At 44.8% G+C, this 48,767-nt stretch carries 27 protein-coding genes and 1 pseudogene (1 of these 28 only partly in view); 23 read left to right on the forward strand and 5 right to left on the reverse strand.

From position 1 onward, the window contains the following. The 8 genes from K1I80_RS11110 to K1I80_RS11145 all read left to right on the forward strand — a co-directional run. Window positions 1-758 carry the 3' portion of a YeiH family protein gene (locus K1I80_RS11110; RefSeq protein WP_223313884.1) on the forward strand. The gene continues 223 nt to the left of window position 1, outside the view, so the window shows 758 of its 981 coding nt (coding positions 224-981); its start codon lies beyond the left edge, outside the window; it ends in the stop codon at window positions 756-758. A 12-nt stretch (window positions 759-770) separates the two neighbouring features. Continuing rightward, window positions 771-2,003, forward strand: a complete 1,233-nt coding sequence (locus tag K1I80_RS11115) for an FtsW/RodA/SpoVE family cell cycle protein (protein ID WP_223313885.1) — start codon at window positions 771-773, stop codon at window positions 2,001-2,003. Between the two features lie 72 nt (window positions 2,004-2,075). Then, entirely contained in the window at window positions 2,076-2,624 is a 549-nt protein-coding gene (locus K1I80_RS11120) for a DJ-1 family glyoxalase III (protein ID WP_223313886.1), read from the forward strand. A gap of 235 nt (window positions 2,625-2,859) precedes the next feature. After that, complete coding sequence (locus tag K1I80_RS11125) at window positions 2,860-3,426, forward strand: HAD-IA family hydrolase (RefSeq protein WP_317627745.1); 567 nt, start codon at window positions 2,860-2,862, stop codon at window positions 3,424-3,426. 12 nt (window positions 3,427-3,438) lie between these two features. Then, complete coding sequence (gyrB, locus tag K1I80_RS11130; protein ID WP_002895870.1) at window positions 3,439-5,388, forward strand: DNA topoisomerase (ATP-hydrolyzing) subunit B; 1,950 nt, start codon at window positions 3,439-3,441, stop codon at window positions 5,386-5,388. 86 nt (window positions 5,389-5,474) lie between these two features. After that, on the forward strand, window positions 5,475-7,199 hold the full coding sequence (gene ezrA / locus K1I80_RS11135; RefSeq protein WP_002906841.1) for a septation ring formation regulator EzrA: 1,725 nt from the start codon (window positions 5,475-5,477) through the stop codon (window positions 7,197-7,199). Window positions 7,200-7,349: 150 nt separating this feature from the next. Further along, window positions 7,350-7,997 (forward strand): phosphoserine phosphatase SerB, encoded by a 648-nt coding sequence (gene serB / locus K1I80_RS11140; RefSeq protein ID WP_223313888.1) that lies wholly within the window; start codon window positions 7,350-7,352, stop codon window positions 7,995-7,997. 9 nt (window positions 7,998-8,006) lie between these two features. After that, on the forward strand, window positions 8,007-9,125 hold the full coding sequence (locus K1I80_RS11145) for a glycerate kinase (protein ID WP_223311245.1): 1,119 nt from the start codon (window positions 8,007-8,009) through the stop codon (window positions 9,123-9,125). Here K1I80_RS11145 and K1I80_RS11150 read toward each other — a convergent pair. Both K1I80_RS11150 and K1I80_RS11155 read right to left on the reverse strand, forming a co-directional pair. Continuing rightward, entirely contained in the window at window positions 9,122-9,460 is a 339-nt protein-coding gene (locus K1I80_RS11150) for a nuclear transport factor 2 family protein (RefSeq protein WP_223311246.1), read from the reverse strand. The genes K1I80_RS11145 and K1I80_RS11150 overlap by 4 nt on opposite strands. Before the next feature lies 1 nt (window position 9,461). Further along, window positions 9,462-9,911 carry a YueI family protein gene (locus tag K1I80_RS11155; RefSeq protein WP_223311247.1) on the reverse strand — a complete coding sequence of 150 codons (450 nt, stop codon included), beginning with the start codon at window positions 9,909-9,911 and terminating at the stop codon, window positions 9,462-9,464. A gap of 208 nt (window positions 9,912-10,119) precedes the next feature. Between K1I80_RS11155 and eno the strand changes: the two genes are divergently transcribed. Together eno and mgtE are read left to right on the forward strand one after the other, a co-directional pair. Continuing rightward, window positions 10,120-11,424 (forward strand): surface-displayed alpha-enolase, encoded by a 1,305-nt coding sequence (gene eno / locus K1I80_RS11160; protein ID WP_002906836.1) that lies wholly within the window; start codon window positions 10,120-10,122, stop codon window positions 11,422-11,424. 351 nt (window positions 11,425-11,775) lie between these two features. Further along, window positions 11,776-13,116, forward strand: a complete 1,341-nt coding sequence (mgtE, locus tag K1I80_RS11165) for a magnesium transporter (RefSeq protein ID WP_223311248.1) — start codon at window positions 11,776-11,778, stop codon at window positions 13,114-13,116. 47 nt (window positions 13,117-13,163) lie between these two features. On the opposite strand, the gene K1I80_RS11170 is transcribed toward mgtE, so the two are convergent. After that, complete coding sequence (locus tag K1I80_RS11170) at window positions 13,164-13,355, reverse strand: hypothetical protein (RefSeq protein ID WP_125377504.1); 192 nt, start codon at window positions 13,353-13,355, stop codon at window positions 13,164-13,166. Window positions 13,356-13,423: 68 nt separating this feature from the next. Beyond that, a complete protein-coding gene (locus K1I80_RS11175; RefSeq protein WP_223311249.1) occupies window positions 13,424-14,434 on the reverse strand; it encodes a lactonase family protein in 1,011 nt (336 codons plus the stop codon). Window positions 14,435-14,676: 242 nt separating this feature from the next. Between K1I80_RS11175 and K1I80_RS11180 the strand changes: the two genes are divergently transcribed. From K1I80_RS11180 to K1I80_RS11240, 13 genes are all read left to right on the forward strand, one after another. Continuing rightward, on the forward strand, window positions 14,677-14,949 hold the full coding sequence (locus K1I80_RS11180; protein ID WP_002895853.1) for a YgdI/YgdR family lipoprotein: 273 nt from the start codon (window positions 14,677-14,679) through the stop codon (window positions 14,947-14,949). Between the two features lie 28 nt (window positions 14,950-14,977). Continuing rightward, window positions 14,978-16,243: an efflux RND transporter periplasmic adaptor subunit gene (locus K1I80_RS11185; protein WP_223313890.1), complete on the forward strand. Its 1,266-nt coding sequence runs from the start codon at window positions 14,978-14,980 to the stop codon at window positions 16,241-16,243. Further along, window positions 16,230-16,904: an ABC transporter ATP-binding protein gene (locus tag K1I80_RS11190; protein ID WP_002895848.1), complete on the forward strand. Its 675-nt coding sequence runs from the start codon at window positions 16,230-16,232 to the stop codon at window positions 16,902-16,904. Before K1I80_RS11185 ends, K1I80_RS11190 begins: the two co-directional genes overlap by 14 nt. Before the next feature lie 75 nt (window positions 16,905-16,979). Next, window positions 16,980-18,134, forward strand: a complete 1,155-nt coding sequence (locus tag K1I80_RS11195) for an ABC transporter permease (RefSeq protein WP_373197449.1) — start codon at window positions 16,980-16,982, stop codon at window positions 18,132-18,134. 21 nt (window positions 18,135-18,155) lie between these two features. Continuing rightward, window positions 18,156-18,812, forward strand: coding sequence for a response regulator transcription factor (locus K1I80_RS11200; RefSeq protein ID WP_002897805.1), 657 nt, complete (start codon window positions 18,156-18,158; stop codon window positions 18,810-18,812). Further along, a complete protein-coding gene (locus K1I80_RS11205; protein ID WP_223313891.1) occupies window positions 18,809-20,182 on the forward strand; it encodes a HAMP domain-containing sensor histidine kinase in 1,374 nt (457 codons plus the stop codon). Before K1I80_RS11200 ends, K1I80_RS11205 begins: the two co-directional genes overlap by 4 nt. Before the next feature lie 170 nt (window positions 20,183-20,352). Further along, window positions 20,353-21,531 (forward strand): AI-2E family transporter, encoded by a 1,179-nt coding sequence (locus tag K1I80_RS11210; protein WP_002906828.1) that lies wholly within the window; start codon window positions 20,353-20,355, stop codon window positions 21,529-21,531. After that, complete coding sequence (locus K1I80_RS11215) at window positions 21,518-22,747, forward strand: tetratricopeptide repeat protein (RefSeq protein ID WP_317627746.1); 1,230 nt, start codon at window positions 21,518-21,520, stop codon at window positions 22,745-22,747. Before K1I80_RS11210 ends, K1I80_RS11215 begins: the two co-directional genes overlap by 14 nt. A 149-nt stretch (window positions 22,748-22,896) precedes the next feature. Next, complete coding sequence (budA, locus tag K1I80_RS11220) at window positions 22,897-23,616, forward strand: acetolactate decarboxylase (RefSeq protein ID WP_002897801.1); 720 nt, start codon at window positions 22,897-22,899, stop codon at window positions 23,614-23,616. A gap of 72 nt (window positions 23,617-23,688) precedes the next feature. Then, entirely contained in the window at window positions 23,689-24,180 is a 492-nt protein-coding gene (locus K1I80_RS11225; protein WP_223313893.1) for a flavodoxin family protein, read from the forward strand. Between the two features lie 171 nt (window positions 24,181-24,351). Continuing rightward, the gene (locus tag K1I80_RS11230; protein ID WP_223313894.1) at window positions 24,352-33,318 is read left to right on the forward strand and encodes a CshA/CshB family fibrillar adhesin-related protein; all 8,967 of its coding nucleotides are present in this window, start codon (window positions 24,352-24,354) and stop codon (window positions 33,316-33,318) included. Between the two features lie 209 nt (window positions 33,319-33,527). After that, window positions 33,528-39,428 carry a CshA/CshB family fibrillar adhesin-related protein gene (locus tag K1I80_RS11235; RefSeq protein WP_223313895.1) on the forward strand — a complete coding sequence of 1,967 codons (5,901 nt, stop codon included), beginning with the start codon at window positions 33,528-33,530 and terminating at the stop codon, window positions 39,426-39,428. A gap of 344 nt (window positions 39,429-39,772) precedes the next feature. Continuing rightward, a complete protein-coding gene (locus K1I80_RS11240; RefSeq protein WP_223313896.1) occupies window positions 39,773-48,388 on the forward strand; it encodes a CshA/CshB family fibrillar adhesin-related protein in 8,616 nt (2,871 codons plus the stop codon). A gap of 74 nt (window positions 48,389-48,462) precedes the next feature. On the opposite strand, the pseudogene K1I80_RS11245 reads toward K1I80_RS11240, so the two are convergent. Next, window positions 48,463-48,767, reverse strand: a pseudogene (locus K1I80_RS11245) (transposase); the annotation flags it as partial.

The raw sequence follows: 48,767 nt of genomic DNA on the forward strand, positions 1-48,767 counted from the left end.
CCATGTCCATTGGTCAGGTTTCTGAGACAGGGATTTCTTCTCTTCGTATCAGTCTTATTACGATTCTGATAGCCTTTTTGGCGGCCTATCTGGCTGGCCGTTTCTTTAAGATGAATCGTGTCTTGACTATTTTAATTGGTTTTGGAACAGCCATCTGCGGTGGCTCTGCCATAGCGGCTGCTTCACCAATCTTGGAAGCTGATGAAGAGGAAATCGCTCTGTCTATCTCCACTATTTTCTTTTTCAATATTTTAGCAGTATTCATTTTCCCTTTTTTAGGGCATTTGTTGCAGATGTCGGATACCTTTTTCGGGACTTGGGCTGGAACAGCCATCAATGATACTTCGTCAGTAGTGGCGGCAGGCTATACATATAGCCCGTCAGCTGGCGACTTGGCGACCATTGTTAAGCTTAGTCGGGCTCTGATGATTGTACCGGCCTGCTTGATCTTCGCAGCTTATCGCTATATCAAGTCTAAGAAGTCGTCACAAAAGACAAACTTGAAACAGATTTTTCCTTGGTTTATAGCTTGGTTTGTCCTAGCTTCACTTATCAGCAGTCTTGGATTTCTGCCGGCTGCTGTCATCCCTTATACAAAATTCATTTCTCAGTGGCTGATGGCTATGGCCTTGGCAGCTATTGGCGCAAAGGTTTCCTTTAAGCAGTTTAAGCAAGCAGGAGCAGCGCCTTTGCTGACTGGTGCCTTTGCTTGGTTTTGTGTCGCTGTTTCTAGCTTGATTATCCAGTATTTTTTCTAAAAAGGAGGGACTATGCCCTATCAAAGACGGACGTTTGAGTCTCGGATTGATTATAGTTTAATTTTGCCCGTTTTGATGCTGCTCTCAATCGGTGTTGTGGCTATTTACATTGCTGTTAGTCATGATTATCCTGACAATGCCTGGCCCATGGTTGGTCAGCAGATTGCCTGGATTGCGGTGGGCTTCCTGCTCAGTTTTATCCTCATGTTTTTTAACACCAAGTTTCTCTGGAAAATTACGCCTTATCTCTATGTTTTTGGTCTTGGGCTCATGGTCTTGCCTCTGATTTTTTACAGCCAATCTCTGGTAGCCTCCACTGGTGCCAAAAACTGGATTGCTATTCGTGGTGTGACCCTTTTTCAGCCCTCGGAGTTCATGAAGATTTCATATATTCTCATGCTGTCACGGCTGGTGGTCCATTTTCTCCAGCAGCACAAGCAGGATGAGCGAACCTTGGCTTTAGACTTTTTTCTGATTCTGAAGCTTGGGCTCTGCACAGTGCCTGTTCTGGTTCTGTTAACCCTTCAGAGTGATTTGGGGACGGCTTTAGTTTTTGTTGCTATATACGGCGGCATTGTTCTACTATCAGGTGTTTCTTGGAAGATTATCCTGCCGGTCTTTCTGACGGGAGTCCTGCTGTTGGGAGGATTTCTCTTTATCTTTATTTCCGATGGCGGCCGTGCTTTTCTGCATAATCTAGGCATGCCAACCTACCAAATCAATCGGATTTTGGCTTGGCTCCATCCCTTTGACTACGCTCAGACGACTACCTTCCAGCAAGCACAGGGACAAATCGCTGTCGGAAGCGGCGGTCTGACTGGCCAAGGCTTTAATGTCTCTAATCTCTTGGTGCCTGTTCGGGAAAGCGATATGATTTTCACCGTCATTGCAGAAGATTTTGGCTTTTTGGGCTCGACCTTGGTTATCATGCTCTATTTACTGCTGATTTATCGCATGCTCAAGATTACAATTAAATCCAACAAGCAGTTTTATACCTACATCTCGACTGGCTTTATCATGATGCTGCTCTTCCATATCTTTGAAAATATTGGAGCGGTGACAGGAATTCTACCTTTAACAGGGATTCCGCTACCCTTTATCTCACAGGGTGGTTCTTCCATCATCAGTAATCTTATCGGTGTTGGTCTCCTGCTGTCCGTCTCCTATCAGAATAGCTTGACGGATGAAAAGAAGGAGCGAATTCCTGCTGTCCGAAAAAAAGTCGTACTGAAGAAATTAAAATAAATATAAAGCAAGTTTTTGTCTCACAAATCAGATGTGTTTTTGTGATTGGCTCATATCAGAAAGGATATTTTCATGAAAAAAGCAGCTTTACTCTTAGCTCCCGGCTTTGAAGAAATCGAGGCCCTGACGGTTGTGGATGTCTTGCGCCGTGCAGGTCTTGTCTGCCATATGATTGGTTTTGATGAATCAGTGACTGGCTCTCATGCCATCACTGTTAAAGCAGATCAGGTCTGGAAGGGCAGACTGGATGACTACGATATGGTCATTTTGCCAGGGGGGATGCCAGGATCGGCCAATCTCCGTGATGATGACCGCCTGATGCAGCTTTTACAGGACTTTCAGCAGGGGGACAAATTCATCGCGGCTATTTGTGCCGCTCCGATTGCTCTTGACCGCGCAGGTATCTTGACTAGTAAGTATTTCACTTGCTATGATGGTGCTCGAGACAATATTGAAAATGGAACTTACCGTAAAGAAACAGTTCTTGTTGATGGGAAGCTGATCACTAGTCGTGGTCCATCAACTGCCTTGGCTTTTGCCTATGAGCTGGTTCGTCAGCTGGGAGGAGACGCTGACCAGTTGGCTGATGCTATGCTTTATACAGATGTATTTGGAAACTAAAAATAGGCTGGGACTCAAAATATGTCCCAGCTTTTTTGAACCCTTATGCATCTTTGTCGTTCTCTATTTGGTAGGGGGTTAGAGCTGTTGACAAGGACGAAACCATCATCCATTTTTAAATTTTGGATTCTTTGAGATATTTTGTTTAGAAAAAGGCTTGAAAAAAGTCGCAAAAGTGCTGGATTCGGGCAAATATTAGCCCCTTTTTCATGAAAAATATGGTATAATGAAAGGTATGAATTATCAAGATTACATCTGGGATTTAGGTGGAACACTCTTGGATAATTATGAAACTTCAACTGCAGCTTTTGTTCAAACCTTGAAAGAGTTTGGTCTGCAAGCTGGTCACGATGAAGTTTATAAGGCCCTCAAGGTGTCTACGGACTATGCTGTCCAGCAGTTTGCTCCCCAAGAAAAAGACTTTTTAAAGTTTTATAAGGCCAATGAAGCAGAAGAGTTGACTCACCCTGTCTTATTTGACGGCGCGACAGACTTGCTTAGGCGGATTGTGGACAAGGGTGGTCGGAACTTTCTGGTCTCCCACCGGGACAACCAAGTGCTGGAAATCTTGGAGAAAACTGCGATTGCATCAGCATTTACAGAAGTGGTGACATCGGCGAATGGTTTTCCAAGGAAACCCTCACCAGACTCCATGCTCTATCTAAAAGACAAGTATCAGATTGTCTCTGGTTTGGTCATTGGTGACCGTCCACTGGATATTGAAGCAGGGCAGGCAGCTGGCTTTGTTACCTATCTCTTTGATAATATGCAGCATCTTGAAGAATTTATAGATATTGATTAGAAAAGGAACACTATGACAGAAGAAAAGCAGCAAGATATACAGGCCCAGGAATATGATGCCAGTCAGATTCAGGTCTTAGAAGGCTTAGAAGCCGTTCGTATGCGTCCAGGAATGTATATCGGTTCGACCTCCAAGGAAGGTCTTCATCATTTAGTATGGGAAATTGTTGATAACTCAATTGATGAGGCGCTGGCTGGTTTTGCCAGTCACATTCAAGTCTTTATCGAAAAAGACAATTCCATCACTGTAGTCGATAACGGTCGGGGAATTCCTGTTGATATTCAGGAGAAAACAGGCCGTCCGGCCGTAGAAACCGTCTTTACCGTGCTCCATGCCGGAGGAAAATTCGGCGGTGGCGGATACAAAGTATCAGGAGGTCTGCACGGTGTGGGCTCTTCCGTTGTAAATGCCCTGTCCACTCAGCTGGATGTCCGCGTTTATAAGAACGGTCAGATTCATTACCAAGAATATCGTCGCGGTCATGTAGTCGCTGATCTAGAAATCATCGGTGAGACAGACCGTACTGGTACGACAGTTCACTTTACACCAGATCCAGAGATTTTCACTGAAACAGTAGAATTTGACTTTGAAAAGCTCAATAAGCGGGTACAAGAACTGGCCTTCCTCAATCGTGGTCTCCGAATTTCCATCACTGATAAGCGAGATGGAATGGAGCAGGTCAAGGATTACCACTATGAAGGTGGGATTGCCAGCTATGTCCAATACATCAATGAAAACAAGGATGTAATCTTTGAAACACCGATTTATACCGATGGTGAAATGGATGACATTACGGTTGAAGTAGCTATGCAGTATACGACTGGCTACCATGAAACAGTTATGAGCTTTGCTAATAACATCCACACCCACGAGGGTGGAACGCATGAGCAAGGCTTCCGGACAGCCCTGACACGGGTTATCAATGACTATGCTAAGAAAAATAAGCTTCTCAAAGAAAACGAGGACAATCTGACTGGAGAAGATGTTCGTGAGGGACTGACAGCGGTCATCTCTGTCAAGCACCCTAACCCTCAGTTTGAAGGTCAGACCAAGACCAAGCTGGGCAATAGCGAAGTGGTCAAGATTACCAATCGCCTCTTTAGTGAAGCTTTCTCAGATTTCCTTTTGGAAAATCCTGCGGTGGCTCGAAAAATCGTTGAAAAAGGAATTTTGGCTTCTAAGGCCAGAATTGCTGCCAAGCGAGCTCGGGAAGTAACCCGCAAAAAGTCTGGCTTGGAAATCTCCAATCTGCCAGGTAAATTGGCTGACTGCTCGTCCAACGACCCACAGGAAACAGAACTTTTCATCGTTGAGGGGGATTCAGCGGGTGGTTCAGCTAAGTCCGGTCGTAACCGTGAATTTCAGGCCATTCTGCCAATTCGTGGTAAGATTCTCAACGTTGAAAAAGCCAGCATGGACAAGATATTGGCCAATGAAGAAATCCGCAGTCTCTTTACTGCTATGGGAACTGGCTTCGGTGCTGACTTTGATGTCAGCAAGGCCCGCTACCAAAAATTAGTCATCATGACCGATGCCGATGTAGACGGAGCTCATATTCGGACCCTGCTCTTGACTTTGATTTACCGCTATATGAAGCCGGTGCTGGAAGCAGGATTTGTCTATATCGCTCAGCCACCAATCTATGGTGTCAAGGTCGGAAGTGAAGTCAAAGAATATATCCAGCCAGGTGCTAATCAGGAAGAAGAGCTTCAAGCTGCTTTGGCTCGCTACAGTGAAGGTCGCTCCAAGCCAACCATTCAACGGTACAAGGGTCTCGGAGAGATGGATGACCATCAGCTGTGGGAGACGACTATGAATCCTGAACATCGCTTGATGGCACGGGTTTCAGTGGATGATGCAGCGGAAGCTGACAAGATTTTTGACATGCTGATGGGGGATCGCGTTGAACCTCGTCGTGAATTTATCGAAGAAAATGCTGTATACAGTACGCTCGACGTCTAAAAAAATCAGAAAAATCAACCATTATGGGCAAAAATATGATATAATCATTATGTTTGCTTTATAGTAACAATGTGAAGGAGTTCTATATGTCTATTGGACTAGTTATTCTCGTTGCTGTGGTAGCTCTGCTTTTGGTTGTCGGCTATGGTACTGCAGTTCTGATGAGAAAGAGAAATGAAGCTTTACTTCAAAATTTGGAGGAGAGAAAAGAAGCACTCTATAATCTTCCTGTGAATGATGAAGTTGAAGAAGTAAAAAATATGCATTTGATTGGGCAGAGTCAGGTGGCCTTCCGTGAATGGAATCAAAAATGGGTAGACTTGTCCTTAAATTCATTTGCTGATATCGAAAATAATCTATTTGAAGCAGAAGGTTACAATAATTCATTCCGTTTCATAAAAGCCAAGCATGCCATCGGCAATATTGAGAGTCAGATTGATTTGATTGACGAAGATATCAAGATGATTCGTGCAGCCTTGGAAGATCTTAAAGAGCAAGAGTCTAAGAACAGTGGTCGTGTGCTCCATGCCTTGGATTTGTTTGAAAAACTGCAAACTCAGGTGGCGGAGAATGCAGACTCGTATGGGCAAGCCCTAGCTGAGATTGAGAAACAGCTGGAAAATATCCAATCAGAGTTTTCTCAGTTTGTGACCCTTAATTCTTCAGGTGACCCGGTTGAGGCGGCTGAAATCTTGGATAAGGCAGAGGATCATATCCTTGCTCTGACACATATCGTTGAGAAAGTTCCTGCCATTGTCGAAGAGTTGACTGTGAAATTGCCAGATCAGTTGGAAGACTTAGAATCTGGTCACCGTAAGCTCTTGGAATCTGGTTATCACTTTATCGAAACAGATATAGAGTCTCGCTTCCAGCAGCTTCATGCAAGCCTCAAACGTAACGAAGCCAATATTTCAGCCCTAGAGCTGGATAATGCTGAGTATGAAAATGAGCAGGCTCAAGAAGAGATTAACGCTCTCTATGAAATTTTTACGCGGGAAATTGAAGCCCACAAAGTAGTGGAGAAGCTGATTAAAAACTTGCCTAGCTATCTGGCTCATACAAAGGAAAACAACCAGCAACTCCAAAAAGAGATAGAACGTTTATCTCAAACCTTCCTTATCTCTGATACAGAAACTTCTCATGTCAAGGAGTTGCAAGCTGAGCTTTCTGCTCAGGAAGATGTGGTGCTTAGCGCGGTAGAAGATTCTTCTGAAACCAAGCAAGCTTATTCAGTGGTTCAGGAAGAGTTGGAAGCTATCCAAGAGCGTTTGAAAGAAATCGAAGATGAGCAGATTTCTCTTGGCGAAGCTCTGGCAGAGATTGAAAAAGATGATGCCAACGCTCGCCAGAAAGTCAATATCTATGCTAACAAATTGCATACCATTAAGAGATATATGGAAAAACGCAATTTGCCAGGTATTCCAGACTCTTTCTTAGAAATTTTCTTCTCAACCAGCAATAATATTGAAGAGTTGGTGAAGGAATTGGAAGCTACACGAGTCAATATCGAATCAGTTAACCGTTGGCTGGAAATTCTAGGGAATGATATGGAGCAATTGGAAGAAGAAACCTATCGTATCGTCCAAGATGCTACCTTGACTGAGCAGCTGCTGCAGTATTCAAACCGCTATCGTTCCTTTGATGATAATGTACAGGCGGCTTTCAACAAGTCCTTGTATGTCTTTGAACATGACTACGACTATGCTCAATCCTTGGAAATCATTTCTAAAGCTTTGGATCTTGTCGAGCCAGGCGTGACAGAGCGTTTTGTGACATCCTACGAAAAAACACGAGAGAATATTCGCTTTTAAAAGAAGTTCCTTCGGGAACTTTTTTCTTTTACAAAGAGAACGCTAGAGAACAGTCAGTAACAAGGATTCTGAGACTTCAATTTTTCCCAGCTTGTTTTGAAATAGAATTTCCTGTATAATACAAAAAAATAGAAAGAATGAGGTCAGACAATGAAAACAGTCAAAGGCTTGTTAGTCATGGATGTAGACAGCACCTTAATCATGGAAGAGGGGATTGACCTGCTAGGAGAGGAGGCGGGGGTAGGAGCTCAGGTTGCGGCTATTACCGAGCGTGCCATGCGAGGAGAGTTGGATTTTGAAGCTGCCTTGCGTGAGCGGGTCGCCCTTTTAAAAGGGCTGCCAGAGGATATTTTTGCTCGAATTGCTAAAAGGATTCACTTCGCTCCGGGAGCCGAGGAACTGGTCGATGAGCTGCATAAACGTGGTTATAAAGTAGGCTTGGTGTCAGGTGGTTTTCATGAGACAGTGGACAGACTGGCTGAGCAGCTTGGAATTGACTACGTCATGGCAAATCGTTTGGAAATTCAACAGGGGTTTTTGACAGGACAAGTCTTAGGAGAGATTGTCACTAAGGATACCAAGCTTGCCATGCTAAAAGCATGGGCAGCTGAAAACAAGTTGGAATTAAATCAAACAATCGCTATGGGGGATGGTGCCAATGATCTGCCTATGATTCAGGCAGCTGGGATGGGAATTGCCTTTATGGCCAAGCCGATCGTGCGAGAGCAGGCTCCTTATCAGATTCAGGAATGCAATCTCTATCGGGTCATTGATCTTTTAGACAATAGAAAAGAGTAGGAGAGAGGCATGCATATTCTAATTGCACCGGATTCTTTCAAGGAAAGTTTGTCAGCGGCTCAGGTTGCTCAAGCTCTTCAGACAGGCTTTTCTCAGGCCTTGCCAGATGCCAGCTTTGACTTGCTGCCGGTCGGTGACGGCGGCGAGGGGACAATGGCTGCGCTGACAGCAGCCTTGGGCTGGGCTGAATTTTACCACACCGTAACCGGACCCTTTGGCCAGCCAGTAAAAATGCCCTACGCCAGAAATGGTCAGCAAGCGCTTTTTGAAATGGCTGATTTGGTCGGACTTGCCTCTATTCCTCAGGAAAAACGAAATCCCTTGGCCATAGAAACCAAAGGATTGGGAGAATTGATTTTGCACCTGGCTGAAGAAGGTGTTAGAAAGATTTTAGTTGGTGTTGGAGGTTCGGCTAGCAACGACGGTGGGATTGGACTAGCAGCGGGCCTGGGCTATGAATTTTTCGATGCGGAGAATCATAGATTGCGCCCCATTGGCTCGTCTTTGGGAAAGGTCGCTCGAATATCAGTTGAGCAGGTTCCTGCTTTCTTGAAAGAAGTTGAGATTGAGATTTTGACGGATGTATACAATCCTCTATGCGGTGAGCGTGGTGCGACAAGTGTTTTCGGAGGTCAGAAAGGTCTAGCACCCTTATTATTCTCTCAAGTGGATCAAGCCATGGCAGATTTCTATCAGTTGGTTGATCCTCAGGTGATTGATATGGATGGAGCTGGAGCCGGAGGCGGAATGGCAGCAGGACTGGTTGCTTTTGCCGGAGGAAAAATCGTTTCGGGTATTGAAACCTGTCTAGATTTACTGGATTTTGATGAAAGAGTTAAAAAAGCTGACTTGGTCGTAGTGGGCGAGGGTCGGTTGGACCGTCAGTCTTTGGCGGGCAAGGCACCGATCGGGGTCGCAAGACGAACACCTGACGGCATCCCAGTACTGGCTATTTGCGGCAGTCTGGCAGATGATTTACCCGATTTCCCAGTTGAGAATATTCAGGCAGCTTTTCCGATTATTGCGCGAGCAGATAGCTTGGATAGGATTCTAGAGCAGGCGGAGAAAAATTTGATTCGCACAGCCAGAAATATTGGCAATGTTCTGAAGATGAAAAAAAGCGGTTAGTCCGCTTTTTTTAGTAGGTATTCAATTTCTTTGACTATCATGCCCTTTTCAAAGAAGAAGATGTCACAAGACAGGTCACCAAAGTCATTTTCTAAAAGGGTCACAATCCGACTCTGGTCAGGACTAAGCTGATAATAAGTACAACGAAATTGGACGGGGTTGTTATGGTAGGCTTTTTGAATCTTAGTCAAGTAGTCCGCTTTTCCTTCGATGATTTCGGTTGTGTCACCTTCTAATTCCCAGCTAACATGATCAGAAAGAAAGGTCTCATAGGTTTGCCAATCGCGCTGATTTTCTGCTTCAAAGAAGGAAAAAAGTTTTTCTAAATTTGTCATTCTATCCAAACCATTTTTTCCAGAGGGAGGGCTTTTCTTTTGCAGGGATTTCTGCTGGCTGAAGGAGCCCAGCAAACTGTTGGTTCATATCCTTGTCATCTACTTGGACAAGATGGTCGCTATGGACAATCAGGCCAAAAGGAGAAGACTGGTAATCGCTAGAGACAATAGTTGCCTCGCAGCCCAGCTCCTTAGCAGTTTTTAGATAAAAGATTTGATTGCCAGACTCAACTTCTGGGGAAATTTTGACAATTACAGGTTGGCAGTTTTTCATGATGCTGCTGAGCATTTCCTTGAAATGACTGCGAATGAGGGTCTCGTTGGCTTGCTCAATAGAGCAGGAAGCCAGCACTCGCTCCTCAAAAGTCCCTAAAAATCTACGCTGTTCATCAGGATTGAGCTTGACTCCGCCCTGAGCTTTTTCCATGATTACTTTATTAATATCAGTCATAATAAAATTGTACCATAAAAGGAGGAATTCTAAAAGCTCGAATGTCTGTTCTGATTTGCTGGAAAAGCATTTATATAGTAAATTTGGAATCGTTTTCTTGTGCAAAATTTCTCAAATTTGCTTAGATTCTCTATTTTTCCTTGAAAAAAAAGCGTTTTTGAGGTATCATAGACTAGTAAATAATTTTAAATAATAAGGAGAGTAAGAAATGTCAATTATTACTGATGTTTACGCTCGCGAAGTCCTAGACTCACGCGGTAACCCAACACTTGAAGTAGAAGTTTATACTGAATCAGGTGCTTTCGGACGTGGTATGGTTCCTTCAGGAGCTTCTACAGGTGAGCACGAAGCAGTTGAACTTCGTGATGGCGACAAATCTCGTTACGGTGGTCTTGGTACACAAAAAGCAGTTGATAATGTAAACAACGTTATCGCTGAAGCTATTATCGGTTACGATGTTCGTGACCAACAAGCCATCGACCGTGCAATGATCGCTTTGGACGGTACTCCTAACAAAGGTAAATTGGGTGCGAACGCAATCCTTGGTGTGTCTATCGCTGTAGCTCGTGCTGCTGCTGACTACCTTGAAATCCCTCTTTACAGCTACCTTGGCGGATTCAACACTAAAGTTCTTCCGACTCCAATGATGAACATCATCAACGGTGGATCTCACTCTGATGCTCCAATCGCATTCCAAGAGTTCATGATCTTGCCAGTTGGTGCTCCAACATTCAAAGAAGCTCTTCGTTACGGTGCTGAAATCTTCCACGCTCTTAAGAAAATCCTTAAATCTCGTGGTTTGGAAACTGCCGTTGGTGACGAAGGTGGATTCGCTCCTCGCTTTGAAGGAACTGAAGATGGTGTAGAAACTATCATCGCTGCTATCGAAGCTGCTGGCTATGTTCCAGGTAAAGATGTATTTATCGGATTTGACTGTGCATCATCAGAATTCTACGATAAAGAACGTAAAGTATACGACTACACTAAATTTGAAGGTGAAGGCGCTGCTGTTCGTACGTCTGCAGAACAAATCGATTACCTTGAAGAGTTGGTTAACAAATACCCAATCATCACTATCGAAGATGGTATGGATGAAAATGACTGGGATGGTTGGAAAGCTCTTACTGAACGTCTTGGTAAGAAAGTACAACTTGTTGGTGACGACTTCTTCGTAACAAACACTGACTACCTTGCACGTGGTATCAAAGAAGGTGCTGCTAACTCAATCCTTATCAAAGTTAACCAAATCGGTACTCTTACTGAAACTTTTGAAGCGATTGAAATGGCTAAAGAAGCTGGTTACACTGCAGTTGTATCACACCGTTCAGGTGAAACTGAAGATTCAACAATCGCTGACATCGCAGTTGCAACTAACGCAGGTCAAATCAAGACTGGTTCACTTTCACGTACAGACCGTATTGCTAAATACAACCAATTGCTTCGTATCGAAGATCAACTTGGTGAAGTTGCTCAATACAAAGGTCTTCAAGCTTTCTATAACTTGAAAAAATAATCTAACAACATATAAGAGGAGCTAGGACATAGTCCTAGCTTTTTTGATGTGTAAAGATATGACAATGGATTTTTTTTGATTTAGGATCAAGCCTAATTGATGAGAGGGAGATTTATTACCTTTTCCTAGAAAATTGCCTAGAAGTAGTGTGTAGGGCTGGTCATGCTCTTTCCCTTGAAAAATTGGGGGACAAGATGATAGCTTTTGCTAAGGAAAATATAATCAAGTAATCCCTGCGTTTCCTTGTGACTACATGCTTGGAAAAGTGAGCGATTTATTGAAGATTTTATAGCTTTCTTGTATCAAAATCAGTCTTTTATGGTATACTAGCAAAGTGGAAGGAGGAGTACAATGGAAGAATTATTAAATCAGGTCTTACTATCACAGGATAGTGAAGTTTTCAATCAGATATTTGACGATTACTATCCCATTGATATTGCTCTTTCTTTGGAGGCCTTGGAGGATGAGGAAGGGAATCTTCTCAAAACCTTTACAGAAATGGCTAGTGATGATCAATTGGTAGAGATTTTAAAAGAAGCCGAGCCGGAGTTGCAACGACAGATTATCCAATCGATTTCTTTCAAACGTACCAGCACTCTTTTTCATCTTATGCCAGATGATGATGTAGTAGATATTTTGGGTTACTTGAGTGTGGACTTGCGTAAGCAATACTTAAGTATGATGAAAAATACCAGTCAAGAGAATTTGAAAGCTATGTTGGCTTACGATCCTCAGACAGCTGGTGGTCTGATGACGACAGAATTCATCACCTTAAATGAAAACCTGACCGTCTCAGCAACTCTCAATAAATTGAGGGAGATTTCGCCCAATACAGAAGTTATTGATACCTTATTTATTAGAAATGTGCATCATTCGCTAGTTGGCTGGATTGATATTCGTGATTTGTTTATTCATGATGCGGAGATGAAACTCAGTGAATTTATGAATACTCAGATAGTGAGTGTAACGCCAGAGGTTGACCAAGAGGAAGTGGCACAGCTTTCTGCCAAATATAATTTATCTGTCGTACCGGTCGTCAATCATCGGCAGGTATTGTTAGGAATCATCACTATTGACGATATCGTCGATGTTTTGCAAGAAGAGTATCAAGAAGATATCTTGCGGATGGGGGGTGTCCAAGAAAGTGAAGAAATTGGAGGACCTTTTAAAGAATCACTCAAGAAACGCTTACCTTGGTTGATGATTAACCTAGTGACAGCCTTTCTAGCTTCTGCGACAGTGGCACTTTTTGATGATACGATTTCAAAAGTTGTAGCATTAGCAGCGATTAGTCCTATTATCACGGGAATGGGCGGAAATTCTGCCTCTCAGACACTTGCTTTGGTTATCCAAGGAATTGCCTTGGGGAAACTGGATCTGAAAGAAGATCGGAATTTAGTATTCAAAGAAATCGTGCTAGCTTTGGTTAATGGTTTCTTTACCGGTTTGATTGCAGCGATTGTCATGTTTGTCTTCTATCAAAATTTCTATCTGTCTGTTATTGTGGTATTGGCTATGATGATCAATCTAGCATGTGGGGCTCTATTTGGTTACTTTGTACCACTGATTATCAAGACCCTGCAGCAGGATCCAGCTCTAGCCTCGACCATTTTCATTACCACAGCAACAGATGTATTGGGTTATCTAGCTTTTCTAGGCTTAGCACAAATTTTCTTACCATTGATTATATAAAAAATGATACACAAAAAACGCTTGATTTTTCAAGCGTTTTTGTTTTCTTAGTTGTCGAACAAATCTTTAACTTTATCAATAGCACCGCTGGCCATTTCATTTCCAGCTACTAATTTTTTAGCTTGATCTAGGTATTCACCGAGTTTGTCTTTGTTTTCTTCGATAAACTTTTTGGCGCCATCAAAGTCTTTCTTTTCAATCATTTCTTTTACTTGGTTAAATAAATCTACTGGATTCATAGTTGTTGCTCCTTAGTAATTTTTTATACTATTTAATCAAATTTCTAATAGAAAGACAAGAATTCTGCTTATTTAAAGGTCACACAAACAGCTTCGGGAACGTAGAAATCGTGGGAGATTTCTGTCAATTTTCCACTTTCTGCATCGCGTTTGAAAATAGTTGCATTATCAGAGTCTTGATGGACAGCAATGATATGGTTCTGATCCGGTGTGATGTTGAAATCCCGCGGATTTTGACCATTGGTAGGTGCAATCTGGATTAACTCCAAACTGCCGTCGGCTAAGATTTTGTAAACGTCAAGAGAGTCATGACCGCGGTTGGAACCGTAGAGGAACTTGCCATCAGCAGACAGACGGATAGCAGCTGTTCCGTTTGCACCTTCAAAGTCCTCTGGCAAGGTGGAGACGGTTTGCAGGTGTTCAAAATGGCCGACTCCATCGTAAATCAGGACTTCAATAGTAGAATTAAGCTCACAGATTAAATAGGCGATTTTATAATGATGGTGGAAAACGATATGGCGGGCACCAGCTCCAGCGGCACACTTGTAGGTATCCAGAGGGCTAATCTTTCCGTCTTCAGCAACATCATAGGTGGTTACTTCATCAGATCCCAAGTCGCAAGTAATCAGGTATTGATCTGGTGTAAGGTCAGCATAGTGGACATGGGCAGACGCTTGGTTGGCGTGTGGTCCTTGGCCTTGGTGGGTAGCTGAGTCAGCCAGTTCTAGTCTGCCATCAGTCAGACGTCTGTAGACCAAGACTTGTCCCTTATGATAATTAGCACCGTAAACCAAGTTACGCTCTTCGTCGACTGCGACATAGCAAAGCGGAGCCCCTTCTTCAACGACATGGTTGAGGAGCTGACCTGCCTGGTCAAAGGCAGCAATACCTCCCTGTCCGTCCTTTGCTCCGACAGAATAGAGATGTCCAGCCTTATCAAAGGCTAGGTAGGTTGGACTGGGCTCTTCAGCAAGCAAGGTCAAGTTTTCTAAAGTTCCTTTCTTAGAATTAAAATCTGCTTTGTAAATTCCCTTGGAATCTCTGCGAGTATAGGTTCCAAAGTAAACTGTTTGTGTCATGACATTACCTCGTATATATTTAGATTGCTTGCTACTATTATATCATAAAAGCAGATGATAGGGATTAGAGCGAAGAATTTGCCTGATTTTCAACAGAAAAGTATTGGTTTTGAAAAAATAGATAAAAAACAGATAGTGGGTAGGAAGGGGATAGATGGCTTTGTTAGAATAGAATTGTTCAAAAAAACAATTACTGTCAGGAAGCAACAAACTTCCTGCTTGCTAAACAAAGGAGAAATCAAATGAACGTTAAAAAAATTGCTATGCTCGTTGCCCTTATCGGAATGTCAGGATTCTTTTTAGCCGCATGCGGAAATAAAGAAGCAGATAACTCAGAAATTAAGGATGGAAAACAAGTAGACTTCCAGAAGGATGCTGTTGATAAGAAGACCAAGACAGTCGATGGCAAAGAAGTGACAGAATACACAATGCCTGATGGAAATGTTATCCAAATCCCAGCAGATGGTGAGGAAATTCCAGAAGATGGATCAGGATCTAGCTCAGAAGCTGAATAAAGATTAAAACATGTAGGTTGGAGGCAATATGTTTCGAAGAAAAAAAATGAATCGTAAGACCATTCTATTGGGCAGCACGGTCATTCTTGCTTGTGCTGGGCTGGGAGGCTATCTGTATTTTAGACAGATCAATCAACAACAGGCCATGAAAATGGCAGATAAGGCGATTGATTCGCTGACAGTCCAAGAAGCTGTCAATAACAGCAAAAAAACAAGCCTGGTTTTATCTGGGGAAGTAGTTGCCAACAATAGCAGTAAGGTCAAGATTGACCCTTCTAAAGGGGAAGTCAAGGAAGTATTTGTCAAAAATGGTGATACCGTTACACAAGGACAGCCGCTCTTTTCCTATGCGACAGAGCAGCAATTGACAGCCCAGTCGGCTCAATATGATGCCCAGTCCAAGGCAAATGGCATTACAGCCGCTCAAAACAGCGCTGCGATTAAATGGGAAACCTATAATCGCAAGTTGGCCAGCTTAAACTCACTCAAGGACAAATACAATTCCAGTCAGGATGAGTCATTGCTGGAGCAGATAAAGTCTGCTGAAGACGAGCTGGCTCAGGCGTTGAGCGATGCTAAGACTGCGGATAGTGAAGTGACGACAGCTCAGATTGAGGCTGAAAAGGCCCAAGTGACAGCCCAGACAGAATCAGATCGGATGAAGTATGATACTGTGACTGCTGATACAGCAGGAACAATTACCTCTATGAATGAAGATTTGCCTAATCAGTCCAAGGCCAAAAAAGAAGAAGAAAACTTTATTGAGATTATGGACAAGTCCAAAACTCTGGTCAAAGGTACTGTCAGTGAATTTGACCGTGAAAAGCTGAGTGTCGGCCAGAAAGTGGAAGTGGTGGATCGCAAGGATCCTAAGAAACGCTGGAGTGGTACGGTAACTCAGGTCGGTAGTCTGACAGCAGAAAATACTTCCAATAATAATGGTGGGAATAAGCAACAGGAAAATCCCAACCAAGGTAAGTATCCTTATACCGTAGAGCTGGATCAAGGTGGTGAAATGCCGTTGGTGGGTTCCCATTCCTATGTCAACATCGTGGAGAATGCTCCTGAGGCAGGAAAGGTAGTTGTCAATAAGGCTTATACTTTCAATAAAAATGGCAAGACCTATGTCTGGAAGGTAGAGGGCAAGACTCTGAAAATGCAGGAAGTCAAGACCAAGAAAGTTTCTGACCGTTTGGTAGAGATTACAGAAGGTCTGACTATGCAGGATACCATTTCAACACCGAGAGCAGGTATGGAAGAAGGGATGGAGGTAGGACAGCATGTTAAAGCTTAAGGATATCCACAAATCTTATCAGCAGGGCAGTCAGGAATTTCCAATTTTAAAAGGAATTGATCTGCATGTGAAAGAGGGGGATTTTCTGGCTATCATGGGACCGTCTGGATCTGGCAAGTCCACTCTGATGAACATTATCGGCTGTCTGGATAAGGCAAGTTCTGGGACTTATCATATTGAAGGGACCGATGTGTCTGAGCTGTCTGACAATCAGTTGTCCGATTTGCGCAATCAGAAGATTGGCTTTGTTTTTCAAAATTTTAACCTCATGCCCAAGCTAACAGCCTGTCAAAATGTGGAACTGCCTCTGACTTACATGAAAATTCCTAAAAAAGAGAGACGGGAGCGGGCTCTGGAAATGTTGCGATTGGTCGGACTGGAAGAAAGAAGTGATTTCAAGCCTATGGAGCTGTCCGGTGGTCAAAAGCAGCGGGTAGCCATTGCACGAGCCTTGGTAACCAATCCCAGCTTCATCCTTGGTGACGAACCAACGGGGGCCCTGGATACCAAGACCAGTGTGCAGATTATGGATCTTTTCAAGCAGTTTAATGATGAGGGCAAGACCATTGTCATCATTACCCATGAGCCGGAAGTAGCCCAACTCTGCAAGCAGACGGTTATCCTGCGGGACGGTAATATAGAGAGCAAAGCGATAGGATAGAAAGGAAGCTGTATGGAAGATATTTTTGTAGCTCTGAATTCAATCTTGTCGCATAAAATGCGCTCTATGCTGACCATGTTGGGGATTATCATCGGGATAGGCGCTATCATCGCTATCTTTTCTATCATTGAGGGAAATACGGAAAATACTAAGCGTCAGCTCATCGGCGGCAACAATAACACAATCAAGGTCGTCTATGACAAGAAAAGCGCCATTGATCCGACCATTCCAGAGAAATCTCAAGCTCAGAAACCTTCTTATATTCCCTTTATGGGAGAGGATGTATTAAGCAAGATTAAGGAAATCTCTGGGGTCAAGAATGCTCTGCTGACCTATGGTACAGATGAGAAGATTTACTATCTGAGCCAAAAGTCATCTGGGAAGATTCAGGCTGTTTCGCAGACAGCCGCTGACATCAAGCAGCAGCGTCTGCTGGAAGGTGAAGGATTTGACTCAGAAGCCTTTAAAAATCAAGAGCAGGTGACCTATTTAGAAAAGTCACTTTATGACAGTCTTTTTCCAAAGGGTGATGGTATCGGCAAATATGTTGAAGTCTTGGGTAATCCCTTTAAGGTCATTGGCGTGTTTGAGTCGACTGAGCAGAGTGGTTTAACAGCTGGTGCGGAAAAGGTGGCCTATATTCCTCTGCAGCAGTGGCATCGGATTTTTGATACCATTAATGTCAGTCCAGAAGTGACTGTCCAAACCCACAAGGCCGATGATTTGAAGAAGGTGGCCAAGAAGGTCAGTGATTATCTCAATCAGCAAATGCCACCGTCAGACTATATGTTTGGTGTGCTCAACCTGCAGGAATTTGAACGGCAGCTGGACAATCTCAACAAGTCTAACTTCGTCTTGCTAGCAGGTATTGCCAGCATCTCCCTCTTAGTCGGAGGTATTGGTGTTATGAATATCATGTTGGTTTCAGTGACAGAGCGGACTCGTGAAATCGGGATTAAAAAGGCTCTGGGAGCTCGGCGGAAGATTATTCTCAAGCAATTCCTGATTGAGGCAGTTATCCTGACTCTGATGGGAGGGATTATTGGCGTGGTGGCTGGTATCGCCTCAGGCTTTGCCATCACCCAGTCTCTAGCCTATCCGTATATTTTATCCCTCTTTTCTGTCTTTGTAAGTTTGCTCTTTTGTTGTATAATAGGAGTAGTATTTGGGCTCCTGCCAGCTGTCAAAGCTTCCAAGCTGGATCCGATCGAAGCCCTGCGATTTGAATAGGTAAAGGAGAAAAATCTAAGTATGCACAAGATTCTAGTGGTGGAAGATGATACGACGATTAATCAAGTGATTTGCGAGTTTTTAAAGGAAAGTCAGTATGAGGTGAGGCCAGTATTTGATGGTGGCGATGCTTTGCAGGCTTTTGAAGAAGAACCCTTTGATCTAGTCATCTTAGATATGATGCTGCCAACCAAGAGTGGTCTGGAAGTACTGAAGGAAATCCGCAAGACTTCTCAGATTCCGGTCATGATCTTGACAGCACTTGATGACGAGTATACCCAGCTGGTCAGCTTTAATCACCTCATCAGTGATTATGTAACCAAGCCTTTTTCACCGCTAATCTTGGTCAAACGGATTGAGAATATTCTGCGCAGAAATACAGTTGCTTCAGAGATTGCTGTTGGCGACCTGACGGTTTCGATTGATGACTGCACGGTTTACTGGCAGGGTGAGAAGATGCCTCTGACCAAGAAAGAATATGAAATCTTGCAGACTCTAGCTAAGAGGAAGGGCCACTTGGTGACCCGTGATCAGCTGATGAATACCATTTGGGGCTACAGCGAGCTGGATAGTCGGGTACTGGATAATCATATCAAGAATATCCGCAAAAAGATTCCTGGTGTGCCACTGAAAACCATTACGGGTATGGGCTACCAGCTTGGAGGAGAAGACAAGTGAAAATTGTCAAAAAGAACTTTCTCTTGACCTCGTCTATCATTTTCGTGGTGGTGACTATCGTTCTAGCCAGTCTTTACTTTGCCATGCCGGTGTATTATCAGCAGGTTAAGAGCGGAGAAGCTAAGAGAGAATTTGACCAAGTTTCCAAGCAGGTCAAGGGAAAGTCCAGTCAGGAAATCGGCGAGCTCTTGAGCGATTATAGTAAAAAGAGCAATCTGATTTGGTTTACCTTGCTGGCGAAAGACAATACTATTCTCTATCCCTCACTCGAAGCTGGCGACGAAAGTTCTCTGCAGCTGACCATCGTTCCAACGATTGCCAACAGTGACTATGAGAGCAAGAGTTTATCAGAACGCTTTCGAACTTCAGATGGTAAAGAAGTTGTCCTGAGAGGAGAATATTCCTTACAGCCTGTTTCTGATGCTAGTCGGATTTTGCTCAATCTCTATCCATTTGTCTTGCTTGTATCTCTAAGTTTGGGTGGTCTGGCTGCCTATCTCTACAGCCGGACTTCCAGTCAGCGGATCAAAGCCATCTCTAAGAGCACCCGTCAAATGACGAGTCTGGCTCCAGATGTGATCTGTCAGGTCAAGGGACGTGATGAGATTGCCGAACTGGCCCAAGACATCAATCATCTCTATGCTAATCTACTGACCAGTATTGAGGCTCTGCGCCTAGAAAATGAAAAGGTAGCAGAAAGCGAGCGGGAAAAGGCAGAGTTTTTGCGAATGACATCACATGAGCTCAAGACGCCCATTACCAGCATGATGGGGATGGTCGATGGTATGATTTATGGTGTAGGAGAGTTCAAGGATCGAGACAAGTACTTGCAGAAGTGCCGAGAAATTCTAGAGGAGCAGTCGGAGTTAGTCCAGTCTATCTTAGCCATTTCTAAACTGGAGATGAAGACTGAAACTGAACAGGAAGTCTTTTCACTCAAGCAGGTCTTGGAGGAAAATCTGAGCACCTATAGAGTTTTAGCAGATGTCAGACACTACCATTTTCAGGTTGAGCTGGCAGAAGCGAAGGTCAAGGGGAACCGCACCTATCTGCTCAAGGCTATCAAAAATTTGCTGGACAATGCCTTTCATTATACAGTAGAAGGTGGACAGATTCTACTTAGGCTGGAAGAGCGTAAGCTAGTCATCGAAAATGAGGCGGAACGAGTTTTGAACAAAGACCAAATTCAGCAGATTTTTCAGCCTTTCTATCGGCCAGACTACAGTCGCAATCGCAAGGATGGCGGAACTGGTCTGGGACTCTTTATCGTTCAGCAGATTTTGGATAAGCATGGTCTGCGATATCAGTTTGAAGCCGTTGATGGGTGGAAGATGCGCTTTAGCATTTCTCTGTCAGCTGTCGAGAAATAGCCTTGCATTCTAGCTGGTCCTGTAGGAGCAGAAGAGAGAAGTCAGAAGCTGTATTTTGCGAAAAATACAAGTTTTCTGGCTCCTCTCTTTTTTTGCTTTTCCCTATAGCTGAGCAGAGAATTTTTCTCTGAAAAATGTTACAATGAAATGACAAGTTAAAGGAGGAGAATATGGAGCACAAAGAAAAAGATTTTAGCCTATCTTGGTTTTTTAAATGGTTTTTGGATAACAAGGCCATTACAGTATTTTTAGTAACACTTTTGATGGGACTGAATATTTTTATACTGAGTAAAATCAGTTTTATTTTTAGTCCAGTCATTGAATTTTTGGGAGTAATCATGCTGCCGGTTATATTAGCCGGTCTGCTTTATTATCTGTTAAATCCCATCGTCGACTGGATGGAAAAGCACAAGATTAATCGACTGGTTGCTATTACCATTGTCTTTGTTTTAATTGCTTTTTTGATTATCTGGGGCTTGGCTGTTGCTATTCCTAGCTTGCAGCATCAGGTCATGGCCTTTGTCAGAAATGTTCCTGCTTATCTGAAGCAGGCTGACAAGTTCATCGACGATGTCGTGACTAAGTATATTTCGGCAGATTTCAAGCCGCAGATTGAGGAATACACTAGCAATCTGTCTAGCCAGATTACCGATTGGGCCAGCAATTTTTCATCTAGGGCAGTCAATTGGGCGGGTAACTTAATCAGTACAACTTCGCAGATTGTCGTGGCTATTATCATCATGCCGTTTATCCTTTTTTATCTGCTGAGAGATGGGAAAAATCTGAAAGGCTATGTGACCCAGTTTCTGCCAACTAAATTCCGCGCTTCCTTTGGTCAAGTGATGACGGATATCAATAGCCAGCTGGCCAACTATGTGCGAGGTCAGGTGACGGTCGCTATCATTGTAGCTCTGATGTTTATCGTTTTCTTCAAGATTATTGGTCTGCGCTATGGTGTCACTCTTGGAGTAATTGCGGGCGTTCTCAATCTAGTACCTTATCTGGGCAGCTTTTTGGCCATGCTTCCGGCTCTGGCTATCGGTTTGATTGCTGGTGGTCCAGTGATGCTGGCTAAAGTCATTGTCGTTTTTATCGTTGAGCAGACAATCGAGGGGCGTTTTGTTTCTCCTTTGGTCTTGGGCAGTCAGCTCAGCATTCATCCGATTACGATTTTATTCGTATTATTAACTTCTGGTACTATGTTTGGCATTTGGGGCGTTTTCCTGGGAATTCCCGCCTATGCTTCAGCCAAGGTAGCCATTGCAGCCATCTTTAAGTGGTATCAGAAAGTAAGTGGCCTCTATGAAGCCGATTTTGAACAAGAAGGAGAAATCAGTGAGCAAGAGTGAGCAAATGTTGGCAGCTTTACAGGAGCAGGACCTAGCTCTGGCTGATCGCTATTTCGAGCAAGCCCTGACTACAGACAGCGAAGAAGAATTATTGGATTTGGCCGATTACTTAGAGAGTATCGGCTTTTTCCCACAGGCCAAGCGTATTTTTGAAAAGTTGGCTCCTGACTATCCGGCTTCTTATATCAGCTTGGCAGCTATTGCCAGCGATGATGGGGAATTGGAGCAGGCTTTTGCCTATCTGGAGGAGATTCAGCCAGGCAGTGACTGGTATGTTGCTGCTCTCTTGGCTAAGGCTGACCTCTATCAGCTAGAGGGGCTTCCTGATGTGGCTCGTGAGAAACTGACTCAGGCAGCGGCTCTGACTGATGAGCCTTTGGTAACCTTTGGTCTGGCTGAGATAGATTTGGAGCTGGGGGATTTTTCTCAGGCGATTAAGGAATATGCCCAGCTAGAGAATCGCTCAATCTTTGAACAGACAGGCGTCTCAACCTATCAGCGGATTGGGGTCTGCTATGCCAGTCTTGGAAAATTTGCAGCTGCCATTGAGTTTTTGGAGAAAGCAGTTGAGCTGGAGTATGACGATGCTGCGGTTTATGAGCTAGCAACTATATTAGCGGACCAGGAAGAATACCAGAAAGCCAATCTTTATTTTAAGCAACTGGATACTCTGTCACCGGATTTTGAAGGCTACGAATATGGCTATGCCCTATCTCTTCATGCGGAGCATCGGACGGCTGAAGCCCTGACCCTTGCCCAGCAGGGCTTGGCTAAGAATCCTTTTGAGACTCGGCTCTTGCTTTTAGCCTCGCAGCTTTCTTATGAACTTCATGATGAGAAAGCGGCTGAACATTATCTCTTGCAGGCTCAGGAAGATGCGGATGATTTGGAAGAGATTGCCTTGCGACTGACTACTCTTTACTTAGAGCAGGAGCGCTATGAGGATATTTTAGAATTTGCAGACCAAGAAGTCGATAACGCCTTGACCCGCTGGAATCTGGCGCGTGCTTATCAGGCCTTGGAAAATCTGGAAAAAGCAGAGGAACTCTATAATCAACTGGCTCGTGAATTGCAAGATAATCCAGAGTTTCTAGAGCAGCATGTCTATCTTTTGCGAGAATTAGGCCGATTTGAAGAAGCTAAAAGGGCTGCAGCTTCTTACTTGAGACTAGTACCTGATGATGCTAGTATGCAGGAGCTTTATGAAAGCTTATAAGAGCTGAAGAAGCACTCGCTCAGCCCCTTCCCATAATTTGTGGTATAATGATTGGCGTAGAAATTCAGTAAGCACATGTAATTAGGATGAAAAAAGCTTAGCTGGATGGGCAATAATATTTTTAGGAAGAGAAAGATTAAGGAATAGGAATGGCAGAACCAATCAAATTATTTCAATATAATACTTTGGGAGCTTTGATGGCTGGTCTTTACGACGGAAGTATGACCGTTGGAGAGCTGCTGCAGTATGGAGATTTGGGCTTGGGAACGCTGGACTCTATTGATGGCGAGCTCATTATTCTCGATGGTAAGGCTTATCAGGCAAAGGGATCTGGAGAAGTGCCAGAAGTGGTTGAGGTGTCACCGGATATGACAGTACCTTATGCGGCAGTGGTTCCTCACCAGGCGGAGGTCATTTTCCGTCAGCGCTTTGAGATGGATGACAAGGAGTTGGAGAAGCGGATTGAGTCTTACTATGATGGGGAAAATCTTTTCCGCTCTATCAAGATTCACGGCGATTTCGCCCGCATGCATGTTCGGATGATTCCCAAGTCTACGACGGAGCGGAAGTTTGCAGAAGTAGCGGTCAATCAGCCTGAGTATCGTAAGGAAAATGTCACAGGCACCATCGTTGGTATCTGGACGCCTGAGATTTTCCACGGGGTTAGTCTAGCAGGCTATCATCTGCATTTTGTATCGGATGATTTAACTTTTGGTGGACATGTTATGGATTTTGTTATCAAAGAAGGTGTCGTCGAGTTGGGCGCTGTAGACCAGCTGGATCAGCGTTTCCCGGTACAAGATCGCAAGTATCTCTTTGCTAAGTTTAATATGGACGAAATGAAAGAAGATATGGAAAAGTCGGAATAAATAGTAGGGGCGAGCATTGTTTGCTTCCCTCTTTTTTGATATAATTGGAAAAAATAAAGGAGAAGAGAAGCTATGATTTATTTGGTAAATGCCAGTCCGAATAGGAATGGAAATAGTTTTAAGTTGGGGCGCTTTTTTCTGCGGGATAGAGATTATGAGGTTCTTCAATTAGTGGACTACCACATTGAGCAATATGGCCAGTCAGCAGAAAACGATCAGTTCTTTCAAGTCTATGAGCAGCTGAGCCAAGCCGATGTACTGGTGTTTACCAGTCCTATTTATTGGTGGTCTTTTTCAGGCTTGCTAAAAACCCTGTTGGACCGAGTGGCTGATGTGCATGAGCCTCAGGAAGCACTCAAGGGCAAAAAGGTGTTTTTCCTCTTGCAAGGTTCTCAACCTAGCAAAGAAATTGAAATGCTGGACTACGTGATGAGTCGCTTTTGCCAGAACTGCGGACTCGAATATGAGGGGCTGGCAGTAACCAATCATGAGCTAAAAGAAATCGAAGGTTGGGAATTAGCAGCCCTACAGGAAAAATTAGATAAGGTTTTATCAGAAGGTTAAAAGTGAGAAGATTCGTTTGCGAGTCTTCTTTTTTTACTATAAAAATGGAGTCTTTTTTTTATGTGTCTATTTTTGGACACTATGCCCCTCAACTACAGTCATATCCATGGCTAACTATATATAAATGTTGTATAATACCAATTGCTATTAAATATTAATATAGGAGATTCTATGGGAAAAGAATTATTTAACCCCCATTTAAACAAGTTTTCGATTCGAAAATTAAATGTCGGAGTTTGCTCGGTATTATTATCTACCGTTTTTCTTTTAGGTACTGCGGCTACGGTCAATGCAGATGAAACTGCCAGCGGATCTGTAGATGATAATATCTCACTGCCAGAAAAACCGACGGACTCTGCTATGAGTCAGCCAGTCAGTCAGCCTGCTCTTGAGAATACAGCAACATCTGCTGTTCCTGAAACAGCTAACTCAGAAGCAAGTGCTGATCAAAATCAGCTGGTAAGTCCAGCTGCAGTTTCAGAGCAAACAGCACCTGAAAAGGCGCAAGAAGCTAATCAAACAGTTGAGACCTCTAATGAAGCCAGACCTGCTGAAGCTAGTCGGGCTCGCTCTTATTCAGTGCAATATACGCCAAAACCAAGTTCTGCGGCTATGCCAAGGTCCGAGCGTAATGGCCAGCCAATGGAGGCAGGAACATCATTCCGTACTGCCAGTCCTGCTGGTCAAGCTAGCTCTGCTATACAAGATGCAACACCTAATCCTACAGTTTCTAAACCAACACTGGAAGAATCAGTGAGGAAACGCTCTGATGAGTTGATGAAGCAGGTGAACTGGCTAGATTTTGGTGATACTAAATCACTGAGAAATCTAGATAAAGACGGCTCCTTTAAAGTTGGAACAGTATATGAAAAGGAAATTTCGCCGGGCTATGTGGTCAAACTGACTGTGACGGAATTGAAACCTTTCTATGCGACAGAGATCTATCGTGATCGAGTAAAGGGGACTGAGTACGAAAGCAGTTATGATCCCAATGCAAAAAATACTTGGCTTCAATATACCAATAGCAATAATTATGCTTATCAGTATTGGTATGGTGATGATTACCGCCCTAAAATTACTGGTGCTGCTCAAAATCAATGGTCTGCTATTAAGTCAGAAGGAATTGATACTAAAGGCCGTAAGACCCAACTGCAGGTTCCTAAAGATGAAGCCAACTACGGTGTGAAGTTCAAAGTTGAAGCTAGATATCGTGGGAAGCCTGTTAAAGCAACCGTTGTCATGGCTGATGGAGAAGAGGCAAACCCTGGCGAGTATGCTATCTTTACAACCAATGGTAAGGGTTGGGAACATTTGGCCGAGTGGAAGCGTACAGTTACAGACGCAAATGGTGTGACTACTGAGATTACAGAAACCTATAAGCCAATGAAGCCTACTACAGAAGGCCAATTTATTGGAGATGACGGTACTGGGGTTCATTGGCAGGCCTATGTCAGTCCTGACCAAAAGACTGGCGGACTGGGAAGTCAAGTATTTGGACCGAACGTTTCTAGAAACAATACAATTCCGCTTGTCATGACACGTGGTGCATCAGAGGTTGGTATTTACATAGCTTCTTCTGGTCAGCAAGCTGCGATGATTGGTTTTATGGCAATCGATGAAGGTGATGCACCGGATTCTTATGGAAAAGCTATCCATGCTATTTCAAGATACAATGCTGAAACTGGCGGTCAAAATCCACAGCCATTCTTGGGCCGTGTTGCGGCTGATATTGATACTACATCTGGAAACAACTGGAAGCATGACGATCAGAATGATTTAGCCGATGAAGGTGTCAATCAGCTCTTGTCTGATGATTTAGTCGGGAAAACCAATGGTCTTTTTCCAGTAAACCGTCTGCATGACGGAGATTATTCTCTCCGCATCCATGCTTCGGCTAATGGATACGAAAAAGCCTATGTCCGTGCCTGGATTGACTTCAATAATAATGGTGTCTTTGACGAAGATGAAGCCAGTGAATTTACCGAAGTAACAACTGCGGGAGATTATACTGTTAACTTTAAGAAGAACCCAGCCATGACCAATCCTGAACTTAGCAAGCTGGGAATGCGGGTTCGTATTGCCTTGAACAAGGGAGATATTGAAAAGCCTACTGGAACTGCATTTAGTGGTGAGGTGGAAGACTTAGAAGTTGAACTGACCTATCCACCAAAAGGCGAGAAGAAGGAAAGTACTGGAATCCGTGACCAGAGACAGACAGCCACTCTTCATTTCACTCCACAGGGGATTGCTCAAAATACTGAAAATCAGAAAGTAGCAATTGATACTACTAAAGCTCCGATTGTATTAGATGCGAGAGGAAATGAACTGACTGCTGATGCAGCAGGCTGGTACAACACTGCTGAAGGACGTTATAAAGTAACTGCAAACGGCGCTGATGTAGATGTGGTATATGAGCCTAAGGCTGGCTTTATCGGCACAGCTCAGGGGATTAATATCCGTCGTTTTGATACTAACGGCGCAAGTACGGATTGGATTGCCAAGAATCAGGCTGAAGCAGCTATCAATGACCAACTCAACAATATGGATGGACGTTATGTACCAACCGTGCTGAATGTTCCTAAGTATGAAACAAGGGATGCTCAAGGACTAACGCAAGAAAAGACGCCGGTCTTTAATGATGGAGATGCTGGCAAAACTCCGGCAAGTCCGACTGCAGCAAATCCTGTAAAATTTGTGAAAGCAGATGGAACGACAACAGATGATACTAGAGTTCCAGCTTTATCAAATGGTCAGGAAGTTGGTCGTTTTGAAGTCGAGCCTTCAACAGGTAAGATTACTTTCAAACCAAACAAAAACTTTGTTGGTACTGTAGACCCTGTGTCTGTTCAAATGATTGATGGCAAAGGTATTCCGCATCAAGTTGTTTATCAGCCAAAGGTGACTCCTGTTAGACCATCTGCTCAAGGTGCCAGCAGCGAGGGCATTCAAGGTGCAGTTCAGACAGGGCAATTGACCTTCAATCCAGGCAATAATCGTGTGCCTATTGATAGCAAGAAGTTGCCAACCTTTGATAATGGCAGCCAGACTAAAACAGTTGATGGTGTCGGCACTTATCAGGTGGATAATCAAGGCCTAGTTACCTTCACTCCACTACCGACTTATACTGGACGGCCAGCGGCAGAGGCTGTCAAGCGAGTAGATGTCAATGGGACAGAAGTAACAGCTACCTATCAGGCTGATGTAAAAGCAGCAGCACCAAGTGCGACGAATGCTGAAACCAGTGGTATACAAGGCCAAGTTCAGCGAGGAAAAGTCAGCTTCACAGAAGGTTCTGCGCAAGTCAATGGTCAAAAACAAACGGTGGCCTTTCCAGCTGGCTCAACTCCGCTCTTTGACAATGGTTCGGCTGTTAAAGAAGTGCCTACTGTTGGTAAGTTTGAAGTGGATGAGGATGGAAATGTAACCTTTACTCCAGAGAAACAATTTAAAGGCCTTACGCCAGACATCAGGATTACTCGTACAGATACGAATGGTAGCACAGCTACAGCTATCTACAAGGCAACAGTCACTGCTGTTACTCCAACAGGGACAAACATTACCAGCACTGGTAAACAAGGTCGTCCACAGACAGGTAAGCCAAACTTTGTCAGTGGTAACCCAGATGTACCGATGGATAATGATACTCCAGCGACTTTCGATGATGGAAGTAAGCGCAAGGTCGTTCCAAATGTTGGAATCTTTGAAGTGGCACCAGATGGATCTGTCACTTTCACACCTGACAAGCAATTTGTTGGGACACCAGACCCGGTTGTTGTTAAGCGAGTAGATAAGAATGGTACTCCAGTAACGGCTAAGTACACGCCAACTGTTGAAAAAGTCACTCCAAGAGCAACAGGCGCTCAGACAAAAGGCCCTCAAGGTCAAGTTCAAAAAGGCAAGGTTACTTTTGAACCAGGAAGTCCTCAAGTTGGTTTCCCAGAGAACAGCACCCCAGTCTTTGACACTGGCACGAATGTGAAAGAAATTGCCAAGGTCGGTAAGTTCGAAGTGGACGGAGAGGGTAATGTCACCTTTACTCCAGTCAAAACCTTTGTAGGTAAAACTCCTGAAGTTGAACTCAGCCGTGCAGATGTCAATGGAACAGTTGCCAAGACCAAATATCGAGCAACTGTGACCGCTGTGACTCCGACAGGAACTGGAGATCAGACAGAAGGCCCGCAAGGCCAAGTTCAAAAGGGCCGTGTAACTTTTAAAGCTGGCGATCCTAAAGTAGGATTCCCAGCCAACAGCACGCCAGTCTTTGACACGGGTACGAATGTAAAAGAAATTGCCAAAGTCGGTAAGTTTGAAGTAGATGCGGAGGGCAATGTCACCTTCACGCCAGACAAACAGTTCAAGGGTGAAACACCAGAAATTAGCATTTCTCGCAAAGATGCAAATGGTATTGCAGCGAAAGTCACTTATATCGCGACAGTTACATCAGTAACTCCAACAGGAACTAATGTAACTAGTACTGGCCCTCAAGGTGTCCCTCAAACGGGTACCCCGACTTTCCAAGGTGGTGATTCGCAAGTTCCGATTGATGAAGCAGTAGAGCCAACTTTCGAAGATGGCAGCAAGGAAAAGATTATTCCAGGTCAAGGAACTTACGCCATTGCACCAGATGACACAGTGACCTTCACACCGGAGAAGCAGTTTGTAGGCAAGCCAGATCCAATCACTGTAAAACGCGTGGATAAGAATGGCACTCCTGTGACGGCGACTTACAGTCCAGAGTTTACCAAGGTAACTCCAACTGGTACTGGTGACAAGACAGAGGGCTTGCAAGGTCAGGTTCAAGAAGGTCATGTTAGCTTCACACCTGGTCATGCCTCTGTACCATTCCCAGCTGAAACAACTCCGCTCTTTGACAATGGTTTGACTGTTAAAGAGATTCCAACCGTTGGTAAATTTGAAGTGGATGCCAATGGCAAGGTGACTTTCACGCCAGACAAGCAGTTTAAGGGAACCACTCCTGAGCTGACATTGGTTCGAGCTGATGTGAATGGCACTCCTGTCACCGTCAAATACCAAGCTGTAGTGAAAGAAGTGGTTCCAACGGAAACAAATATTACCAGCACTGGTGAGCAAGGCCGTCCACAAACAGGCAAGCCAAACTTCGTGAGCGGCACTCCGGGAGTTCCACTGGATAATGATACTCCGGCTACTTTCGATGACGGAAGCAAGCGCAAGGTTGTTCCAAATGTCGGTATCTTTGAAGTGGCACCAGACGGTTCTGTTACTTTTACCCCAGATAAGCAATATGTTGGGACGCCAGATCCAGTTGTTGTTAAGCGAGTGGACAAAAATGGCACTCCTGTGACAGCTAAGTATACGCCAACAGTTGAAAAAGTGACTCCAAGAGCGACAGGTGCTCAGACAGAGGGGCTTCAAGGCCAAGTTCAAAAAGGCAAGGTTACTTTTGAAGCAGGAAGTCCGCAAGTCGGCTTCCCAACCGACAGCACACCGGTATTTGATACTGGCACGAATGTCAAAGAAATTTCCAAAGTCGGTAAGTTCGAGGTTGATACAGAGGGGAATGTTACTTTCACACCAGTCAAAACGTTTGTCGGTAAGACACCAGAAGTTGAACTCAGCCGTACAGATGTCAACGGTACAGCAGCCAAGGCCAACTACCAAGCGACTGTGACCGCTGTGACTCCGACCGGTACTAGTGATAAGACAGAAGGATTACAAGGTCAGGTTCAAAAAGGTCATGTCACCTTCACGCCAGGCCATGAATTAGTTCCATTCCCAGCAGGATCGACTCCGCTATTTGGTAACGGAAAAAATATTAAAGAAGTACCAAATATCGGTAAGTTCGAAGTGGATGCAGATGGCATTGTGACCTTCACTCCAGACAAACAGTTTAAGGGTGAAACACCAGAATTAGGAATTATTCGTGTGGATGCCAACGGAACACCAGTAACAGTTAAATACCAAGCGGTAGTGAAAGAAGTAACTCCAACAGCTACCACCGTTACGAGCACCGGTCCACAAGGTATCCCGCAAACAGGAACTCCAATCTTCAAAGCTGCGGACCCACTAGTTCCAATCGATGAAACTGTTGAGCCAACCTTTGCGGATGGAAGTAAGGAGAAGAAGATTCCAGGCCAGGGAACTTACACCATCACTCCAGATGGCGTAGTGACCTTCACACCAGAAAAGCAGTTTGTAGGTAAACCGGACCCAATCTCTGTGAAACGAGTGGACAAGAACGGCACACCAGTGACTGCGACATACAGTCCAGAGTTTACGAAAGTAACTCCAACAGGTACCAACGCAACCAGCACCGGTCCACAAGGTCTTCCTCAAATAGGCACTCCGACTTTTGCGGGCGGTGATCCACTAGTTCCAATCGATGAAACCGTTGCACCAAGCTTCGAAGATGGTGCCAAGGAAAAAGTAATTCCAGGTCAAGGAACTTACACGATTGCCCCAGATGGCTCAGTGGCTTTCACGCCAGACAAGCAGTTTGTAGGTAAACCAGATCCAGTCACCGTTAAGCGGATGGATAAGAATGGTACTCCAATGACAGCGACCTACAGTCCAGAGTTTACCAAGGTAACTCCAACAGGCACCGGTACTAAGACAGAAGGCTTGCAAGGTCAGGTTCAAGAAGGTCATGTTAGCTTCACTCCAGGCCATGATTCAGTTCCATTCCCGGCAGGTTCAACTCCATTATTCGATAATGGTACCGCAGTTAAAGAAGTGCCAAATGTTGGTAAGTTTGAAGTGGATGCGGATGGTAAGGTGACCTTCACACCAGACAAGCAGTTTAAGGGTGAAACACCAGAACTTGAATTGACTCGTGTGGATGCCAACGGCACCCCTGTTACAGTTAAGTACCAAGCAGTAGTGAAAGAGGTAACTCCAACAGGCACCACCTCAACCAGTACTGGCCCACAAGGCCGCCCTCAAACAGGTAAACCAAACTTTGTCAGTGGCGACCCGAATGTACCACTGGATAATGATACTCCAGCGACTTTCGATGATGGAAGCAAACGCAAGGAAGTTCCAAATGTCGGAATCTTCGAAGTAACACCAGATGGATCTGTCACTTTCACACCTGACAAGCAATTTGTTGGCACACCAGACCCAGTTGTTGTTAAGCGGGTAGATAAGAATGGTACACCAGTGACGGCTAAGTACACACCAACAGTTGAAAAAGTCACACCAAGAGCCACAGGTGCTCAGACAGAGGGGCTTCAAGGCCAAGTTCAAGAAGGCAAAGTCACCTTCACTCCAGGCTATGTTTCTGTTCCATTCCCAGCAGGTTCGACTCCGTTATTTGACAATGGCTCTTCTGTCAAAGAAGTACCGAATGTTGGTAAGTTCGAAGTGGACGCAGACGGTAAGGTTACTTTCACTCCAGACAAGCAATTCAAGGGTGAAACGCCAGAACTTGAATTGACTCGCACTGATGTCAATGGTACCCCTGTTACAGTTAACTACCAAGCGGTAGTGAAAGAGGTAACTCCAACAGGCACCACCGTGACGAGCACTGGCCCACAAGGCCTTCCGCAAACAGGCACTCCAACCTTCAAAGGTGCGGATCCACTGGTTCCAATCGATGAGACTGTTGAGCCAACCTTTGCAGATGGCAGCAAGAAGAAGACCATTCCAGGTCAGGGAACTTACTCGATTGCTCCAGATGGGACAGTGACCTTCACGCCAGACAAGCAGTTTGTAGGTAAACCAGATCCAGTCACAGTAAAACGAGTGGATAAGAACGGCACACCAGTGACAGCGACCTACAGTCCAGAGTTTACCAAGGTAACTCCAACAGGCACCGGTACTAAGACAGAAGGCTTGCAAGGTCAGGTTCAAAAAGGTCAAGTGACTTTCACGCCAGGACATAAATTAGTTCCATTCCCCGCTGGTTCGACTCCACTTTTTGGTAACGGAAAGAATATTAAAGAAGTACCAAATGTTGGTAAGTTCGAAGTGGATGCCGATAACAAGGTGACTTTCACTCCAATAAAACAATTCAAGGGTGAAACATCAGAATTGGGATTGATTCGTTTAGACGCTAACGGAACTCCTGTTATTGTCAAATATCAAGCGATAGTGAAAGCAGTAGTCCCAACTGGTAAAAATGCGACCTCTACAAATATCAAAGGCCATGTTCAGACTGGCAAACCTATCTTCGAAGCAGGTGATACACTGGTGCCAATTGATGAGTCAGTCGAGCCAGCCTTCGAAGATGGAAGTAAGGAAAAGACCATTCCAGGTCAAGGAACATATACCATCGCACCAGATGGGACAGTCACCTTCACTCCAGAAGCGGATTTCCTTGGTCAGGGAAGCGGTGTGACCCTTGTCCGTCGTGATAAGAATGGTAGCAAGGTTACAGCTCGCTATGTTCCGACCGTGGTTGCACCATCAACTAGTCAGGACAGTGTATCTAGTGGTCGCAAGGGTCAAGCTCAAACGGGCACGCCAACCTTTGAAGGGGCGATTGACCAGGCAGTAGCACCGACCTTTGCGGATGGCAGCACAGAGATGGTTGTCCCAGGTGAGGGAACTTATCGGTTCAATATGTTGGGGGCAGTGACCTTCGTACCGGAAGCCGACTTTGTCGGAACTACTCGCGGAGTTGTCGTGAAGCGTTCAGATATTTATGGCAATGCCGTGACGGCAACCTATACCCCAACTGTTTTGGGAAGTACTGCTACAGAAGATACCAGCAGCACAGGTCTAAAAGGACAGCCGCAGACTGGCAAACCAATCTTTGAAGGCGACGTGGATCCAACTGTTCCGCCAACTTTCGAGGATGGAAGTACTGAAAAGGTTGTTCCAGGCCAAGGTACCTACACGATTGCGCCAGATGGCACCGTGACTTTTGTACCGGAAACTGGCTTTGTTGGTCAAGCTGACGGTGTGACTGTGATTCGCAAAGACCGCAATGGCCAAACGATTTCAGCAGTTTACGTTCCGACTGTGACAGAAGATCCTGTTCAGCCAGAGCGGACGATTACGCCTGCCCCTCCATCTCTTTCTAAGAGCGAGGGTGCAAAATCCCTTCCTAAGACAGGTACAGAAGAAACTTCATACTTAGCTGCAAGCTTACTTGCGGGAGTATCAGGTTTGGGACTGATTGGCTTAGAGAAGAGAAAGAAAAAGTCTGAAGACTAAGAGGTGAGAACTTAGCTTCTAACCGCTAAATCAAAAGAGGAAAGATTCGTTTATGGATCTTTCCTCTTTTTTGTTAAAAATAGACTGTTTTCAACAAAGTGTCTAATTATAATGTTGGTTTCTTACAATTATAGTTATATATATGGATAACTAAAATAGAATAGTGTATAATAAAATCTGCAATTTAAATGATTATTTAGGAGATTATTATGGGAAAAGATTTATTTAATCCTCACCTGCGTAAGTTTTCGATTCGGAAACTAAACGTCGGTGTTTGTTCTGTGCTCTTATCAACCCTGCTTCTTTTGGGTGCGGCAACGCAGGTTAGCGCTGATGAAACTGTTGGTTCTGATGCCCAAAGCGAGGTTTCGAAAACAGGTACAGCAGATTCCGCAGGAAGTACTGCAGAATCAGTAAATTCACCAGCTGAGGAAAGCAGGCCTGCTACTTTTGTGGCTCAAGCAGAAGATGCGTCTGCGGTAGCGACTGCAAGGCCTGATTCAGTTGATAAGCCAACAAGTGAGCAGCCGACTGCAGAAACTACCTCTTTGCAAACAACTGTTCCTGCAGAAGTTAAGTCTGAGGAAAACAGCCAACCAGCTCCTGCTCAACCGGCAGGAACTACAGAGACTCCTCAGCCTAGTCGCTCTCGTCGCGTAAGACGGGATGCGGCACCTACTGGTCTGCGAGATGGTGACCCTAACAACACCATTGAGAAGCCTACTTTGGCTGATTCTGAAAAAAAGAACCCGACAGACTTGATGAAGCAGATTAACTGGCTGGATCTTGGTGATAGAAGTGCCATCAGCAACTTAGATACGGACGATTCTTTTAAAGTCGGTACTGTCTATGAGAAAGAAATTTCACCAGGCTATCGTATCAAACTGACAGTGACGGAATTAAAACCTTTCCACTCAACAGAGATTTATCGTGACCGCGTCAAGGGTACTGCGTATGAAAATAGCTATGATCCGAATGCGAAAAACACTTGGTTCAGATATGTAAATGAAGACTATAAAAAGCAAGAAGCTGAGGGAGATTCAGCTAGACCGAAAATTATAGGAGCGGAGCAGAATCAATGGACATCTGTCCGAGACCAAGGGATTAACACCAATGGTCGAAAGACTCAATTACAAGTTCCTAAAAATGGTGCTAGCTACGGTATAAAATTCAAGGTAGAAGCGACTTACCTTGGGAAACCTGTAAAAGCGACGGTTATCATGGCAGATGGAGAAGAGGCCAACCCAGGGGAGTATGCTATCTTCACGACTAATGGCCAAGGATGGGAACACTTGGCAGAATGGAAACGTGTTCGGCCAGATGGGTCTGTAATTACCGACACTTATGCACCGATGAACCCTAACAGATATGGACAATATATAGGGGATAATGCGACTATACCTGTAATCGACTGGACTGCTTTTACTAATCCAGATCAAAAAACAGGAGGCTTAGGTTCTCAGGTCTTTGGTCCTAATACTTCTAAAGATCGCACTGTTCCGATTGTGATGACACGAGGTGCTTCAGAAGTTGGGATTTATATTGCTTCTTCAGGTCAGCAAGCTGCTATGATTGGTTTTATGGTAGTTGATGAGGGGGATGCACCGGCTTCTTATGGAAATGCTGTTCATGCTATTTCTGGTTATGATGCCAATACGGGTGCAAGAACTCCTCAGCCATTCTTGGGTCGAGTTGAAGCTGATATTGATACTACTTCGGGTAATGACTGGAGGCATGATGACGATACTGATCACGCAGACGAAGGGGTTAATCAGCTCTTGCCTTCTGATTTGACCGGTAAGACGAATAACCTTTTCCGAGTCAATCGTCTTCAAAATGGTGACTACTCAGTTCGCCTGCAAGCCTCTGCCAATGGCAATAGCAAGGCCTATGTCCGTGCTTGGATTGATTTCAATCAAAATGGTGTTTTTGATGAAAATGAGGCCAGCGAATTTACTGAAGTAACAACGGCTGGTGACTATACTGTTAATTTTAAGAATAATCCAGCGATGACCAATCCTTCAGTTAGCAAGCTGGGAATGCGGGTCCGTATTGCCCTGAATAAGGGAGATATTGAAAAACCTACGGGAACAGCCTTTAGTGGGGAAGTTGAAGACTTAGAAGTCATCTTAACCTATCCGCCAAAAGGTGAAAAGAAGGAAAGTTCAGGAATAATCGGCCAGCCTCAGAAAGCTACTCTTCAGTTTACACCTCAAGGTATTGATCAAAATGATGAAAGCAAGAAAGCGGCTATTGATACAACTGTAGCACCTGTCGTTTTGGACAATGCTGGCAATACATTAACAGCAGATGGCGATGGTTGGTACAATACTGCTGAGGGACGATATAAAGTAACAGCCAAGGGAGCAAATGTGGATGTGATATTTGAACCTAGCACTGGCTATATCGGTACTACTCAAGGAATTAATATCCGCCGTGTTGATACTAATGGCGCAAGTACAGATTGGATTGCGAAGAATAATGGAGAACCTGTTATCAACGATAAGTTGAATAACATGGATGCCCGCTATATTCCGACTGTTTTGAATTTCACGGAACATCGTTCGACGGACGCACAAGGTTTGCCTCAAGTGCAAGATATTGTCTTTAATGATGGAAATCCTGCTAAGACACCTGTTCAACCATCTTCAACGAATCCTGTCTCTTTCTTGGATGCTGATGGCAATCGTATTGTTGGAACAAGCGCGAAGGCAACCTCGCAAGGCCAAGAAGTGGGAACCTTTGAGTTAGATCCAGCTACTGGGCGTGTGACTTTCACTCCGAATAAGTCGTTTGTGGGGACAGTTGACCCTGTTAACCTACAATTGCATGCTACCGATGGGACAGAGCACCGTGCAACCTATCAACCAACAGTAACGCGTGTTGTTCCAACAGCACAAGGAGTAAACTCTGAAGGTATTCAAGGTGCTGAACAATCTGGTAATTTGATCTTTACGCCAGGTGATAATCGTGTGCCAATTAATGAGGCAGTTACTCCAACTTTTGATAACGGTCAAACAACTAAGGTTGTTCCGAATGTTGGGACTTATATGGTTGATAAAGCAGGTCGTGTAACCTTCCAACCGGTTCCTAGCTACACTGGCCGTCCAAGTGCTGAATCTGTTAAACGTGTTGATATGAACGGGACAGAAGTAACCGCTGCTTATCAAGCCGAAGTTAAGGCCGCAACCCCAACAGGTCAAGATACACAGTCTACTGGTTTACAAGGGAAACTTCAAACGAGTCACCTAAACTTTACTCCAGGTCAAGCAAGTATTAATGGACAGAATGCGATGGTGCCTTTAGCGCCAGAGGGACCACAATTTGTAGTTAATGGGCAAATTCAACAAGCTAATAGTCTGCCTGTGCATGATGCAAGTGGCAAGCTACAAGGAACCTACACTGTTCAAGCTAATGGAGATATTAGCTTCCAACCTGTACCTGATTTCCATGGGACGCCAACTCCTGCGCGTCTTCGTGTAAGTGATAAGAACGGATCTACAGCAGAAGCAGTTTACCAACCTACAGTGACTCAAGTAATTCCAACCAGCACCAATGCGACTAGTACAGGTCCTCAGGGTGTGCCTCAAACCGGTACCCCAACCTTTGCAGGCGGTGACCAAGCTGTTCCAATTGATATGGATTCTCCAATGACCTTCGAAGATGGCCAGCCTAAGAAGACTGTTCAGGGAGTAGGGGTATACACCATCAACTCAGATGGTTCTATCACCTTTACACCTGAGAAACAGTATGTTGGTACACCAACACCAGTTACAGTAAAACGTGTAGATAAGAATGGAACTGAAGTAACCGCAACTTACACACCAACTGTTACTAAGGTTACACCGGTAGGTACTAATGCGACTAGCACAGGACCTCAAGGTGTCCCTCAAACTGGCACCCCGATCTTTGCGGGTGGTGATCCACTAGTTCCAATTGATGAAACCGTTGAGCCGACCTTTGAAGATGGCAGCAAGAAGAAGACTATTCCAGGTCAAGGAACTTACACCATTGCCCCAGATGGCGCAGTGACCTTCACCCCAAACAAGCAATTTGTAGGTAAACCAGATCCAATCACTGTGAAACGTGTTGATAAGAATGGCACTCCAGTAATGGCAACTTACAGCCTAGAGTTTACTAAGGTTACGCCAACTAGCACCAATGCGATTAGCACAGGTCCTCAGGGTGTTCCGCAAACAGGCACTCCAACTTTCCAAGGTGGTGATCCACTTGTTCCAATCGATGACACAGTGGAGCCAACCTTCGAAGATGGAAGCAAGAAGAAGACTATTCCAGGTCAAGGAACTTACACGATTGCTCCAGATGGTGCAGTGACTTTCACCCCAGACAAGCAATTTGTAGGCAAACCAGATCCAATCACTGTGAAACGTGTTGATAAGAATGGCACACCAGTGACTGCGACCTACAGTCTAGAGTTCACGAAAGCGATTCCTACAGGTGCCAATGCGACCAGCACTGGCCCTCAGGGTGTTCCTCAAACGGGTACTCCAACTTTCCAAGGTGGCGATCCACTGGTTCCAATTGACGAAACCGTGGAGCCAACTTTCGAAGATGGCAGCAAGGAAAAGAACATTCCAGGTCAAGGTACTTACACCATTGCTCCAGATGGCGCAGTGACCTTCACTCCAGACAAGCAATTTGTAGGCAAGCCAGATCCTATCACTGTGAAACGTGTGGATAAGAATGGCACACCAGTAACGGCAACTTACAGCCCAGAATTCACTAAGGTAACTCCTGCAGGAACTGGTGCAACTAGCACAGGTCCTCAAGGTGTCCCTCAAACAGGTACCCCAACCTTCCAAGGTGGCGATTCACTGGTTTCAATTGACGAAACGGTCGAGCCAACCTTCGACGATGGCAGCAAGGAAAAAGTAATTCCAAGTCAAGGAACTTACACGATTGCCCTAGATGGCTCAGTGACCTTCACCCCAGACAAGCAGTTTGTAGGTAAACCAGATCCAATTACTGTAAAACGTGTCGATAAGAACGGCACTCCAGTCACTGCTACATACAGTCCAGAGTATACTAAGGTAACTCCGACTGGTAAAGATACCACATCTACAAATATCAAGGGCCATGTTCAAACAGGCACACCTGTCTTCGAAGCAGGTGATCCATTGGTTCCAATTGATGAGTCAGTCGAGCCAGCCTTTGAAGATGGAAGTAAGGAAAAGACCATTCCGGGTCAGGGAACTTATACTATCGCACCAGATGGAACAGTCACATTCACTCCAGAAGCTGATTTCCTTGGTCAGGGTACTGGTGTGACTCTTGTCCGTCGTGATAAGAATGGCACCTCAGTGACGGCTCGCTATGTTCCGACCGTGGTTGAACCATCAACCAGTCAGGACAGTGTATCTAGCGGTCGCAAAGGTCAAGCTCAAACGGGCACGCCAACCTTTGAAGGGGCGATTGACCAAGCCGTAGCACCGACCTTTGCGGATGGTAGCACCGAAATGGTTGTCCCAGGTGAGGGAACATATAGCTTTACCGTTCTGGGAGCAGTAACCTTTGTACCGGAAGCCGACTTTGTCGGAACTGCTCGCGGAGTTGTCGTGAAGCGTTCAGATATTTATGGCAATGCCGTGACGGCAACCTATACCCCAACTGTTTTGGGAAGTACTGCCACAGAAGATACCGGCAGCACCGGTCTCAAAGGCCAGCCGCAGACTGGTAAACCAATCTTTGAAGGCGACGTGGATCCAACCGTTCCTCCAACTTTCGAGGATGGAAGTACTGAAAAGGTTGTTCCAGGTCAAGGTACTTACACGATTGCGCCAGATGGCACTGTGACCTTTGTACCGGAAACGGGCTTTGTCGGCCAAGCTGACGGTGTGACAGTGATTCGCAAAGACCGCAATGGTCAGACGATTTCAGCAGTCTACGTTCCGACTGTGACAGAAGATCCTGTTCAGCCAGAGCGGACGATTACACCTGCACCTCCATCACTTTCCAAGAGCGAGGGTGCAAAAGCCCTTCCTAAGACTGGTACAGAAGAAACCTCATATTTAGCAGCAAGCTTACTTGCGGGAGTATCAGGTTTGGGTCTGATTGGCTTAGAGAAGAGAAAGAAAAAGTCTGAAGACTAAGAGGTAGGAACTTAGGTTTTAACTCCTAAATTAAAAGAGGGAAGATTCATTAGTGAATCTTTTTTCTTTATATCCAAAGAAATAAATCTTAAAAACTTCATAATAATAGCATTTCTAAAATGTTAAACATTAAAGTAGAATCTGAAATGTTCCTAGATTTATTTAATTTATAAGGATTTTTCTATGGTCTATTTTTTCTTTTGTTTTCAAAAATAGACTATAAAATGCTTTGTGTCAATTTTTTTAAAAATTTTTTATATAATTATAGTTATATATATAGCTAACTAAAATGGAATGTTGTATAATAAAACTATTGTAACTAGATGATTATTTAGGAGATTATTATGGGAAAAGATTTATTTAATCCTCACCTGCGTAAGTTTTCGATTCGAAAACTAAACGTCGGTGTTTGTTCTGTGCTCTTGTCAACCCTGCTTCTTTTGGGAGCAGCGGCACAAGTTAGTGCTGACGAAGCTAGTGATTCTGGTGCCCAAAACGAAGTTTCGCAAACAGGAATAGCCGAATCATCAGTGAATTCTGCTGAAACTGTGGCTTCTGAACATTTACAAGCAAAAGAAAGTTCAGCACTCGCTTTTGCTACTGAGACCCCTCAATCAGATGATAATCCTAGTCCAAGAAGCTCAGAGCCTGAGAAAGTTGAAGAATCTACTGAATCTACAGCAACTAAACCAGTTGAGAATACTCAGCCAATCACTGTTCAACCAGAAACATCCAACGCGGCTGTCGTGGCTGAAAAGTCAGAAGCAACCGCAGATCTAGCTCAGCCTAATCGCTCTCGTCGTGTGAGACGGGATGCTACACCTACTGGACAACAGAAAAGCGTAACAACAGGAGTTCCGATAGGTACTGGACCAGCTGGGGCAGATGATGCTACCTCTACGCCACGAGTACCTAAACCAAGCTTGGAGGAATCTGTCAAGAAAGATAGTACCCAATTAGCCAAACAAATTACTTGGCTTGATTTTTCGGATACTGCAAGTTGGAAAGGATTGGATTCACGAGGCGGACTCCAAGTAGGAACGACCTTCAAGAAGGAAATTTCACCTGGCTATGAAGTAACCCTGATGGTCACTGAGCTTAAACCTTTTAACTCGACTGAAACTTATAGAAAACGGGTTGAAGGAACACCGACAGCAAATACTTATGACCCAAATGCTCAGAATGGATACTTAAAGTCTGCTCCACAATATGGGAAAACACCTCCTACAGTGACGGGGGCAATCCAGAACCAATGGACTTCTATCCGTGATCAAGGTTTTAATACGCAAGGACGAAAGACGCAGCTTGTCTATCCAGAGAACTCTACCAACTGGGGAGTGAAATTCAATATTGAGGCAACCTATCTCGGTAAGCGCGTGGCCCCTACGGTGGTTATGGCCGATGGTGAAGACGCCAACCCAGGTGAATTTGCTATCTTCACTACTAACGGAGAAGGATGGGAATATCTCGGTGAATGGAAGAATAAGAGTACTGCCAAAGAAGCCTACACCGTTATTACCAAGCAAATGCTGGATGATGAAAATGTAAAGAGAAGAGGTCTCTTAATCTTAAGAGATACAAGCGTAGACTGGTATAAGTACCTCAGTCCGGATACTGTGACAGGTGGTCTGGGGACTCAGGTCTTTGGACCAAACCGTTCGAACGAACGGACGGTTCCTGTGGTGATGACACGCGGAGCTTCTGAAGTAGGATTTTATGTAGCATCATCTGGCCAACAGGCTATGATGATGGGATTTTTAGTGGTGGATGGAAGTGATGCGCCAGCGACTTATGGTGAAGCCTTCCATACCATTTCAGGACGTGATTCGGTGACTGGTAAGCTAATTAATCAGCCTTACTTAGGGACTACTCCAGCAGACATTGATGTTGATACAGCTAATAATTGGGTTCTGGACGATAAAAAGGAACATAAGGACGAGGGTGCCAGCCAATTACTAGCGGACGATCAATTAAGTAATTCTAATGATTTGCTTGATTTAGACAAAGCAAAAAATGGAACTTACACAATTAAAATCAAAGCTAATCCAAATGGCAATGCTAAATCCTATGTCAAGGCATGGATAGACTTCAACAATGATGGAGTCTTCAATGAAAGCGAAGGTAGCAACCTACAAGAGATTACAGCTGCTGGTGACTATACCTTGACCTTCAATGCCAACCCAAATATTACTGGCGGTCAAGTAGACAAATTGGGTATGCGTTTCCGAATTGCGACTAATAAAGGTGATATTGAACAACCAACCGGTATTGCCTTTAGTGGTGAAGTAGAAGATATGCTCTTACACCGCATTTATCCTCCTAAAGGTGAAAAGCAGACTACGGACGGCTTTACAGGTGAGACTCAAACTGCTGTCCTTCACTTCACACCTAAAGGAACGGATCGTTCAGACGACAGTGTCAATGCAGTTATGAGTACCCAAGCGCCTCAGGTTCTGGATAAACAAGGCAATGCTCTGACGCCTGTTGATGGCAACTATATTCGTCCAGAAGGGACCTATCGCTTGACCGTCAATGGCAATGATGTTCAAGTAGTCTTCACACCAAATGCGGAATTTTCTGGAATTGCTGATGGAATTAACATCCGTTGGACTGACAGCAATGGTACATCAACTGGATGGACTTCAGCGGATGCTTCTGACCCTAATAAAAATGATCAATTGACTACAATGGATGGCCGTTATGTACCGACAGTTCGTAAGATTCCAAACTACGAATCAAGTGGTCTTCAGGGACTGGAACAAAACAAAACGCTAGTCTTTAACGATGATGATGCGAATACGCCTCCTGTTACGCCAGACGCTACCCATCCTGCCAGCTTTGTGGATGCTAACGGTCAGACAGTAGCAGGCAACACGGTGCCAGCCATGTCCAATGGCCAGCAAGTCGGGACCTATGAATTAGATCCAAATACCGGCCAAGTGACCTTCAAACCTATCAAAACTTTTTATGGTACGCCAGACCCAGTGGTAGTTCAAGTCAGTGATGCCGATGGTAAAGCACACCGAGCACGCTACCAACCTAATGTGACCCAAGTAACACCAAGAAGCACCAATGTTGAATCAACTGGCCTCCAAGGTCAAGCACAAAGTGGTAAGCCGACCTTCACCCCAGGTGACCAACAAATCCCAATTGACATGAGCAAAGCCATGACTTTTGAAAATGGGACGAACACCTTGGAAGTAGCTAATGAAGGAACTTATACTATCAATTCAGATGATACCATTACCTTCAAGCCACTTAAGCAATTCACTGGCAAGGCAACACCGGTTACAGTCAAACGTGTCGATGCCAACGGCACAGAAGTGACTGCAACCTATACACCGAACGTGACCAAGGTCACACCAACCAGCACACCTGCTACTTCATCAGGTCCTCAAGGTGTTCCACAAACAGGAACGCCAGTCTTCAAGGAGGGCGATCCAGCGGTCCCAATCGATATGACCAAGCAAATGACCTTTGACGATGGTCAACTTAAGAAGATTGTTGCGGGCGTAGGGGAATACACCATCAATTCAGATGGATCTATTACCTTTACTCCAGATAAGAAATATGTTGGAACCCCAGCCTCGGTGACGGTCAAACGAGTTGACGAAAATGGCACCGAAATAAGAGCAACCTATACGCCAACCGTGACGGAAGTGACGCCAAGAAGTACCAATGCCGTTTCAAGCGGCTTGCAAGGACAACAACAAAGTGGCAAGCCGATCTTCACCCCAGGCGACAAAGCTGTGCCGATTGATATGGCCCAACCAATGACCTTTGAAGATAATCAAACAACCAAGAAGGTAGACAAGGTCGGGACTTATGTCATTGAGTCAGATGGTACGATTACTTTCACGCCAGACAAGCAATATGTGGGGACCCCATCTCCAGTAACAGTTAAACGCGTAGACACAAATGGAACAGAAGTAACGGCTACTTACACACCAACCGTGACGCGTGTCACACCAACCAGCACCAATGCTGAGTCAACAGGCCTGCAAGGTCAACCACAAAGCGGCAAGCCAACTTTCAGTCCAGGTGACCAAGCAGTTCCGATCGATATGACCAAACCAATGACCTTTGAAAATGGGACTGACACTTTGGTAGTGGCCAATCAAGGAACTTATACCATTAATTCAGATGGTTCCATCACCTTTAAGCCAGAGAAGAAATTTACTGGCAAGGCGACCCCTGTTACGGTTAAACGAGTCGATGCTAACGGCACAGAAATAACGGCTACTTACACTCCTACTGTTGAAGAAGTTATTCCAAACGCGACTGGCGATCAGACTGAAGGTCCACAAGGATTGGTTCAGAATGGTAAGATTACTTTTGAAGCTGGAAGACCAGAAGTAGGCTTTTCAGCAGACAGTACCCCAATTTTTGACACTGGTACCAATGTGAAAGAAATTGAAAATGTTGGCAAGTTTGAAGTGGATATTGATGGTAATATTACCTTTACCCCGGTCAAGACATTTGTAGGTAAAACACCTGAAATTGAAGTCAGTCGTGCAGATGTCAACGGTACCATCGCTAAGGCAAAATATCAAGCAACGGTGACAGCAGTAAAGCCAACTGGTGTTGGAAATAAGACAGAAGGTCTGCAAGGTCAAGTTCAAGAAGGTAAAGTGACCTTCACACCAGGGCACGACTCTGTTCCATTCCCAGCTGGTTCGACTCCATTGTTTGATAACCATTCAACAGTGAAAGAAGTACAGAATGTCGGTAAGTTTGAAGTGGACTCTGATGGTAAGGTTACCTTCACTCCAGTCAAGCAGTTTAAGGGGGAAACACCAGAACTTGAATTGACTCGCACTGATGCCAATGGCACCCCTGTTACAGTCAAATACCAAGCAGTAGTGAAAGAAGTGGTTCCAAGAGGAACTGACGCGACTAGCACAGGTCCTCAGGGGGTTCCGCAAACAGGTAGTCCAAGCTTCCAAGGTGGTGATCCACTTGTTCCGATTGATATGGATTCTCCAATGACCTTTGAAGATGGTCAACCTAAGAAGACAGTTCAAGGAGTAGGAGAATATACCATCAACTCAGATGGTACTATCACCTTTACCCCAGACAAACAGTATGTGGGGACCCCAGCTTCAGTTACTGTTAAACGTGTAGATAAGAACGGCACGGAAGTTACTGCCACCTATACGCCAACGGTAACACGGGTAACGCCTACTAGTACCAATGCTGAATCAACTGGTATCCAAGGTCAACCGCAAAGTGGCAAGCCAACTTTCAGTCCAGGTGACCAAGCTGTTCCAATCGATATGACCAAGCCAATGACCTTTGAAAATGGGACTGACACTTTGGTAGTGGCTAATCAAGGAACTTATACCATTAATTCAGATGGTTCCATCACCTTTAAGCCAGAGAAGAAATTTACTGGCAAGGCGACTCCTGTTACGGTTAAACGAGTCGATGCTAACGGTACAGAAATAACTGCGACTTATACACCGACCGTTACCAAGGTAACTCCTACTGGCACCAATGCTGAATCGACTGGCATTCAAGGTCAGCCACAAAATGGAACACCTACTTTTACTTCTGGCGACTCTGCTGTTCCAATTGATATGGATAGTCCTATGACCTTCGAAGACGGTCAGTCTAAGAAGACTGTTCAGGGAGTAGGGGAATACACTATCAACTCAGATGGTTCTGTCACCTTTACTCCAGAGAAACAGTATATAGGTACACCAACACCAGTGACTGTGAAACGTGTTGATAAAAATGGCACGGAAGTGACTGCTAGCTATACGCCGACTGTTACCAAGATAACTCCAACGGGTACCAATGCGACTAGCACTGGTCCTCAAGGTGTTCCACAAACCGGTACTCCAACGTTTGCGGGTGGTGATTCCCTAGTTCCAATTGATGAATCAGTAGAGCCAACTTTCGAAAATGGAAGTAAGGAGAAAAAGATTCCAGGTCAAGGAACTTACACCATTGCACCAGATGGCGCAGTGACTTTCACGCCAGACAAGCAATTTGTGGGTAAACCAGATCCAATCACTGTGAAGCGAGTGGATAAGAACGGTACACCAGTGATAGCGACATACAGTCCAGAGTATACTAAGGTAACTCCGACTGGTACTGGCACTAAGACAGAAGGCTTGCAAGGCCAAGTTCAAGAAGGCAAGGTCTCCTTCACTCCAGGCCATGATTCTGTTCCATTCCCAACGGATTCGACTCCACTGTTTGATAATGGTTCTTCTGTCAAAGAAGTGCCGAATGTTGGAAAGTTCGAAGTGGATGCAGACGGCAAGGTTACTTTCACTCCAGACAAACAATTCAAGGGAGAAACACCGGAACTCGAATTGACTCGGACTGATGCGAATGGAACTCCAGTAACCGTCAAATATCAAGCAGTAGTGAAAGAAGTAACTCCAACTGGTACTAGTACAACGAGCACAGGTCCTCAAGGTGTTCCACAAACTGGCACCCCAATTTTTGCGGGTGGTGACCCACTAGTTCCAATTGATGAAACCGTAGGGGCAACCTTCGCAGACGGCAACAAGGAAAAAGTGATTCCAGGTCAAGGAACTTACACGATTGCCCCGGATGGCGCAGTGACCTTCACGCCAGACAAACAGTTTGTAGGTAAACCAGATTCAATCACTGTAAAACGTGTGGACAAGAATGGCACTCCAGTGACGGCTACCTATAGTCCAGAATTTACGAAAGTAACTCCAACTGGCACTGGTGCCAAGACAGAAGGCTTGCAAGGTCAAGTGCAAGAAGGTAAAGTAAGCTTCACCCCAGGCCACGACTATGTTCCATTCCCAGCTGGTTCGACTCCGTTATTTGACAATGGTTCTTCTGTCAAAGAAGTACCGAATGTTGGTAAGTTTGAAGTGGATGCAGATGGTAAGGTGACTTTCACTCCAGACAAGCAGTTTAAGGGTGAGACACCGGAACTTGAATTGACTCGTACCGATGCCAATGGCACTCCAGTAACCGTCAAGTACCAAGCGGTAGTGAAAGAAGTGATTCCTACTAGCACCAATGTGACTAGCACTGGTCCTCAAGGTGTTGCGCAAACTGGCACACCGACCTTCGTAGGAGGCGACCCACTTGTTCCAATTGATGACTCAGTAGAGCCAACTTTCGAAGATGGAAGCAAGGAGAAAAAGATTCCAGGTCAAGGAACATACACCATCACTCCAGATGGAGCAGTGACTTTCACACCAGACAAGCAGTTTGTAGGTAAACCAGATTCAATCACTGTTAAACGTGTGGATAAGAATGGTACTCCAGTAACTGCGACTTACAGTCCAGAGTTTACCAAGGTGACTCCAACAGGTACCGGCACTAAGACAGAAGGCTTGCAAGGCCAAGTTCAAGAAGGCAAAGTAAGCTTCACTCCAGGGCACGACTATGTTCCATTCCCAGCTGGTTCGACTCCGTTATTTGACAATGGTTCTTCTGTCAAAGAAGTACCGAATGTTGGTAAGTTTGAAGTGGATGCAGATGGTAAGGTGACTTTCACTCCAGACAAGCAGTTTAAGGGTGAGACACCGGAACTTGAATTGACTCGTACCGATGCCAATGGCACTCCAGTAACCGTCAAGTACCAAGCGGTAGTGAAAAAAGTGATTCCTACTAGCACCAATGTGACTAGCACTGGTCCTCAAGGTGTTGCGCAAACTGGCACACCGACCTTCGTAGGAGGCGACCCACTTGTTCCAATTGATGACTCAGTAGAGCCAACTTTCGAAGATGGAAGCAAGGAGAAAAAGATTCCAGGTCAAGGAACATACACCATCACTCCAGATGGAGCAGTGACTTTCACACCAGACAAGCAGTTTGTAGGCAAACCAGATTCAGTGACTGTAAAACGTGTCGATAAAAATGGCACTCCAGTAACAGCTACCTACAGTCCAGAGTTTGCCAAGGTTACTCCAACTGGTAAAGATGCGACCTCTACGAATATCAAAGGTCATGTTCAAACCGGCAAACCTGTATTTGAGTCAGGTAATCCATTGGTTCCAATTGATGAGACGATTGCACCAACCTTCGAAGACGGAAGCAAGGAAAAGACTATTCCGGGTGAGGGGACTTATACCATCACGTCAGATGGGACAGTCACCTTCACTCCAGAAGCTGATTTCCTTGGTCAGGGAAGCGGTGTGACCCTTGTCCGTCGTGATAAGAATGGCACCTCAGTGACAGCTCGCTATATTCCAACCGTGGTGGAACCATCAACTAGTCAGGACAGTGTATCCAGTGGCCGCAAGGGCCAAGCTCAAACGGGCACGCCAACTTTTGAAGGGGCGATTGACCAGGCAGTGGCACCGACCTTTGCGGACGGCAGCACCGAAATGGTTGTCCCAGGAGAAGGAACTTATCGGTTCACTATGCTAGGGGCAGTGACCTTCGTACCGGAAGCAGACTTTGTTGGAACTGCTCGCGGAGTCGTCGTGAAGCGTTCAGATATTTATGGAAATACCGTGACGGCTACCTATACCCCAACTGTTTTGGGAAGCACGGCCACAGAAGATACCGGCAGCACCGGTCTCAAAGGCCAGCCGCAGACTGGTAAACCAATCTTTGAAGGAGACGTGGATCCAACCGTTCCTCCAACTTTCGAGGATGGCAGTACTGAAAAGGTTGTTCCAGGCCAAGGAACTTACACGATTGCGCCAGATGGCACAGTGACCTTTGTACCGGAAACTGGCTTTGTCGATCAAGCTGACGGCGTGACTGTCATTCGCAAAGACCGCAATGGTCAGACGATTTCAGCAGTCTACGTTCCGACTGTGACAAAAAATCCTGTTCAGTCAGAGCGGACGATTACGCCTGCACCTCCATCACTTTCTAAGAGCGAGGGGACAAAATCCCTTCCTAAGACAGGTACAGAAGAAACTTCATACTTAGCTGCAAGCTTACTTGCGGGAGTATCAGGTTTGGGACTGATTGGCTTAGACAAGAGGAAGAAAAAGTCTGAAGACTAACATAGGCTTGAAGAAATTCCGTTAATAAACTAGAAGAATTTCGGAAAAGCTCAAAAACAGGTAGAACTTATGTTCTACCTCTCAGACCGAAGACAAACATTCCAAATGGTGTTTGTCTTTTTCTGTTTGTCAGGCTAAAATTCCATCTTTTGATAGAATAATAGTCATTTGAACAAAATAAAAATGCTTGTCCACCCTCATTTTTACTAGTTTTTTGAGATTCAAACACGCCAAAGTAAGCCCAACCTTATCTTCCATCTTGGACTTGCCTTTCTCTCTTGTATAACGGAGGTTGTGGTATTCTTTGGCTGTCCCAAAGAGCCGCTCGATGGTTTCTTTGCGCTTCTTATAGAGCTCCTTCATCCCTCTTTGATGTCGA

It is taken from the genome of Streptococcus sanguinis (assembly GCF_019929225.1).
Classification (GTDB): Bacteria; Bacillota; Bacilli; order Lactobacillales; family Streptococcaceae; genus Streptococcus; species Streptococcus sanguinis_J.

Coding starts and splice junctions, on each gene's coding strand:
- K1I80_RS11115 (WP_223313885.1), top strand. CDS start 771: ATGCCCTATCAAAGACGGACGTTTGAGTCTCGGATTGATTATAGTTTA.
- K1I80_RS11120 (WP_223313886.1), top strand. CDS start 2,076: ATGAAAAAAGCAGCTTTACTCTTAGCTCCCGGCTTTGAAGAAATCGAG.
- K1I80_RS11125 (WP_317627745.1), top strand. CDS start 2,860: ATGAATTATCAAGATTACATCTGGGATTTAGGTGGAACACTCTTGGAT.
- gyrB (WP_002895870.1), top strand. CDS start 3,439: ATGACAGAAGAAAAGCAGCAAGATATACAGGCCCAGGAATATGATGCC.
- ezrA (WP_002906841.1), top strand. CDS start 5,475: ATGTCTATTGGACTAGTTATTCTCGTTGCTGTGGTAGCTCTGCTTTTG.
- serB (WP_223313888.1), top strand. CDS start 7,350: ATGAAAACAGTCAAAGGCTTGTTAGTCATGGATGTAGACAGCACCTTA.
- K1I80_RS11145 (WP_223311245.1), top strand. CDS start 8,007: ATGCATATTCTAATTGCACCGGATTCTTTCAAGGAAAGTTTGTCAGCG.
- K1I80_RS11150 (WP_223311246.1), bottom strand. CDS start 9,460: ATGACAAATTTAGAAAAACTTTTTTCCTTCTTTGAAGCAGAAAATCAG.
- K1I80_RS11155 (WP_223311247.1), bottom strand. CDS start 9,911: ATGACTGATATTAATAAAGTAATCATGGAAAAAGCTCAGGGCGGAGTC.
- eno (WP_002906836.1), top strand. CDS start 10,120: ATGTCAATTATTACTGATGTTTACGCTCGCGAAGTCCTAGACTCACGC.
- mgtE (WP_223311248.1), top strand. CDS start 11,776: ATGGAAGAATTATTAAATCAGGTCTTACTATCACAGGATAGTGAAGTT.
- K1I80_RS11170 (WP_125377504.1), bottom strand. CDS start 13,355: ATGAATCCAGTAGATTTATTTAACCAAGTAAAAGAAATGATTGAAAAG.
- K1I80_RS11175 (WP_223311249.1), bottom strand. CDS start 14,434: ATGACACAAACAGTTTACTTTGGAACCTATACTCGCAGAGATTCCAAG.
- K1I80_RS11180 (WP_002895853.1), top strand. CDS start 14,677: ATGAACGTTAAAAAAATTGCTATGCTCGTTGCCCTTATCGGAATGTCA.
- K1I80_RS11185 (WP_223313890.1), top strand. CDS start 14,978: ATGTTTCGAAGAAAAAAAATGAATCGTAAGACCATTCTATTGGGCAGC.
- K1I80_RS11190 (WP_002895848.1), top strand. CDS start 16,230: ATGTTAAAGCTTAAGGATATCCACAAATCTTATCAGCAGGGCAGTCAG.
- K1I80_RS11195 (WP_373197449.1), top strand. CDS start 16,980: ATGTTGGGGATTATCATCGGGATAGGCGCTATCATCGCTATCTTTTCT.
- K1I80_RS11200 (WP_002897805.1), top strand. CDS start 18,156: ATGCACAAGATTCTAGTGGTGGAAGATGATACGACGATTAATCAAGTG.
- K1I80_RS11210 (WP_002906828.1), top strand. CDS start 20,353: ATGGAGCACAAAGAAAAAGATTTTAGCCTATCTTGGTTTTTTAAATGG.
- budA (WP_002897801.1), top strand. CDS start 22,897: ATGGCAGAACCAATCAAATTATTTCAATATAATACTTTGGGAGCTTTG.
- K1I80_RS11225 (WP_223313893.1), top strand. CDS start 23,689: ATGATTTATTTGGTAAATGCCAGTCCGAATAGGAATGGAAATAGTTTT.
- K1I80_RS11230 (WP_223313894.1), top strand. CDS start 24,352: ATGGGAAAAGAATTATTTAACCCCCATTTAAACAAGTTTTCGATTCGA.
- K1I80_RS11235 (WP_223313895.1), top strand. CDS start 33,528: ATGGGAAAAGATTTATTTAATCCTCACCTGCGTAAGTTTTCGATTCGG.
- K1I80_RS11240 (WP_223313896.1), top strand. CDS start 39,773: ATGGGAAAAGATTTATTTAATCCTCACCTGCGTAAGTTTTCGATTCGA.